This is a genomic window from Exiguobacterium sp. SH0S7 (genome assembly GCF_004337195.1).
Classification (GTDB): domain Bacteria; phylum Bacillota; class Bacilli; order Exiguobacteriales; family Exiguobacteriaceae; genus Exiguobacterium; species Exiguobacterium aurantiacum_A.
Genome location: NZ_SJVA01000003.1, coordinates 113,238 through 170,908, shown reverse-complemented (window position 1 = coordinate 170,908; position 57,671 = coordinate 113,238). Strand labels below are relative to the sequence as shown.

Here is a 57,671-nt window from a genome sequence, read left to right as displayed (position 1 = left end):
CGATCGTCGCGCTCACCATGTCGACGCCGGTCGCCTGTTCGATGATCTGCGGGATATAGTTGCCGCCGTTACGGGGGCCGATATCAATCAAATATATTTTTCGATCAGAAACGAGAATATCAAAATTGAGTGCCCCATTCTGAAATTTGACTGCTGTGATCATACGCTGAAGTGTTTCATGGACACGTTTTTGGATTTCCTCCGAATGAACGCTTGGAAAGCTCGCAGCAATCGGTGCGTATGGATTGATCCCTTTATCATTGAAGTGACCATTCCCAAAGCACCGAAAAACGAGTTTTCCATCGATCACAAACCCGTCTCCTGCGACTTGATAGCCATCACGTTTGATGAACTGCTCGACGACGATCTCTCCGCCCGGTGACATCTCGAAGGCTGCGGCTAGCTTCTCGCGAATCTTCCTGGGCGTATCCGACGAGGTGATACGGCTAATTCCTTTACTGCCCGACGAGTCGGTTGGTTTGACGACGTACGTCCCACGCATCGTCGACAGTGCTGAAACGGCCGTCTCGAATTCGGTGAAAGCGTATGCCTCAGGCGTCGGGAAGCCGTTCGCTTTCAAGAAGGCACGGAATTTGGCTTTATTCGTCAACGTCTCGACCGTCTGAAACGGGTTCGTGACGAGTCCGAGCGCTTCACCGACATAAGCCGCGGTCCGAGCGGCCGGGTCGGACGCGTAGGCGAGAATCCCATCGATTTTCTCTTCCTGTGCCAATTCGAGCACGCGATCCCGGTCGAGTGTGCTGACGCAATAATAGCGATCAGCGACGTGACGCCCCGGATTGTCCGGCAAGTAATCACACAGGATCGTGAAGATTCCTTTCTCTTTCGCTTTCAAAATAACTGGCGTTTGGTGCATGGCTCCTCCGAGTAACATGAGCTTCATCATGTTGTTAATCTCCTTTGTTGTCAGATGAGATTAGCTTGTGCGATTAAATCCCGATACGTTAAAGCAGTACTAGAATTTCGTCGATGCTCGACGTTTTGTTTTGAAAGGGCTCCATGTATTTCAAGAAGTTCCGGTACTTCTAGATAGTTCCGGAGTGACGCCTCGAGCGACTCCGCGGTCGGCTCACATTTGAAACAGTTCTCACCTTCCTTTAAATGACGCGACACGTTGTCAACGTGTCGACTGACGATCGTTCCCATACCCGAGGCACACGCTTCAATGATGGTGATGTTGCCATTGGAATAAGTAGCTGGCAGCACGAGGATATCTGATTCGCGATAGACGAGATGCATGTTGTCCCACGCGTCGATGTCATCTAAGAACGTCACACCTTCGAGGTCATGCTCCTTGATGTAGTCACGACACGCCTCGTATAAGTGTCCATCGCGATTCAATGCGAGCGACAGGTTCGGGTAGTCTCGTTTCAAGGCTCGATACGCTTCTAGGGCGACGAGCGGTTGGTAGCGATCGATGAGCCGGTTCCCGAACAAAATCCGAATCGGGTCACCTCGCCGTTTCACACGAAGCGGATGGTCGAAATAAACCTCAATATCGATTGGATATGGTGCATTGACGACTTGTTTATCAGTAAATCCGAACTCACGAACGAACTGATCACGTGCGACTTGTCCCATTCCGAAGATGAGGTCAGCTCCAGCAAACATGTGATGCAAGATTCGTGTCTTCCATTTCGCATTGACTCGTTCGAGCAACTTGTCCGAAGCGTTATCCTCGTTTGACACGTCCCGAATCGGCTCGCTCAAGACGACGACTTTACTTCCTTTTCGTTTCGCAATCTTCAAGATGAGCGAATGAAGCGGTGTGAAACCTCCAAGCAAAATAATATCCGGCTCAAATCGATTGAGTTGTTTAAACACATCAAAGGAGACGTAATTAAGTGGCCCAATAAATCGTGAACCGGATAGAACTCGGCAGCGATCACCGAGCGGGACTTTCCACCAGTCGGGACGCCGGGCAGTCAATTGGTCATAAAACCAAAACTCGGTATCGAAATGTTCTTGGAGCGCGTAGCAGAACTTGACTTGATACGGGGCGGCGATGTTCGTGATGAAGACGAGCCGTTGTTTCATCAGACTCACCTCACCCGATCCGCTTCGTCGAGCTCAGCACGTGCCAAGCTGCGAGTTCTGCTTGAATGTAGGGCAGCGTCAACAACAGCCGTTTCACGTCTTCTACGCCGAGCTGTTCGGTGTTGTTCGAGTTGTACTCGCCTTGGACCGTCAGCTCCCTGCTGCCTTCACTGAAGTATTTATCGTAGTTGAGATCACGGTTATCGGCCGGGACACGGAAGAAACCGCCCATATCTTCAGCGAGGACGTGTTCTTCACGTGTCATGAGCGTCTCGAACGTCTTCTCGCCGTGCCGGGTGCCGATGACTTTGACCGGATTGTCGACTTGGAACAATTGTTTGAGCGCCTCGGCGAGGTCACCAATCGTCGAAGCCGGTGACTTTTGGACCATGATGTCGCCCGCGTGCGCATAATTGAAGGCGAACACGACGAGTTCGACCGCGTCACTGAGACTCATCAAGAACCTGGTCATGAGCGGGTCGGTCACGGTGAGCGGTTCCCCGTTTTTGATCTGTTCGACGAAGAGCGGGATGACCGAGCCGCGGGACGCCATGACGTTTCCGTAACGGGTGCCGCAGATGAGCGTCTTGTCCGGACCGACGGCGCGCGCCTTGGCGACGAACACTTTTTCCATCATCGCTTTCGAGATGCCCATCGCGTTGATCGGATAGGCCGCCTTGTCGGTCGACAGGCAGATCACTTTCGCGACACCGGCGTCGACGGCAGCGTTCAAGACGTTCTCGGTGCCGAGGATGTTCGTCTTGACGGCTTCGATCGGGAAAAACTCGCACGACGGGACTTGTTTGAGCGCCGCGGCGTGGAACACGTAATCGACGCCGTACATCGCGTTCTTGACGCTATTCGAATCGCGCACGTCACCGATATAAAATTTTAGTTTGTCATCGTTGTAGCGCTTGCGGATGTCTTCTTGTTTTTTCTCGTCGCGTGAGAAGATGCGGATTTCTTTAATGTCCGTATGGAGGAACCGTTCCATGACGGCGTTGCCGAACGAGCCGGTCCCGCCGGTGATGAGCAAAGTCTTATTCGAAAACATGATCGAGTCTCCTTTCTAATCTGCATTGTCTAAGAGGTCAGGAGGTTGTGTATGAAGTCTTTTACCCGCCAAATTTGAAATGAATTGGTAATAGAAGGGAAACCCCTATCATTTTTTCGCAACATGTGTCATCTCTTTTTCTTTCAACGGGATGGTCGGCGGTTCGACCTGCCCTTCGATGATGCCTTTGCGCAGGAGGACGTTTCGGACCGTCAACAAGATACAGACGAGGTCGATACGGTGACCCATGTGCCGGACGTAATCCCCGTCAAACTTCGCCTTCACCTCGATTGGGAGCTCATCGCGTCCTTTCACTTGCGCCCACCCGGTCAAGCCTGGTTTGACCGGGGAGACGCCTTCTGCGCGTCTCGCCTCGATCAAATCGGTCTGATTCCACAGCGCCGGCCGCGGACCGACAAGCGCCATGTTGCCTTTTAAAATGTTGACGAGTTGCGGGAGTTCGTCGAGGCTCGTCTTCCTTAGGACGCTACCGATCGGCGTGATGTGTTTCGTCGGGTCGGCGAACATGTGGGTCGGCACGTCTTTCGGCGTGTCGTCCCGCATCGTCCGGAACTTATAAATCCAAAATAACTTCTCGTCCTGACCGACGCGCTGCTGTTTGAACAGGACCGGTCCTTTCGAGTCGAGTTTGATCAAAATCGCGATCAACACGAGCAACGGTGCTAGCAAAAATAGTGCGAGCGAACTCAAGACGATGTCGAGTTTCCGCTTTTGATTCAAATAGCGCATCCCTCACACCTCCTTCTTGAGCGGACTCCCTGGAGTCTGTTTCCACACTTCACGCATCACATAATCCGTGTACGACAGCACGATGCGGAGCACCTTGTCGGACACGTTCGGCATCGCGTAGTCGGAAACGAGTCGCATCGGCGTATCCGTCTCCTCTAACACGCGGAGCGCCTGGAGGATGCGGTCGCGTTTCAAGCCGACCATCATCGCCGCCCCTTCCTCCATCGCTTCGGGCCGTTCGTGTGCTTGGCGGATATTCAACCCCTTCAGCCCGAGGATCGAACTCTCCTCGCTGATCGTCCCGCTGTCGCTGAGTACCGCTTTCGCATGGCTTTGCAAGTGGACGTAGTCGCTGAACCCGAGCGGCTTGAGCGTTCGAATATTCGGGTGCAGCGTCACCCCGGTCTCGCGAATCCGGTTGGCGGTGCGTGGATGCGTGCTGATGATGAGCGGGAGGTCGTACGTCTCGGCGATCGCGTTCAACGTGTCGACGAGATCGAAGAAGTTCTCATCCGCGCTTATATTCTCGTCCCGGTGCGCGGAGACGACGAAGTAGCCGCCTGCCGTCAGACCAAGTCGGTCGAGCACGTCCGAGCGCTCGATTTTATCTCGCTGGCGCGTGAGCACCTCGAACATCGGACTGCCCGTCTTGATGACGCGGTCGGACGGGAGCCCTTCTTTCAGAAGATACTCGCGTGCGATGTCGCTGTACGTCAAATTGATATCCGCGATATGGTCGACGATGCGGCGGTTCGTCTCTTCCGGCACCCGTTCGTCAAAACAGCGGTTCCCTGCCTCCATGTGGAAGATCGGGATTTTATGTCGTTTGACGGCGATGGCGGCGAGGCAGCTATTCGTGTCGCCGAGAATGAGCACCGCGTCCGGTCGTTCCGCTTTAAGCACCGGATCGACCGCGATCAAGATGTTGCCGATCGTCGCCATCGGCCCGTCCGCGGAGGCGTCGAGGATGTAGTCCGGTGTGCGCAGACCGAAGTCTTCGAAAAAGATCTCGTTCAACTCGTAGTCGTAGTTTTGTCCGGTGTGGACGAGGACATGTTCGATCGCCTCCGACGCCTCGAGCTTGGCGATGACGGCCGAGAGACGGATGATTTCTGGGCGCGTGCCGACGATGGTCATCACTTTGAGTCGATTCATAACGTTCCCTCCTAAGAAGTATGGTGAATGGATAGGATGCGGATCTTCACTTGGGCGAACACTTGATGGACGAGTGCTTTCTCGCTGTCATCAAACGCGAGGAACCACATGATGATGCCATAGAGGACGACGAGCACGCCCCCTTTCAAGGCGAAGGTGAACAGGTTCGACGCCGGGAACAGCTGTTGGATGCCCCAGCCGATGACCGTATAGAGCGCGAGCGCTGGAAGAATCCTCACGTGGCAGGACCGGAAAAACAGGGCGATGTCGAGTTTGAGGATGCGGCTGTAGACGAAGTTCATGTAGAAGACGAGCCCGACGACATTGCCGATACAGATGGCGACAGCCGCCCCGATCGGCCCGTAAATCGGTATGAGGAGCGGAGATAACGTGATGCTGATACAGGCGACGATGAGTGCGCCATACGCCCGATACTTCACTTTGTTCTCGGCGATGAGCGTCGTGTTGCCGATATCTTGTGTCAATGTGATGAGGCTCGGGGCGATGAGGAGGAGAGCGACGTAATACGAATCGTGAAACGCCTCGCCGACCCAGAGCCTCATGAACTCTTTTCCGAGGACGAAGAATGACAGGATGATCAATCCGACGATATAGAGCTGGATGCGGCCGATTCGGACGAACAAGACGGCAATTCCTCCCCTGTCGTCACGCGTGAGCATCCGGCTCACTTTCGGCAAGAACAAGAAACCGAGCGCCGACGCGATCGTCCAGACGTACCCTTCGATGACCATCCCGACCGAGAACAAGGCGATCGAGGCACTGCCGGCGAGCATCCCGAGCAGGCTCGGCGTGATGTTGAGGATGAAGCGTTGGGCGACGAGCGTGACCGTGCTCCATGTCATGAAACCGAATATGTCTTTATAAATTCCTTTGTCGCGTTCCCGGAAGTTCGCACGGACCGTCGTCTTCCGATGGATAAAGATGTATTCGATGATGAGCACGAGCGTGCCGACGAACGCGGTGACGAGGACGAGTGCATACAGCCCGTAGCCGAGGAGGAGCGCCGTCACCATGAGGACGACGGTTAAAACCTTCTCCGCTAAGTGAAGCGCGCTCGAGAACAAGAAGTACTCATGTGAGACAAGGATGCCTGTGAACGGTTTCGCCGGGAATGACATGACGATGAACAGACCGGCGACGACGTACAAGATTTTCAACTTGTCGAGCTCGGCCGCGGTCAGCCCCGCGTATACCGAGTCGAGGAAGAAATAGACGACCGCAAGGATGATGAACAAGACGAAGCCGATGACGATGAACAGTTTATAGGCGACGCCGAGAAAGCGTGCCGCCTTATCCTCGTCCCCTTCGGCCATGTATTTGCTCATGAACCGGGATACGGCCGCGTCGAGCCCGAAGTCCATCGCGAACATGCTGATAAGCGAGATCGTTAGCATGTAGAGCCCGTAGTTCGCCTGACCGATCTCCTGGATCATCCACGGCGTATAGATCAATCCGGACAAGATGCCGAAAAAGATTTGCGTATACGACATCGCTGCCCCGTATTTAATTTTGCGCGTGCTCGCGGCCTCATCGGGCTCGACGCGTGTCGACATGTGTTTCCACCTCTCTTCCTTACTGCCAGAAGAACGTATACACCGGTGCATCCTGCAGGAACAACAAGACTAAAAGCGTCACCGCCGCGTAATAGACGAGCAATCGTTCGCGCCGCTCGAACGTCTTGATGATCTCCGGGATCATCAGGATCAAGAACAGCGTGAAGTATTGGACGAGCCGCATCATCGACGGGTTGATGAACGTGAGCGGCAAGAAGCATGCCGCGAGGAACAACGCGTTAAAGTAATGCGTCGCCGACGGATTGTTCGCCAAAATCTCGTCGCGCCGCCATAAGGCGACGAACAGGACGAACAGGAGCATGACGCTGAAGTTGATTGCACCTGCCCCATTCATGTAGTCATACGTGTCGTAGCCAGACAACGTCACCAACATCTCAAAGAACGGACCCCGAAACACGAACAAGGTGACGATGAAGCCAAGCATGCCGAGAATGTACGCTTTCGTCAGTTGCCGGTTCGCCAAGAAATAAAACGGCAAGAACACGAGCGCCGACTTATGGATCGTCATAGCGACGAGCACGAGGACGAGAAACAGTAGGAGCTTGCGGGCCCGGACGAAGTGATAACCGACGAGGACGACGAGCGCCGTCGCCACGGTCTGACGTAACCCCGTCACGGCGAAAAATTCATAAAACAGGACCGAAAACAACAAAAAGCTGATGAGCGGCTCGCTCGAATATTTATAGATGAAGTAACCGAGCGGTACCATAAAGAGGACAGCGATCAAGACGAGATACAGTTGATAGTCCGAGATGACGAACTGGGTGAGCCGCTGGAACACATAATAGCCCGGGTCCTCGCTCTCGGTGAAGACGATGGTAAAGAAGTCCCGCGTCAGCGCTTCTAGCGGCAACGGTTTCGTCGCAAGGAAAAGCGCTCCGTATTGCGCCGTGTCGTCCCCGACCGAGATGTGACGAAATCCCGACAAGACGATCCACTGGATGGTCGCGAACGTCACGAAACACCCACGCCTGTAAGTCGTGTCAGAACGCATGAGCAGCATCGCCCAGAGGACGAGCAGTGCGATGTTGACGAGATAGATGGTCATGAGGTCGCCTCTTTTCTAACGATAGATGAGGTTCGTGACGCCCCGATAGAGCGACAGCAAGTTCGAGATCAACAGTCCGTTGAACCGCAGACGCCCATGTTCGAACGGACTGAAATAGTCGCGCACGTCCCTGGTCGCGAGATACGCTTCACGCACCGCCGCCGCGTCTTCTTTGAACGTATGGCGCAAGATGATTGGGATGAGCGTACCCGCGTCCGGACGGCGCTCGACATCAAGGAGTAACTGGCTGAGATAGCGGTCCGATTCGATTTCGGCACGGTGGGCAATCTTTTTCGTCTGTTGGGCCCCGTGAATCCGGGACAGAACGAGCGGCTCATCGGTCAAGTAGTAGTCAAACCCGTCAAGCGCGAGCTCGACCCAACACATCCAATCTTGGATGAATCGGTCTTCAAGCGAGAATCGACGCGTTGCGAACGCCTCGCGCGGGATCAAGAGCGCACAACCGTTCAGGCTCGACGTCAACATCAAGTGGCGGAACATCTCACCCGCTCGATACAGCCCGGTGAACTTGCGCTGGTAACGCCGGATCAGGGCACCGTGTTCGTCGATGAAGCGGGTGCCGGTGACGAGGATCGTCCGCGACGGGTCGAGCCTTTCCCGCTCGATCGTCTCGAGCTGCGCCTCGATCTTCCGCGGGGCGTACAAGTCGTCATGGCTGAGCCAAGAGAAGTAGTCGCCACGCATCTCGTCGATCCCACGGTTGAGCGCGCTCGAGACGCCGCCGTTCACTTGCTCGATGTAACGGATCCGGTCGCCGTAACTCGTGGCGATATCCGCCGTCTTTCCTCCGTCGGTCGAACCGTCATTGACGACGATGACTTCGATGTGCGTATACGTCTGGGCCAGGGCGCTGTTGATACATTCAGCCAAATAGTTGCTCCCGTTATACACCGGGATGACGATCGAGACGAGTGGTTTCATAGGATATTCCTCACTTTCTCGTGTCGGAGCGTCGCATAGACGTCCAAGTAGTCGATGGCGCGGTCACGGAGCGCAAAGTTTGTCCGGGCATGGGTGACGCACGCGTCTTTGTACGACCGTTTGCCACGGGCAAAGATGCGCTCGATCCCGTAATTCAAATCGGTGAGTCCCCGTGTCGCGACGACGACACCCGTGTCATCGGTGACGAGTTCCGGGCTCGCGGTCGCGTCCAAGACGAGCACCGGCGTCCCGCACGCCATCGCCTCGACCGTGACGTTGCCGAACGACTCCTGTTCCGACAAGTTGAGGAACACGTCGGCGAGCGCGTAGTAGCGGGCGAGCTCACGGGCGTCGTTCATCTCGTTGACGTGGATGACGTTGGCCGGGAGCTCGGTGGCGCCAAGCCGACCGATCAAGAGAAATGCGTCATTTGGACGTGCCGCCGCGAGGTCGAGGAAGGCACCGAGCCCTTTCGCCTCACTCCACGTGCTCGCGACACCGAGCAGCACCATCTTATCGGCCAACTGAAGCCGTGCCCGGAGCTCTGTCGCGTCGACCGGACGAAACACGTCGAGGTCGACCCAATTATGGATCCTCCGCAATACGGTAGCGTGTTGGAGGAACGAAAAGCGCGCCTCGGTCGTGATCCAGTCGGAGACCCCGACGACGGCGAGACGCGGGATCGCCGTCAACCAGCGACGTTTGTCGTCGAGCATCTCACTCGTCCGGTCGAACAGCCAGCTCGGGATATCGTCCCGAAGTTGCGGGCAGTCGCCGCAGCCGTGTTGCCACTTGTTGCATCCGACCGTCGTGTAATGCGTGCATTTGCCGGTGAAGAACCAGCAGTCGTGGAGCGTCAATACGGTCGGGATGTCGCGTGCGGCCAAGTATTCGAACAACGTCCTGAGATGAACGTAGTTGGCATGCAAGTTATGGAGATGGACGACGTCCGGAGCGAAGCGTTCGATGTCACGGACCAAATTCTCCGTCGCAAATCGTGAGGCGTAGCCTTGCCGTCCGGTGAGACGGGCATGCAGCGCGTGCAGCTTCACGTCTACGGGATCGCCGATGACGTAACTCGCCTCGGTGACCGGTCCCGTCGAATGGGCGACACGTGTCTCGTGTCCGCAGTCGTGATGGACAGATGCGAGTTCTTTACAGATTCGTCCAGTGCTCTTCACGTCGTTGATCGCGTTAATATGGAGAATTTTCATCGTCGCCACCTCACTCGTACGCGTAATACTTATGCCGTCTGCTCTTCCGCTTGTTCAAGACGAGGCCGAGCATATGCGTCCCGGTCCGCTCGAGTTGTTCTTTCGCTTTCACGACGAGTTGGCGCTCCGAATTCTCGCAGCCGATGACAAGAATCGTGCCGTCAGCGATTTTTGCGAGCAGACGGGCGTCCGCCACTTGCATCATCGGCGGTGCGTCGAGAATGACGATATCGTATTGCCGGCGCACCTCGTCGAGCAGTTCGACCATCTGGTTAGAAGCAATGAGCTCGGTCGGATTCGGCGGGATCGGTCCTGCGGTGAGGAGCGACAACCGCTCGACGCCCGTCTTTTGAATGGCCCGCTCGAGCAAGATCCGTCCGACGAGAATCGTCGATAGCCCGGCTTGGGACGAGAGGTTGAACGTGAACTGCGCCGTCGGTTTACGAAGGTCGCAGTCGATGAGGAGGACACGCTTTCCGAGCTGCGCATAGACGACGGCAAGGTTCGCCGCGGTCGTCGACTTCCCTTCCCCGGTCGAGGCCGATGTGACGTTGATCATCTGTAGCTTCTGACCGATCGACGTGAACTCGAGGTTCGTCCGGATCGTCCGATACTGCTCCGAGATCGGCGACTTCGGGTTGGCGAGCGTGATCAAATCACGCTGCCCGTAATCAGGAAGATTGTCGTTCTTTTTTCTCAGGAACATGAGGGACCTCTCCTTTCCCTTTAGGGGTGTTCGTTTTTATTTTTTTCGATTTCATGTCACGCCGTTCGATGACCGGCACCGACCCAATGACGGGAAGGTCTAGGAGCCGTTCCGCCTCTTGTTCGTTTTGAATCCGTTTGTCGAACACATGGCGCAAGAGACCGATCAGCCCGCCGACGAACAAGCCGACGAACATACCGATCAGTGTATTGACGAGGACGTTCGGTGAGATCGGGGTGAGCGGCACTTCAGCCGGCGACAAGATGCGGACGTTGTCGATGCTCATCAAGTCTGGGATCTCGTCCGCAAACACTTCGCTGATGACGTTCGCCGTCTCCGCCGCCGCCGCCGCGTCCGTATGGGTGATGACGACGTTGATGACTTGCGACTCTTCCTCGCTCTCGACCGTGAGCGCGTCACTGATCGGGTCTGGCGCGTTCGGGACGCGTTCTTTCACTTCGTTCAAGATGGCCGGGCTCTTCATGATGACCCGATACGTATTGACGAGCGAGAGCGACGAGAGCACTTCCGAGCTGTCGACGCGGTCGCCTTCTTGTTCGGTCACTAAGAGCACTTGCGTCGAGGCCTCGTACGTCGGTTGGATGAACGTCGTGCTCACATAATAAGCAGCGAGCCCGCCAAGCAGGATGAACGGGACGAGCAGCCATTTGCTTTTCTTAAGTACCTCGACTAGATCACCGACGATCGTCGTTTGCTGATTCATAAATGTTCCCCTCCCTACAGACAGAATGGACGACAGAAATAAGGCATGAGCCTACCGTAATACGTTCTTTCCCTGTTCATCTTGACAATCGGAGGGAATCATTTATCATTTTTTCGCAACATCATGTCATGTTGCCGTTCCGTTTCGTTCTTTGTCTTTTTAGGAACTTGGACCTAAAAAAAGACCGCCTCGCGAGGAGACGGTCGGTCAGTTCAGTTCGCGATGCAGTTCACGGTCGGTGATGTAGTCGGGTTCGAGTTTTAAGATGATGCGGTCGAAGGTGCGTTGGAGCAGGAACATGCCAAGCAACAGGACACCGAGCGCTAGAAAGAACGACGTCCCCGGTGAGCCGGTTTCAAACCACCCAAGCAACGCGTACAAGACAAGGAGGCCAAACAGCGTCAGCCAAAACGGGAAACGGATGAGCCGTTGATACGTCGCGTCATCGTTGAATGTACTCCGGATTGTCCCGAGTTTCCATTCACGCACGAGCAACGGGACGACGCCGAGAAACCCGAGTCCGATGAGGAGCGGTTGTGAGAGGTCGACCGTTCGCAGGAACGTGCTCGTCAGGAAGATGGAACCGGCTCCGATCATAATCGCTTTTGCTTTGCCTTGCCGTGCGTAGTCGACGAGGCGACGGATATGTTGTTCGCGTCTCATAGGTCAGCGCTCCTTTATTTAGTCGTTCATCCATATACGAAGTGATCCGCATTTTGGTTTCATAACGAAACAATGAACACTATATAAACACCGAATTCCGTCCTTTGATCCCCATTTGTGACCAATAAAATAAATCTGAATATTTGTAAATGTAAGCGTTGACATTTCGTTTTGACACGTGCTACATTTCAAGTATCAAATAACAACTGAATGGTTCCCTGCGCAGGAATGTTACCTTTAGTGGGCATAACCTGACTCGCGTCAGATCGGTATACGTCTCGTTACGTATCCCATCTGACACGGGTCAGGTTTTTTATTTGAACAAACCAAATTCAACGTAAAGGATGGGAATGGACATGAAGTACGAACAGCTCGCACGCGACATTATCAAGCACGTCGGCGGCAAAGAAAACGTCAACAGCGTTGTCCACTGTATTACCCGATTGCGTTTTAAATTGAAAGACGAAAGCAAAGCTAATACCGAAGCGCTCAAAAGCATGGATGATGTCGTCACTGTCATGAAGAGTGGCGGCCAGTACCAGGTTGTCATCGGCAACCACGTCCCGGACGTCTATAAGGCAGTCGTCGAAGTCGGCGGCTTCCAAAACCAGTCGCCTATTGAAGAAGAGGAAGGACCGAAAGGGTCACTGTTCAGCCGCTTCATCGACATTATCTCTAGCATCTTCACCCCTGTCCTCGGCGTCTTGGCCGCGACCGGGATGATCAAAGGGTTCAACGCCCTCTTCGTCGCTCTCGGTTGGCTCGACGCGACATCCGGCACGTATCAGCTGTTGAACGCCATCGGTGACTCGCTATTCTACTTCTTCCCGATCTTCCTCGGCTATACGGCCATCAAGAAGTTCGGCGGCAGTCCGTTTATCGGGATGGCTATCGGGGCGGCGCTCGTCTATCCGACGCTGTCGACGCTCACGGCCGGTGATCCGCTCTACACCGTCTTCGCCGGCACGATGTTTGAATCACCGATCCACATCACGTTCCTCGGTGTCCCGGTCATCTTGATGACGTACTCGACATCGGTCATTCCGATCATCATCGCGGCGTTCTTCGCAGCGAAGCTCGAGAAGTTCTTGAAGACTGTCATCCCGGACGTCATCAAAATGTTCATCGTCCCACTTTTGACGCTTCTCGTCATCGTCCCACTCACGTTCATCTTGATCGGGCCAATCGCGACATGGGCCGGCACGTTGCTCGGTAGCGCGACGGTCGCCGTCTACAACTTGAGTCCTCTCGTCGCCGGCCTCTTCCTCGGCGGCTTCTGGCAAGTGTTCGTCATCTTCGGCCTCCACTGGGGTCTCATCCCAGTTGCCATTAACAACTTGACGTCACTCGGTGCTGACCCGGTACTCGCACTCGTCTTCGCAGCCTCGTTCGCGCAAATCGGTGCCGTACTCGCCGTCTTCCTCAAAATTAAAAATCAAAAAATCAAGACGCTCAGTATCCCGGCGTTCATCTCAGGCATCTTCGGGGTAACCGAGCCAGCCATCTACGGGGTCACGCTCCCGCTCAAAAAACCGTTCATCATGAGCTGTATCGGTGGTGGTATCGGTGGTGCCATCATGGGTGTCATGGGCACGCAAGTGTATATCATCGGCGGACTCGGCGTGTTCGGCTACCCGTCGAACATCTCACCAGAAGGCATCACTTCCGGCTTCTACGGCTCACTCATCGGGACGGCCGTCGCCTTCGTCGTCGGTTTCGTCTTGACGTACTTGTTCGGTGGCGTCAATCAAGCGGTCGCCGCGACGCCACAACCAGAAGTCACACCCGTCGCAGAAGAAGTGTCAGCGACAAAAGTCGGGCAAGAACAGATCCTTAGTCCACTCGCTGGGAATGTCGTGAAACTCTCGTCCATCTCGGACGCCGCCTTCTCATCGGGCTCACTCGGTCAAGGCATCGCCATCGAACCGACGGAAGGCCGGCTCGTCGCACCAGTCTCGGGCACGGTGTCGGCACTGTTCCCAACCCACCACGCCATCGGCATCACGACCGAGACTGGTGCCGAGGTGCTCATCCATATCGGCATGGATACGGTACAATTGGAAGGCAAACATTTCAAAGCACACGTCACGCAAGGCGAGTTCGTCGAGAAGGGTCAGCTGTTAATCGAGTTCGACATTGAGGCTATCAAACGCTCAGGTCGTGCTCTCACAACACCTGTCATCGTCACAAACCGGCAGAAGATTGCTCCGATCCAGGCGACACGTGTCCTCGCGGGCGAACCAATCTTTGTCATCAACGAATAACGACGGGAGGGACAATCCCTCCCGATCATAGAAAGGATGGATTTGATGAGTTTTCCAAACGGATTTTTATGGGGCGGCGCAATCGCCGCGAACCAAGCAGAAGGTGCTTATTTAGAGGGCGGGAAAGGGCTGACGACGGTCGATTTGTTGCCGACCGGAAAAAAACGGTTCGACGTCATGTTCGGTGACTTACCGTCGCTCGAGCCGGTGCCAGGTGAATTCTACCCGTCGCACGAGGCGATCGACTTCTATCACCGCTATAAAGAAGACATCGCCCTGTTCGCTGAAATGGGTTTCAAGGCGCTCCGCCTGTCGATCTCGTGGACGCGGATCTTCCCGAACGGCGACGACGCGGAACCGAATGAAGCAGGACTGAAGTTTTACGACGATGTATTCGATGAACTATTAAAACATGGCATCGAACCGGTCGTCACGCTCGCCCACTTCGACGTGCCGGTCAGCCTGATCAAAAATTACGGCAGTTGGCGCGACCGCCGCGTCGTCGACTTCTTCGAGACGTACGCGACGACCGTTTTCACCCGCTATAACGGCAAAGTGAAGTATTGGATGACGTTCAACGAAATCAATATGCTGTTGCACCTACCGTTCATCGGTGCCGGGCTCGTGTTCGCGGACAACGAAGACAAGCAGCAAGTAAAATACCAGGCGGCGCACCATCAGCTCGTCGCGAGCGCAAAAGCGGTCAAGGCGGCACACGCCATCAATTCGGATATGCAGGTCGGCTGCATGCTCGCGGCTGGTCAGACGTACGCCTATTCATGTAACCCCGATGATGTCTTGGACGCGATGGACAAGGACCGTGAATCGTTCTTCTTCATCGACGTGCAGTCGCGTGGCGAGTACCCGGGCTACGCGAAGCGTTATCTCGACGAGCACGACATCACGCTCGAGATGGAAGACGGCGACCTCGAGCTGTTGAAACAATACACGGTCGACTATATCGGCTTCAGCTATTACGCGAGCCGGACGACGAGCACCGACCCCGAGATCAACAAGTCGACCGAAGGGAACATCTTCAGCTCGCTCGAGAACCCGTTCCTCAAGAAGTCGGAATGGGGCTGGACAATCGACCCGACCGGCTTCCGCATCACAGCGAACCAGTTGTACGACCGCTATCAAAAGCCACTGTTCGTTGTCGAGAACGGACTCGGGGCCGTCGATACGCCAGATTCGAACGGCTACGTCGAAGACGATTACCGCATCGACTATATGGCGAAACATATCGAGCAGATGCACGAGGCCATCAAGGACGGCGTCGAGATTCTCGGCTACACGAGCTGGGGGCCAATCGACTTGGTCAGCGCCTCCACCGGCGAGATGAAGAAACGCTACGGCTTCATCTATGTCGACAAAGATAATGAAGGAAACGGGTCGCTCACCCGCTCGAAGAAGAAGAGTTTTGATTGGTACAAACAAGTCATCGCGACGAATGGGACCAATCTGACGTCCTCTGCCCAAACCACATAAGCACCAACAGTCGAACCGGTCCCAGTGATCGGTTCGACTTTTTTGTCAAAAGATTTTTACCGTAAACGCTTGCATAAAAATATTTTTCATAATATGATTCATGTGAAAATAATTTTAAGGGGGATTTATCTCATGTCACGTTTATTTGAACGGGCACAACAATTCGGGAAATCATTTATGCTGCCCATCGCTGTCTTACCGGCAGCGGGACTCTTACTCGGGATCGGAGGTGCGCTCTCGAACCCGAACACGGTCCAGGCGTATCCATTCCTCGACATCACCTGGCTTCAGCATTTATTCACCATCATGGCCGCAGCCGGGTCGATCGTCTTCGCCAACTTGGCTGTCCTGTTCGCAATCGGAGTCGCGGTCGGGCTCGCAAAATCGGATAAAGGGACAGCGGGACTCGCCGCAATGCTCGGTTATCTGATTATGAACGCCACCATCAACGCCATGCTTCAAATCACGGGTGAATTGATGGAAACGGATCTCGCCAGTGCCGGCCAAGGGATGGCGCTCGGGATTCAAACGCTCGAGACCGGTGTCTTCGGCGGGATTTTGATCGGGATTGTGACGGCGCTCTTGCATAACCGTTACAACAAGCAAGTGCTCCCGCAGTTCCTCGGCTTCTTCAGTGGATCACGCTTCGTGCCAATCATCACATCGTTCGTCGCCATCGGTGTCGGAATCGCACTTTACTTCATCTGGCCGACCGTGCAGAGCGGCATCTTCTCGCTCGGTGGACTCGTCGACAAGACAGGCTATATCGGGACGTTCATCTACGGCTTCGTACTCCGGATGCTTGGACCGTTCGGGTTGCACCACATCTTCTACATCCCATTTTGGACGACCGGCCTCGGGGGCTCACTGGTTATCGACGGGACGTTGATTGAAGGGACGCAGAAGATCTTCTTCGCCCAGCTCGCCGACCCGAGCACGACCCAGTTCTATGAAGGGACGGCCCGCTTCATGTCAGGTCGCTTCATTACGATGATGTTCGGTCTCCTCGGTGCCGCACTAGCCATGTATCACTGTGCGAAACCAGAACAGAAAAAAGTCGTCTTCGGTCTCTTGTTCTCAGCGGCGCTCACGTCGTTCTTGACGGGAATCACGGAACCGCTCGAGTTCGCCTTCTTGTTCGTGGCACCGGTCCTCTACTTGGTCCACGCCATCTTTGACGGACTCGCCTTCATGATGGCCCACATCTTCGAGATCACGATTGGTCAAACGTTCTCAGGCGGGTTCATCGACTTTATCTTATTCGGGGTTTTACAGGGAAATGACAAGACGAACTGGATGCTCGTACCGGTCATCGGTGCCTTCTGGTTCTTGCTCTACTACGTGACGTTCCGCTTCCTCATCACGAAGTTCAACTTCATGACGCCAGGTCGCTCGGATGAGACAGCTGTTAAGACAGCCGACGTCGATGCATCAGACCGTACGACAGCAATCATCGCAGCACTCGGTGGCGATGCCAATATCGACACGGTCGACTGCTGTGCGACACGCCTCCGCGTCACCGTCAACGACCACCAACACGTCCGTGAGGATTTGTTGAAGGCGACGGGCGCCCACGGGGTCGTGCAAAAAGGAAATGGGATTCAAGTAATTTACGGTCCTTCTGTTACAATTATTAAGAATGAAGTCCAAGAGGCGTTAGGCCGGGGCGAATAACGAATTGTGTTGGAGGGAACAGCCGTGTGGGAACAAATGAAAGACGTCTATCCAGAGATGACGGACAGTGAGAAGAAGATTGCCGATTACCTCATGACGAATATGAACGACGCCATCGAGTTAACGATCACCGAGTTGGCGCAAGCCATCCAGACGTCACCTGGGACCGTGACCCGGTTCTGTAAAACGATCGGGGTCGGAAGCTATTCGGCACTGAAGCTCATGATGCAAAAGACATTGACGGAAACGAACTTGCCCCAGACGGCGACGTCGCTCGAACCGATGCAACGGTCGTATATCGAATTGATTCAGACGACCGCTCACTTGATCGACCAAGACGAGCTGTTAGCCATCTGCGACCATATCCGAGGTTGCCGCTCGGTCCATCTATACGGACTCGGTAACGCCGGGCTCGTCGCCCAAGAGATGGAGTACCGCTTGCGGCGCATGGGATTGCTCGCGACGACGGCGTTCGATAGCCACAGCATGGTCATGGACGCCTCGATTGTGACGAAAGACGACTTGATTATCGCCTTCTCGAACAGCGGTGAGAGCCGAGAGGTCGTCCAAGCCGTCCAGCTCGCCAAAGAATCGGGCTGTACGACCGTCGCTTTCGTCGGTTATCAGCACTCCCCTCTCGCCGAGCTTGTCGACCATCGACTGTTGACGGCCGGCGCGTCGGGTGAGGCGTTCTTAATCAACACACAACTCCCGCTCCTCTTCACAGCGGACGCGGTGACGAAGACATTGATGGAAACGAATGAAGACTTAAAAGCGCATTATTTAAAGACATTGAAAGCGCTCGATCGATTAAAAGAAAGAAGTGATTAAGATGACGAATTTACCAACCGGATTGATTGTCTCGTGCCAAGCACTCGAGAATGAGCCGCTCCATAGCGATTTCATCATGGGTCGGATGGCAATCGCGGCCGTCCAAGGCGGCGCCAAAGGCATCCGAGCCAATTCGGCGAAAGATATTCGTGAAATCAAACAGCAAGTGAACGTCCCGATCATCGGAATCGTCAAACGCGACTATGCGGACAGCGACGTGTTTATCACCGCGACAATGCAGGAAGTCGAAGAATTGATCGAGGTCGGCGTCGACGTGATTGCCCTCGATGCGACGCAACGATTGCGTCCTGGCAACATGACACTACAAGAACTCGTCCACGCCATCCGTTCGATTTATCCGAACCAACTCCTCATGGCTGACTGCGCGACGCTTGAGGATTGTATCGAAGCGGACCGACTCGGCTTCGACTATATCTCGACGACGCTTCACGGCTATACGGCCGAGACGAACGGCTCGCTCCTCTTCCACGACGACTTCAAGTTTTTGAAAGACGTGCTCGACCGCGTCACGCAACCGGTCGTCGCCGAAGGTAACATCTTGACGCCGGAGATGGCGAAACGCTGCATGGACCTCGGCACTCACGCCGTCGTCGTCGGTGGAGCCATCACGCGTCCACAACAGATCACGGCGCGGTTTGAGGCTGCTTTAGCCATACACTCTGAAAGTTCAATATAAGTGCCTGTCCTCTCCCCTTATCACTATTAAGAATCAGAATTGAGAAGTTCAACATGACCTCGAATTGGATGATAGACGTGATCCCTTCGAGGTTTTTTGTATGCGATTAATTAAACTAGTAATGCTTTATAAAAAAAGGAACAAAAATCTAAAAAATGATAAAATGATATTTAGACTATCGTTTTTATCGATAATCACGATGAGATAGAGGAGCATAATGATAGGATGCATTTTAGACGAGACTTCGATTTCCCCTGAGAGCACTGACCACCTCAGGGATTTTTCGCATGTCCCTCAATGAAAATCGAACGAAGCGACCCTTCATTTTACTTGCACGTATCATAAAAAAAATCGAAAGAGAGGGTCAAACGTATGGCAGCGAGTAAGCATAAACGGTCACCATTATCTTTATATCTGACAATTAGCGGGATTTTTTTAGCATGCACCTTTCTCGTTACGATGTTAGATAATCATCAATCGATGAGCATCGGTATACTTCCATTTTTTTCTGGAATGGTTAGTGTCTTCTGGATGACCACCTCGATTCGTCACCATAACGACCCTCCGCGATATTGGATATATATCTTGTGGGCTCTTATCACCCTGACAATCGGAAATTTTGTATGGTTACTGTTAGAAATGCAGTATCTGCATCCCTCGAAACGATTTCTCGCAAATTTATTTTGGATTTTTTCATACCCGTTATTTTTGATGTCGCTCATTGATCGCACGCAAAAAAGTGGTTTTTTACTTACTGACCGTCAATATCGGTTTAACCTCTCAATCTATATGGTCATGGCGATGGCCGTCAGCTCCCATTTCTTGTTGCAGCCATTCCAATCTGCGTTAGACTATCCACTTTATATTCACGCGATTATGTATATTTATCAATTCGTCGATCTTGGTATTTTGTTCTTAGGTATTATTCTCTACTATATGGTCCAAGCAGAAAAAACAGAGAAGACGATCTTATTTTTAGTGGCAGGACTTTTATTACAAGCAACTGCGGATGTCATGATGGTAATCTCGTACCCAGAAATTTCAAATGTCGCTCACGTTTTGTGGACAATCGCTCCACTTCTGATTGGATTAACGGGACTCTTATCCCACGAATATTTGTCAGGCACCTGGAGCAAAAATAAAATCAACCAGAACGCGGAGTACGAGCTCTATTTGCCTTATGCGAGTGGCATTCTATTAAATGTGCTCGTCATGTATAGTTACGACTGGAAAATCAACGTACTCAGTGTCGCTTTAACAGTCACTTACTTCTTGATTGTCGGAAGACAGTTTTTCATCATTCGAGAAAACAAGCACATCCTTGCGCAAATGGAGCATCTAGCTTTTCATGATAGTCTGACAGGGTTGCGCAATCGTCATAGCCTTATCACCGATTTAAAACGCTATATAAGCCATAAGGATGAACGATTGGCGCTATTGATGATTGATCTAGATCGATTCAAATATATTAACGATTCGCTTGGACACCACGTAGGCGATAAAGTCTTGATTGCTGTCGCGGAACATATCCGTTTAATCACGGGAGAGAACGAGCGTCTTTATCGACTCGGCGGGGATGAATTTGTAGTCGTGTTGCGTAAAGGGTCTGAAGAAAGTGCCGAGATTTTTGCGAACGCCTTGCTCGACCTCTTTGCAATCGAGATGACGGTCGCTGAGAAAACCATGAGTCTAACCCCGAGTATAGGAATCAGTCTGTTTCCTAAGCACTCAGAAAACGCCGAGGACTTATTGACGAAGGCGGATGTCGCCATGTACGAAGTAAAGGCGAAAGGGAAAAATGATTTTCTGTTATTCGACACCGAAATGATGACAAAAATGCAACGAAAGATGGAGATTGAAAAAGCGTTAAAGATTGCGCTCGAGAAACAGCAATTTCATCTTGTTTATCAACCAAAAATCGATTTAAAAACCAATGAATTGAATGGCGTCGAAGCGCTGTTGCGATGGAACCACCCTGTCCTAGGAATGGTCTCGCCGATGGAGTTTATTCCTGCAGCGGAAGAGACAGGTATGATTATCGATATCGGAGAGTGGGTGATGCAAGAAGCATGCCACCAAGTCAAGGAGTGGCAATCTTTCGGGATTCCACAGTTGAATGTCGCCGTCAATGTCTCGGTCAGGCAATTAGAAGACGAAAATTTCATTGCTATGGTGAAACAAATCATCGGACGTACAAGGATCGTACCGTCTTGTCTTGAACTCGAAATTACGGAATCCATCATGCAGAACACGAAAGTGACGACGACCCTATTGCATCAGTTAAAGGAACTTGGTGTCCGGACTTCGATTGATGATTTCGGTACAGGCTACTCTTCGCTGCATGTTTTACAACATTTGCCGATTGATGCGTTAAAGATCGATCAATCGTTTGTTAAAGGATTGGATGAGTCCGCGTCTTCACCGATGGTTAAAACAATCATCGAACTTGGGTTGAACCTCGATTTGGATATTATCGCTGAAGGGATTGAGACAGACTTCCAACTACAATTCCTTAAACAAAATAGCTGTACGCTCGGTCAAGGCTACTTGCTCTCTAAACCGCTAGATCGAGCTGACTTTGAACGATATTTAAAGTCTTTCTCATTCATCCATTGAGATAATTAAAAATTGCACACAAAACCCTGAATGCTTGCACGTGAACGTGCTCATTCAGGGTTTTGTGCATTCCTAGACCAGCGAGTCATTAAAAATCGGTCCGCCCCGTCACCGGATAGTTCCCCGCTTCCCACGTATGATCTTTCTGTAGCGTCTCGTCCGACACCAAGAAGTAGTCGTACCCGACTTTTCCTGGCCGATTCGGGACCGGATCGTTCCACGTCGTGTCGAGATGATACCAAGCACCGTCCAGCTTGACGAGGTTCCACGCGTGCAACTCCGTCCTGGCCTCGCCTGAGATGTATCTCGCCTCTACTCCAGCCGCTTCTAACAGAAGCAACGTCGTCAGCGCGTACCCTTCACAGACACCTTCCCCGTTGAATAGAATCGAGTACGGGGTAAACGGACTCGCCACGCTATCCAAGTTATAAGCTGTATTCAAGACGACGTAGTCGTTCACATATTTCACTTTCTCATAATCGTTCAAGCCGCTAGGCATCTCCGTAACGACTTGATCGACTTTTGCTTCGATTTGCTTAGCTTCCTCGACGTTCATATCGTAGGCCAATTGCATATCCAAATCGACATATCCACCGTGATCCCGATACTCTGTCTCGCCTCCGCGTGACAAGCGGAAGACATAAATATGGTTCGCTTCGAGCCAATCCCACGCTTCATCCATCGTTTGCTCGAAGTCACGACTTTTACCGATATAACGGATGCTGAATGATTCATCGAATTGGCTCATATGATAAGCGAGCGCCATGCCGAGTTCTTCTGGTGAGGCAATCTGGCCTGGTAACTCGAACGTGTCCCCTAAAATCGTAGCGGTTTGACTCTCGACTTGTTTCGGACCGAAAAGTTCCGTCATGTCACCTTCCATATACACCATGTATCCGCTCACGAAGCTGACCCCGAGCATTGTCATCGTCAAAACGCCGCGTCCAGTCACGACGATGGACGACCAAAGTGCCGACCGCTTGCTTTTAATCAATCTGTTCAGTTCATTGCTGACTATCTGTTCTAGCTGCGTCCGTTTCATCTTCAATTTAGGATGAACCTGAAACACGACTTTCCGGTACACCGGATCGAGCAGTTCAAACTGTTTAGCGGGGTTATGCTCATACGTTTTCAACTCGATTCGGATGGGACGAAGTTCACGCTTTAATGCTCGATGGACAATCCTCAGTTCACGTCCTTGACGAAATAAGAGAATCGTAATACCCCCACTTAATAACACGATCAACGTATACATGATGACATTCACGACGCTCGTTTCTCCTCTCGTTCATGTATGCTACCGAGTAGAATATTTTCCCTACTCTTAAACCTCTATAAGTATATAATAACTCTATAAACAATATATGGAAGGTGTTGCCACATGAATATTAATACATATTTGAAAGAGTACGCCCAAACTTTGCTCGGTGACGGAACACATATCGCCCCGAACGTACCCGACAAAAAATTGAACGGTGCCATTAAAACTTATGCGCAAGATGCACTTCCAGAACACGTCGTCGTCTTGTACGATTCGACGCTCTTTAAGAGCGGCAAAGAAGGCATGCTGTTTTTAGGAGACCGCTTCTACTTCAAGCCGCTTCTTGAAAAGCCAATCTGTGTATACTACAAAGATTTACAACGTGTCGACTTGGATCGAGAAGTGACATATAAAAACGACAAACGAAAAGAGAAGCTCCATGTCGTCATGCACACCGAACAGTACGATTACAGCATGTCTGACAAGCTCGCGACGTATAACGTCGAAGGTGTTGTCGAATTGTTAAACGGCATCGCGGCACTCAAAGAGAATCAAGACGAACTCGTCAACGTCTCGCAAGTGACCCCACTCGCCGACTTGCCGGAAACGTATAAACTTACATATTTAAAAATTTTGGCGAACTTCACATTTGTCGACGACCAGCAAATCGATGCGAAAGAGTACAGTGAACTCATGTCACTCGTCACTCGGATTCACCTCAGTTCCGAGTATCGATTGCAGCTTCGAAGCTACTTGAGCAACCCGTCGCTTCACACTTCGACGACCGACTTGCTTGAAGCATTACGTGCCCTGTCGACGACGCTCGATTTCTCCATCGTCGAGAAATCATTGTTCAAAGACTTACTTTATCTGTTCAAATTAAAGCGGCCACTCTCAGCATGGTTTGAGAATGCGTTTCTCCAACAGCTGAAAGAGGATCTGTCGATTTCAAGAGAAGAAATCGAACTTATCTCGAGTGCTATCCAAAGCGATGAGGATATTTTGACGTTCCGGAAAAATGACTCTGAGATTGCCAAGTCGATGAAAGACTTGGCGGCGAAAGCGGCCGCGGTCGGAGTCCCGTTGACAGCCATCTATTTATCAGGATCTGTCGTCGGCTTGAGCGCTGCCGGATTGACGTCTGGTTTGGCTTCTCTCGGCATGGGCGGATTGCTTGGATTCTCGAGCATGTTCACCGGGATCGGGGTGTTGGTCGTCATCGGAGTCGGGACATACCAGGGATTGAAGAAAATCACAGGAATTAAAGATATCGAGAATAATAAGCAACGGGAATATATGCTTCAAGCCATCATCCGGAACACTCAGCAGACGCTCAACTATTTGCTCGAAGACATCAATGAGATTTCAAGTCGTCTCGTTGTCGCCATCCAACAGGGGAATGAAAATTCGGAGAAAATCAATCAGTTATCCAATATGCTACAGATGCTCAGCCAAAGTGCTCAATTCAGCGCCGGTAAGCAAACCCATTCGCAGAAAGAACAAATCATGACGCAACTACCGTCAAAACTGAGTACGGTTCGCTTAGATGAGTTGACGTCGAAAGCGACATATCAAAAGATTCGCGATTACATCTATACGTGTTATACGCCTGAACCAATCCAATTGGATGACATGACGTTCAGTAACAAAGAGGAGCTCGTCTTGAAAGAGACGCTCACGCTCGAAGAACTAGAACAATTGCATGAGTCATTCCAAGCGATCGGTTACTTCGAGATGACAGGCGGCGGTCTCGCTGAAGTGACGGGTGGAGCGAAGCGTCTCGTCAAGAACGTCTTCGGTGACAGATGAACCGGTCCGAACAAGACATGGTAGACAAGGCGAAAGCGCTACTCGTCCAACAGCATCAAGCCGCCCAGGCCGAGCAACGCTTAGGTGAAGTAAACAAGCATCTATCACAACTTGAAAATACACAGGATGCGCAGGCTGCTGTCCTCGATGATTTGTTTGAAGATATGATGCGGCTCATGAACGGGCAGTCTCTTTCAGCGGAGGCAACAACGCTTGCACCGCTAGCCGTCCCGATGTTTGACGAACTCGAGCCGATTCAAGTCTCGGGCGTCTCCTGGGACATTTATTTGAACGAGCTCGATTCGTACGCCGCAAGGCATGACGTAACGGGACTTGATGACCCATTCGTCCATTTACTCACAACGCGACAGCTGCACGACTTGGCGATGTCATTTAAAGAAGAGTTCTTGCTGAAGGAAGCGGAATGTGACCGCTACGACTACATGATTGCGTCCTTCAGCGGTCTTGTCGCGGGGGTGATTGACAGTTTCTTTGTCGGTTCACCAACGGACAGCAAATTTCGCAGTTGGTCAGATGAGAAAGTCGACAACGTCGTCATCAAGTTCGCAAACCTCGTCTGGAAACAGGATAAAAAAAACGGGGCCCGTCTCCGCAAACAACCGGATTCGATTGCGAGCGCCATCGGTTTTTTAGAGCGTCGGTTTAAAGTGAACTACGACGCGCGCTATGCGAGTGATTTAAAGATGGGCGCAACAACGCTCAATATGCGCCCGTCGGACCACCACTTGAAATCACTTGCCCACGCGCCGGATATCATCGGTTTGTTCTTCTCGATTTTAGATCAATTCACGGGTAAGGCCAGTTTCATCTCGGACGGCCGACTGCTTCGGCTCGAGCCAAAAGAAGACGGGACGCAGGTGCTTCAAGGTGGAAACGTGTTGGCTAAACTGTTCGCCGGGTTCGCTAACTGGATTGGTCATCTTTTATCAGACGTTTCAGGATCGAGTGGTGTCCGGGGGCATGACGATGGTCGTCGTGGCGCTGGCATCCCGCTCCCATTTTTCGAACTGTTCCAATTCGCCGACTTCGGACAGGTTTCCCATAAAGGCAAGACACTCTCGTTTGCCGACTTCTCGACTAAAGTGTTCGAGAGCGGGTATGATGCGCGTCACGGTGTCGCGATGGCGGTTCCGGTCGTCTTCAACGAACTCGTCATCCGCCTGCTTTGGGGTTTGAAGAGTCTGTTTTATCACAAAAACGGATGGTTGGAGTCAATCCCTGTCGGCAACAAACCGACACTCCGGAAGATGCTGCTCGTCGGTCACGGTGCTCTATGCCTGACCGACGGGATGGATGCCTACATCCGAAGTGGCAACGTCCCGATTTTATTTGCGACACGCTTGAACTACGTCGCCTGGAGTCGCTTTGCCTTCGCCTCAATGCAAGAGCTGAAGCATGTGCTCGGGAAAGACGTGTACGACTGGAAAGCCGTTGACGCTCATTTAGAGCAAGAATGGAAGAAACTCAGCGGCGAATACTGATCATAAAAGAGCTCTTATTCCCTACTTACTCGTACCATCTTACAACTAGAAAATTCGACCGCTGTCTCCGACTGGACGAACGTAATCATTGTGAAAGAAGCCATGACGTCGCTCGTCGATGCTCTTGCGTTTCGTTCATTTAGTGCGACGGTGACCGAAGTGTTGAATGAGCTATATACTGTAAAAGCGCAACGCAAAAGACCATCGAACTTGTCATACACAAGTTTGATGGTCTTTTTTCACTCCACCCCAAACCGATACACCGTCCTCGAATGATACAGCTCACCCGGTTTCAGTTCGATCGATGTGGCGATGTCTGGATAGTGCGGCGCGTCCGGAAGCGCTTGGGCTTCTAAACAGATGGCGCTATGCTTCTGCCGTCCCTCGAGCGTGACGGGTGTCTCTTCACTGAGGAAATTGGCCGTATACACGACCATGACCGGTTGGTTCGTCTCGACGTCGAGCACGCGTCCGCTCACCGGGTCATGCAACCGCGCCACCCCATCCTTCAAGATGAACGGATGATCGAGCCCGCCCGCTTTCGCGATGGCTTCGTCGTCTGACGTGATCGCCTCGCCGACTCGTTTCCCGTCGCGGAAGTCGAACGGTGTCGCATCGACAGGCTGCAGTTCCCCGGTCGGGAGCGACTCGTCATCGAGCCGCGCGACGTGGTCGGCCGGTAACGTCAGCAGATGATCGTGGATCGTCGGCTGGCCACCGAGATTGAAATAGTTGTGATGGTTCAAGTTGACCCACGTCAGTTCATCCGTCGCGGCCGTCATCGTGACGACGAGTTCATTGTCGTCCGTCAGTTCATAGATGACTTTGAAGCGGACGTTCCCCGGGTAGCCTTCTTCCCCGTCCGGACTTAAGTATATGAATTGAATCGCCTGTCCGTCGACGTCCATGTCCCAATACCGCGACGTGATACCGTCCGTCCCGCCGTGGATATGATGCGGGGCCTCGCTTGGGGTCAAGGCCACACCATTAATCTCGGCGTTACGGATTCTTCCGGCGATACGGCCGACGACCGAGCCCAAATAGACCGGGTTCTCGAGGTATTGATCCAAGTCGCCATATTTCAAAATGACAGAGTCCATGTTACCGTCACGGTCCGGTGCCGTCAGCTCGGTCATGGCACAGCCATACTCGATCGCCGACAGCAGCATACCGTTCTTGTTTTCAATCGTTGCTTCTCTCATTGGCTCACCTACTTCGACTAGTTTACCTGTTCATTCCCGTAGTCGACGCGCCGTACTCCACTTACTTTCGTTCTGTCACGACGACGCTGTCAAAGAAATCGCGAACGTGATAGTCCTGCGGATACGCCGACAGCTCTTTCGCGTACGCAAAATCCCCGAACAGCTTGTTCATCGTGACGTTTCGGTCGACGAGTTTTCCGATGACGCCGTTGAATAGACCTAAGCGCCGGACGTGGTTGCCGTGGACGGCCCCGATCATCGAGACGAGGTCGGACGTACACACGTAGTCCGCGTTCTGGGGATGGAACGTCCCGCCGTCTCCGTTCAAGACGATGAGCGCTAACAATTCGGACAAGTTGTCGATATGGATCATGCTGCGCTTGTTCTGATAGCTTGGGAAGAACGGGATCTTCCGTGCGAGCCCGGCGAGTTTGACATAATTGCCTTTCGAGCCCTTCCCATAAATCATCGGCGACCGGACGTTCGCGACCATGAACGTCTCGTCTGACAACTCCGCGAGCTTGTTCTCGGCTTGGAGCTTGCTGTCGCCGTAAAAGTTGGTCGGGTTCGGCACGGTGTCGCGCGTGATTATTTTCGCGTTCGTTGCGTCCCCGTAGACGATCATACTGCTGAGGAAGATGAACTGCTTGACGCTAGACCGCTTCGCTTTGGCTGCGACTTCCGCGGTCAGCTCCGTGTTCACCTTGTAGTAGAGGTCTTCCATACTTTTATCCGTCGACACATGGGCAATCCCGGCCACGTGCAAGATTGCATCGTAACCTTCAAACGAACGTTGTCTCCATGCACCGTCACGCATCCCGACCGTATCGACGTGGATCCGTTCTGAATACCGGTCTTCCACCCATTGTTTGAACGCTTTTCCGACGTAACTGTCGGCTCCTGTGATTAATACTTTTATCACGTGTTATCCCCCTTAATTGCAAATGTGATAATTACCCCTCAAACTAAACCAATTCGAGTAGCCGCGGCGGCTCTCTATCACTTCCACTTCCCCAACCAATTTTTCTTCGGCATGTTCAAATCATCCACTAAAATCACTTCATCCTTCAACACCGATTCGCTGTTATGAAGGATTTTTTCGGTCCACTTTACGCCTAGTTCTTTATTCAACACCGCTACCGCTTCTTCCCAAAAGAAAGCTCTCGATGAACTGTTATGGGCATCCGAGGCAATCAATTGGCTTAACTGATGACGTAAAAAAACGAGTGCCATCTCTTGTGTGTGTCGCCCAAAGTGACCGGCCACACTCGCCGTCGTCACTTGTGACAACGAACCAGCCGATGCGAAACGATATAACCGTTCTGGCTCGATGAGTAACTGTTGATTCCGTTCAGGATGGGCAATGACGGGGACATAGCCCGCAATCTGCAACCCAAAGAATAAAGATTCTGTGTATGAAGGGACGGTTTGATGAGGAAATTCGATTAACACATAGCGCGAGTTCCCAAGTGTCCTGACATTCCCTTGATCAAGTTCATCCAACACGTCTCCACTGATCCTGACCTCGTTTCCGCTATGTAAGCGAAGCACGATTTTCTCCGCATCAAGCGTACGTTGCAACTCGTTCATTTCATGCTCGACATTGATCGTCTCTGTATCAAACTGCGGATGAAACAGATGTGGTGTAACGACAAGATCCGTGACACCCGATGTATTCGCCCGTCTTGCCATTTCAAGCGCCTCCTCCATCGTAGCAGGTCCGTCATCTACGTTCGGCAAGATATGGCAATGTATATCGACTATCTCCATTTCGTTCCCTCCTTTGCCATAACATTTATTTATTCGTTTTCCTCCATCCATATTCCTATTAGCTGGCAAATTTCAGTTGCTGTATAGTTATGAACAATCTTAACGAAATTATGATCGCATGTTCTCTCTTATTGTTGATTCGTCGGTGGTATAGGTATAGAAGTCCTGCTTTTATTAAAAGGAAGGAGTTATCCCTATGAGTGCTGCTTTCACAATTTTAGTTACCGGCGGCGCCGGATATATCGGCTCCCATACATGTGTTCAATTACTTGACGATGGATATTCTGTCGTCGTAATTGACAACCTGTCAAACTCTAGCAAAGAGTCCATTAAACGGGTTGAACAGCTTTCCGGGAAATCCCTTCAATTTTATGAAGGCGATATCTTAGACGAACTATTTCTCGAGCGAATTTTCAACGATCACGCGATTGATGCCGTCATCCACTTTGCCGGCTTGAAAGCAGTTGGAGAATCCGTTGAACTCCCGCTCGCTTATTATGAAAACAATGTTGCCGGGACAGTCACGTTGATGCGAGTCATGCATCGACACGACGTTAAACGAATGGTCTTCAGTTCTTCCGCTACCGTTTATGGTACACCCGACCGTGTCCCGATTATTGAAACGGCCGCGCTCCGCGTGACAAACCCGTACGGACGAACCAAACTGATGATTGAGGACATTATGCGTGATGCGGCAGCCGCCGACCCGCTTTGGAGTATCGCCCTTTTGCGTTATTTCAATCCAATCGGGGCCCATCCGTCCGGTCAAATCGGTGAGGACCCGAATGATACGCCGAACAATATTATGCCCTACATCACCCAGGTCGCGATTGGACGCTTGCCGCAACTGAGTATATTCGGGGACGATTATCCAACAGAAGACGGTACCGGGGTGCGTGACTATATCCATGTAATGGATTTGGCAAACGGACATTTAAAGGCACTTGCTTACACCTTCTTGCACACCGGTGCCGAACCTTTCAATCTCGGGACTGGCTCTGGCTACAGCGTCTTACAACTTTTGAAAGCCTTTGAAACGGCGACGACACAGTCGGTTCCTTATCAAGTCGTCGCGCGACGGCACGGGGACATCGCAACTTGTTATGCCGACGCTTCTAAAGCGGAACGGCAATTGGGATGGAAGGCTCAACTGAGCATTGAGGATATGTGCCGCGACGCATGGATGTGGCAGTCTAAAAACCCTGTCGGTTATCGACAGCAAACTGGTCCTTCATGACGACGAACACCCCCCGCCTCGTTTGAGACGGGGGAATTTCATGTCCGGATCCATACGTAGTCATATGGGGCCAAGTCGATTGTTTCAATCGGTTCGCCTGTGAATAAACTTTCTCCACGAACAGGCAATCGGACTGTTTCCTCACTGACGTTCGTATACAGTTGAACGGTCTCATTGCCTGCCTTTCGTTCTACCGCGAATAGTCGGGAATCCTGTTTCAGAATCCGTTGTTCCGCGTACGGAGAAAAAGCAGGGTGCGTTCGTTTGACGTTCAGCTGACTGATAATACCGGAGAACACTTGCAGACGATACGGGTCGGTCTTCAATTCTTGGACGAGCGTGTCACGGTCGGTCGGAGTGCTTACCCCAAGCAACGTACGGTAATCAACGGACGGTATCCCTTGGAGCGAGAACAAGATACTATGGGCCGCGAGTAGCATCTCGACACCCGGATCAATCAAGTTTTTCTCGAACGGGTCCCGCTCCGCCATCGACAAGAAATTGAAGTAAGTTTTCTCAGCCGGCGGCGCCTCGATGGAGCGTGCCCAGTCCGAGAGCCGGGTAGCATTCCCTTGGGCAAAAGCTAGAATCGTATGGGAAGACAAGTCGAAGTGACAGATTGCATCGACGACTTCAAAATAAACATGTGCTGAACAATTTACCGCCTCACAAGCAAGAATGAGTTGTCCGTTCGGTTTATAATGGTGGAGTATCGTATGCCATAGCGCGAGGACGTTTTTGATACTGTCTTCCGGCATCCCTCTAAACGACTGGATGTGGACGCGGATTTTCATAGCGCCCTGCGCGAGCCGCTCAATAAATGCATCCGTCTCTTTCAGCATATCGAACTGTTTCTCATTGTAGACGTCAAGATCCATCTCGAACATGAGCTCAAACTCGTTACTGAAGCGTCCGAGATCTTCATATAATCTGACGCGAGGACTCAAAGGCGTATCGCTTGGATGAGTCGAGTATGGAAAGAGTGATACAAGATACAGATCACTAACCGACGCCTGGACATGGTCTGTCAACAGTTCATGGAGCGCATCAAGGTCAGGCTTCCGATTCACTGTCACGGCGTTCGCATCAGCCATGAGCACGCTCGTCTTTTCGTCTACAGCATCATGATCGTGCCAAATATGACCTTCCCACTTTTCTAACGTGCGACGCCACTCTTCTGCCGTATGGTCATCTTCTAGTCGTTGTACAATCGGTTCTAACTTGTCCCAAATCATAATCATCCCTCCTAGGTCTGTTCTTATCACTCCCACCTTTCGGCTAATTTAAAACGCTAAAAAGGCCGTCTTTACGGACGGCCTTACTCCATTAGTCGCTTCAACTCGTTTTGCACGTCAGCAAGGGATGCCGCATCTGGATTCCAGTAGTAGATGCCGTCTGATTCAATACCCCCTGCCCCTTCGATGCGGAGCGTGCTCGCATTGCGGAACGAATTCATATAATCGGTTGACAGCGTCACGAGCTCGTTAAACTCTATATTCGTTTTCGCATGATTACCGGCAACGTCTAAGAGGCGAGTCACGGTGTCGACTGAGAAGTCAGAGCGCCCCTTCTCAACGATGGCGGTTAAGACGGCACGCTGGCGCTCTTGACGGCCAAAGTCACCGTTCGGATCCTCATAACGCATCCGGGTGTAGGACAACGCCGATTCTCCGTCCAACTCGACCTCTCCGACCGGGAAACGATAACCGTCCGTTGAAAAGGCGAAGTTGTTCGTCACTGTAATTCCACCGAGCGTATCGACGATTTCAGTGAATGCATCCATATCTGTCTCAACAACATAGTCGATCGGGATAGCTAGTAGCGCCTCGACCGAATCCATCGCCATCTCCGCTCCACCGAACGCGTAAGCATGATTGATTTTGTCTCGAACACCGCGACCGACAATCTCAGTCAATGTGTCCCGCGGGATGCTGAGCATCGCCCCTTCGTTCGTCTCCGGATTCAAGGTCATGACAATCATCGAGTCACTCCGGCCCTGTTCGCCCCCTTGGCGATCGATGCCAAGAAGCAAGACTGAAACCGAACGCTTTTCTTCAATCGTTTCCACTTGTTTGCGCTTCTCACTGATTTGAAGGTTATCGTTTACTCTCGTCACGGTTTCATTGACATTGCGATACATAGACCAGACGATGCCCCCTCCGACGATGAATGCAACCGTCATGACGCCGAGAATAATCGCCAACAGCTTTTTCCATGATGATTTTTTTCGATGTTTTGCCATCAGTCTTCACCCGCTTTCACGTATTGTTTAAATACGGAGTTAGTATGAAGAATTCCCTTCCTCTCTATTGAAATACGGCGCTTTCCGAAAAAATACTAGTATTTTCTTTTCAGTTTTTAAGGGAAGTGGGTCTTTTCGGCTCGTCGTTTCCAGTCAGATGGCCAAGCCGCGTTGATTTCTGCACCAAGCAACATCGTCGCCGCCGTCAAATAGAGCCAAATTTGAAGTAAGATGACGACACCAATCGTCCCGTACGTGTCGCCAAACATTGAAAACTGATCAACGTACACACTGTAACCAGTCGAAATCACTTGCCAAGAAATGACGGCAAAGATCGCTCCCGGGAGTGTCTCAGTAAAGCGTACACGTTGCTGCGGTGCGACCATATAAAATGCGGAGAATGCCACGATGAGAATGACTGTCGAAATCGTGTACCGAACCAGTGTCGCCAATCGATTGAAGTCCTCTAACCGCGGCAACAAGGAATACATCAGTTCAATGAACTCGCGACCAAAAATATGAAACACGATCAAGATGATTGCCCCAACACTCCAAGCGAGCAGCGTCAGTAAGCCGATCAAACGACGGCGGATATAGCCTCGCCCTTCTGTCTCCCCGTAGGCAAAGACAGTCAATTTTACGAGGCGAGCCGTTCCGTTCGTGGCAGACCAGACAGCAATCACGGCACCAAAGGAAAGAAGACCTGCATTGACGCTTCCGCTCACATCGTAGACGACGGCAAACAGTTCTCGTACGCTCGAACCTGGAACCAATGTTTCAATTTGTTCAATTAGTAGCGCCTCATCGATTTGAAGCCACGCCATGAGTGCGAATAATAAAAAAAACGTTGGAAAGATGGCAAGAAACCAAAAGAAGGCCAATGTGGCGCTGTAGTCATTAATATTATGGTCGCGAAAGCGTCGCCGTATCTCTTTCATAAGGTTTATCCATTTCGAAATATTCATTTTATCAATATCCTTCCTAGCCGAGATCAAGAAGTTGATAACGAAGCGTGTCCATTCAACTCATGTCCCTTTCCCTATTTCTTATCGGTTTCCCTGCAACTCGTGTTCACTCCTTTTAGCCCCTGCGCATTTTGGGTACTGAAGTAAAGTACACATCTCACGAACGGGGGGAACGAATATGGAACTAGGAATGATTGGACTTGGCAAGATGGGACTCAACCTAGCGCTCAATTTGACGGACGGGGGCCACCGCGTGCTCGGTTACGACCCGGGTAACGTGTCGACGAGCCAGTTCGAGACGCTCGATTCGCTCGAAGCAGTCGTTAACGAATTGAAGGGTCCGCGTGTCGTCTGGGTGATGGTGCCGGCCGGTGAGGTGACCGAGCGTGTGCTGAACGATTTGCATGCGCTGTTGTCTCCAGGGGATATCGTCATCGACGGCGGCAACTCGAACTACAAGGAGTCGATGCGACGGGCCGAGCATTTCAACGACAAACTGATCTACTTCTTCGACGTCGGGACGAGTGGCGGCATGGAAGGCGCGCGCAACGGCGCCTGTACGATGATCGGCGGCGATATCGAGGCGTTCGGCAAGATCGAGGAGTTGTTCCAAGACGTGTCGACGGACAACGGCTACTTGTACGCCGGTCCGAGTGGTAGCGGTCATTTCCTCAAGATGATCCACAACGGCATCGAGTACGGCATGATGCAGGCGATCGCCGAAGGGTTCGAGATCCTCGAGAAGAGCCCATTCGATTACGACCACGAACAAGTCGCCCGTGTCTGGAATCACGGTTCGGTCGTCCGCTCCTGGTTGATGGAGTTGACCGAGAGCGCGTTCCACAAGGACGCAAAGCTCGATGCGATCAAAGGGGTCATGCACGCGTCGGGTGAAGGCAAGTGGACGGTCGAGACGGCGCTCGAATACGGCGTCCCAGCACCGGTCATCGCCATGTCGCTCATGATGCGCCAACGCTCGCTCGAAGAAGACACGTTCTCCGGCAAGGTCGTCGCCGCGCTCCGGAACGAGTTCGGCGGGCATGCCGTCGAGAAGAAATGAACGACAAAAATGCAAATCCTTCACGTTTGAGGGACTTGCCTTTTTCGTTTGCAGTAAATTGCTTATTTCGAATAGAGCGTGATGTAGCGAACACCAGTTACCATGAAATCAGAGGATAGGTTTTATCCTTACGCTTTGTCCGTGGAAGACATGTCACCGCACGATCCAGGTCGTCGATCCGCTCGATTGTGACCGTTTATCATGTGATGCACATCGCATTTACGAATGTTATGGCCTTTCCTTGAATTAGGTGTATACTTTGAGACTCATGATTCGCTCGGTTTTGTGTTGTCGCTATGCTGATCTGTCGGCTGACACGTGCAGCGCTTCGAATCACCGTCTGGTTACGATTACCCCACTATCATTGTTTGGGAATAATATACATTAAAAATATATTCTCTTAATTCTATGCATATGTTCGTATATATATAAATTGTTATCATTATTCTTCAATAACGTATTCTTTTAGGTATTTTTACTCATTTTTAAACCTGTCCACTCAAACATATTTACTACTCGTCAGATTATGCGTATATTTGTAAACGCTGCTGTTTTGTAATGATTGGAAATGAAAACTAGGAATGCTTCACCGTTCCTGACTCGATACATTTCAGATTAAGGAGGAAACTATGACTCGGTTCAATTGGATCAATCCGTTCAAATCTCGATTGGCTGCCACTGATTTACCGATCAAGCTCACTGACGCCGCGAGCGGCCAACATTTCATCGAAGGACACCTCGATCCGGTCTTCTTACTCGACATTCACGGGAACATCATCGACGCCAACGAGAAACTGTCGCTCATGCTCGGCTACACGAAACGTGAGCTGTTCACCCATTTCGCCCGCTTCACGACCGAAGCGGACGCCGAACGAATCCAAACGCATTTCGCAAGCGCGCTCTCAGGAACTGAAGCGATGTATACATGCACGGCAAAACGAAAGGACGGCCGCATGTTAAAGCTTCAAATCACCAACGTCCCCGCCTATGACAACCACTTGATCGTCGGCGTTTACGGGATCGCCCGGGACATCACGCAGGAAGATCGCCTGAAGAGCGATGTCGAACGTCTTCGCGACTTGTATAAGCATGTCGAGGCGTCCATCTATCGAAAAGATTTACGGACCGGGGAGCTCGAGTTTTATACCGCCGGATTTGAGACGTTGTTCCAGACGGCACCGAAAGCGATGGGCGAGGACCCGACATCTTGCCACCACGCGATTCACCGGAGCGACTTTGCCAAGGTTCGGGCTGCCCATGCAAGTGTCGAAGCAGGGCAGGAAACGACAGTCCTCTATCGAACAAACGTCAACGACGATGTCAATTGGGTCGAGGAACGCCTCATCCCAAAGTTTGACGACGACGGCACGGTCGTGGCGGTCATCAGCATCGCCCACGACATCACCCGTCTGAAGACGCAAGAAGAACAGATCTGGCAGCTCGCCATGCACGACTCGCTCACCGGTTTGCCGAACCGGAGCCTGTTTCTCCATGAGTTGGGCGAACGGATGGACCAACACGAGCACATCGCGGTCCTGACCATCAGCTTCAACTCGATTCATCGGATCAATCACGACTTCGGCTACGCCGTCGGAGATGACTGGATCGTCGCGGCCACCTCCTCCCTGCTCCACCAATTGCCGAACGGTAGTTTCGTCGGCCATCTCGGTGGGGACGAATTTACGTTGCTCTTACCCGATGTCACGGACGAGCCCTCGTTGATCATGAACTGCCAATCTTTGCTCAAACTCAGGGAGAAGCATATCCAAATCGGCCCGTACGAATGGCGCCCGCCCGTCTCAATCGGAGTCAGCCGCTATCCGCATGACTCGACCGTCGCCGAAGAGCTATTGCAGTACGCCAACACGGCACTCGGTCGGACGAACTTGCCGGGGATGGACCGATTCGTCTTTTACGCCTCGAGCTTTAATATCGACTCGTATCGGCGACATCAGCTCGGCAACGATTTGCGCCGCGCCATCGAAGAGGACGAACTCTTCCTCGAATTCCAACCAAAAGTCGACGCCTGGTCGGGCCGGATCGTCGGGGCCGAGGCGCTTGTCCGCTGGCAACACCCGGAATGGGGACGGATTCCGCCGAACGACTTCATCCCGTTGTCTGAAGAGAGCGATCTCCACATCCAACTCGCCGATTGGGTGCTCCATCATACGTGCGCCTGTCTTCGGGACTGGCAGGACAAAGATTTACCCGTCGTCCCGGTGTCGATTAACGTGTCGCCGAAACGGCTGTTGCATGGGAACTATGCTGAGACGGTCACACGGGCGCTCCGTCGTTATACGCTCACACCGTCGCTTCTCGAAATCGAGATATTAGAGACCGATGTGTTGAGTGACAATCGGAAGATTCACGACACGCTCGAACAGCTAGACGCCGCCAAGATCCGTATCGCCTTAGACGACTTCGGTACCGGCTACTCGTCGCTGTCATATTTGCAACAGTATCCAATCAAGACGATTAAGATCGATCAACAGTTCGCCGCTGACTTGCATGAGAACAAGAAAACACAGGCGATCGTGCGGACGATCCTGTTCATGGCCGAGGAGTTTGCGATGGACGTCGTCATCGAAGGCGTTGAGACGCTCGAGCAACTTGTTGTCGTCCGACGCCTCAACTGCCGCATCGTCCAGGGTTACTTGTTCAGCCGTCCGCTCGGTGCCGAACAATTCGAACAGGCACTCGATTACCGCTTCTTAGCGACGACGGAGACGGTCGGACCAGTCGTCACGAGACAGGCATTCTCACTCGAAGCGAGCGTGACGATCCACAAGTTCCACGACAGGGAGCTGTCGATCGGCTCGACCCCAATCCTCGTAACGAAGAGCGGGCTGCAAATCCTGCATTTTTACGCCCAGGTCCGCCTGCCGGTCACCGATGCCATCGAATTGAAGATCCTATTGCCGCAAGTCGGTGACAAGACAGAAATCCGCGTCCGACTCGTCCATGTGACCGAGCTCGAAAACGGCTTGTTCGAATACGAGGCGAGCTATCTCGATGCACGTGAATCGCACCGCGTCGTGATGGCGCTTCAAGAGCGAATGCAGCCGTAAAAAAACCCTCTGTGGTCTGTACCATAGAGGGGTTACGTTTACGTTTCTTTAACTTTATTGACAACTTGGTGACTCTCTCGAAGCACTAGTTCGCTCGCAAGCGTGACAGTCTTACTGATTTCACGACCGCCTACGCGTTCGAGAAGAAGAGAGACTGCTTCTTCCCCCATCATTTCAGTATGAATACGCACCGTCGACAATCGAGGTGAGACGTATTTCGAGACACTGATATCGTTAATACTGATGACAGCAACATCGTTCGGCACATTGTAACCTGATTCTTGAAGCGCTCGAAGCGCACCGATGGCAAGCGTGTCACTAGCAATGAAAAATGCTTCGGGCAACTCACTTTTCACGAGTTCGTGCATCATTTTATAACCGTCTTCTGATAAAAACACGCCGGTACGGTGCCATTTCTTCTCATACTTCCCCCGAGCTTTCATGAATTCGACGTATGTGGTTTCACGCGGGTCAACAAACATTTCAGCCTTATCTTTAGACGATTCTCGTCCTCCGATGTAACCGATTGTATTAATTCCTTCTGATTCAAGATGAAGTAATACTTTCTCAGTCGCTCGTCTCAAATCTGTCAATACAGCATCAATCATTTCATCTTTCGGATCGTAGTCGACAAAAATCAGATGCGGCTGTAGACCTTTCAAATACTCTACTTCTTGGCGACTATATTTACCGATGACAATCGCTCCATCAAATCCACTTAAATCGTGATCAGCAATTTCAGGAAATGTCATCTTTTGAAGTTGGATATGCTGTTGGCGACAGCCACTCTCAACCCCATGCCGAATCGCCATATAATACAAATCATTTAATTCTTCCTCATCTGTCAGCCAATAAATCATCGCAAATGAGCGCGCCTTCCCTTTTTTAGCGCCTTTTTTCCGATAATCAAGAGCTTCGGCAACTTCAAAAATCCGCTGTTTCGTCTCTTGTGTCACAGAAAGCGTCGGATCCATGTTCAAGACACGTGAAACTGTCGCAATCGATACGTTCGCCCCTTTGGCGATATCTTTAATCGTAGCCATTTTACTCACTTCCTATCTATCTTCCATTTAACGATATATCAACCCCAAATTCAATTGCCATCCAATGAACATCCAGACTTTATAACCAGAAAGGGACTCCAACCCAAACAGGTCGGCGTCCCTTTCATCAACGCTTGGCTTTAAAGACGTGTGAAGCATAACGCTCAAGTTCAAGTTTCCCCATATGCTTGACTCCGGTGATAATATTTTCCATTTCGTATGGTAACTCAATCGCTTGGGTCGATTCAGTAAAGTTCATTACGAAGATGTAGTCCATATCGTCGGCGCGGCGGACTTGAACGGAGACGCCACCACGATGTTTAATTGCGACCGGACGGACGATTTTCAGCTCGTCTAGTAATTGAATGTAAAACGTACGATGGAAAGCTTCGTCAAGTCTAGCTCCGATATAATACGCAGCTCCTTTCCCATGTTTTTGTTTTGTCACGACTGAAGTCCCAGCATAAAACTCATCTTCATATGTCGCTAGTGTATCAGCCGTCCCAATACGAAGTGGAGTTGCATAATCCTTCAATTCAAAACGTTGTTCCCCGTAGCGAATGGATTGACGTTCCGAAGGATAAAGCGTATCGGTTTCGAGCGGCATGATGCCAAATGTTGTTTGAAGTGACTTCAACCAACCATTCGGATGCACCAAATCGTGACGATCGACAAGACCTGACATATATGTCATAACGAGCGTCCCACCCGCTTTAACGAATTGTTCAAAGCGCTCTGCAAGTGCTTCCTCCATCAAATAAAGCATCGGCACGAGAAGAAGTTGATACGATGAAAATTCCTGTTCTTTCGTAATGACGTCGACTGGAATGTCTTGCTCCCAAAATGTGCGGTAGTGGTCTTGAAGTGTTTGAGGATATCTCTTCGAATCGAGACCGAATCCTTGGGCATCGTCGAGCGCCCAATTGCTCTCCCAGTCATATAAAATCGCGACAGTAGCTGGACGGACCGATCCGACGACTTCTTCTAATTTCTCAAGTGTCGCTCCTACATCCGCTACATCTTTGAATACACGATTGTCCGGATTGTTATCATGGTCGACAACGGCCCCGTGGAACTTTTCTGATGACCCTCTCGATTTACGCCATTGGAAATAAAGGACACTGTCAGAACCATGAGCGAGCATCTGTAGAGAAGACAATTTGTGCATACCCGGTCGCTTCGCTTTATTAACTGGGTGCCAGTTGACCGCACTCGGTGTTGACTCCATGAGCAAGAACGGTTGTTGTTTCAAGCTCCGATACAAGTCATTGATCATCCCAACTTTCATCGCAAGATTGGCTGTCGACTCCCAATCGTTATGCCATGCTGGATAGGCATCCCAACTGATTACATCGACATACTTGGCAAATTCGCTATAATCGAGTGATTGAAACGGAATCATATCAAACGTATCTGCCATAAAATTTGTCGTAATTGGGATATCAGGTGTACTTTCCCGAAGTGGAGCAATCTCGTGCTTATAAAAGTCGATAGTCTGGTGTGTGACAAATCGTTTCCAATCGAGATTCATACCATGAACGGCACTCTCACCAATTGGCGATGGAGATTCTACTTGAGACCATTCTGTGTATGTATGACTCCAAAACGGTCCCCACCATGCGTCATTTAATTCTTTTAATGAGCCATATTGCTCTTGTAGCCACACTCGGAATGATTCTTGACACAAATCACAGTGGCAGTCGCCACCGAATTCGTTTGAGATATGCCACATAATGAGTGCCGGATGGTTCCCGTATCGTTTAGCAAGAAGTCGATTCATTTGTTGCGTCTTGTCACGATAAATAGGTGACGTGAAGCAATGGTTGTGACGTGCACCGTGTAACTGTTTGACACGACTCGAATTGGTGCGTAACACTTCAGGGTATTTGGCAGACATCCAAGTTGGACGCGCTCCACTAGGCGTAGCAAGAATGACGTGCCCATCTATTGATGCGATGCGTTCAATAACATCGTCTAGCCACTCAAAATTGTAAACTCCTTCTTCAGGTTCTAGACAATGCCATGCAAAAATACCGATTGAGAACGTATTCGTATGAGCGAGTCGCATAAGACGAACATCATCCTCCAAAATCTCCGGCTGATCGAGCCATTGATCCGGGTTATAGTCACCCCCGTGTAACATTCGCTTCGTTTTCGTTGTATATATTCTCTCGTAAGATGTCATCGCAGTCTTTCCTCCTATATCGCTCTTTATCCTTTCGTTCCTCCTGTCGTAAGTCCTGCCACAAAGTGTTTCTGTAGCATGATAAATATGACAGCAACCGGAATACTAATCAAAATCGCCCCAGCCGCAAACGTCGTATAACTCGCCCCCATCACGTCATTGACAAGGTTGTACAGACCAATCGGGAGTGTATAAGCATCCTGCGTCCGAAGAATTGTCGATGATAATACAAAATCACCAAGCGGTCCTGTAAAACCATTCATCGCTACAACTGCTAGCATCGGTCGACAGAGCGGCATCAAAATTTGTAAGAAAATGCGGGTATTTGAGGCCCCGTCTAGTTTAGCACTCTCATCGAGATCTATTGGAATCGAGTCCATATACCCCTTCATCAAATATGTGTTCATCGGGATTTGTCCTCCGGTATAGAGCATAATCAGGAGCCAATGACTGTTCATCATGCCTAGCATTTGAGCAAGGACAAACAGCGCAATTAACGCCGAGAACTGTGGGATCATTTGTAACAGCAAAAACAATGTGAGCGCGCGTTGACGACCTTTAAATCGAAAACGAGAAAATGCATAGGCTGTGAACGATACACTGACAAGTGTCCCGAGCATCGTAAACACACTAATCTTCAACGAATTCATGTACCAATTGACGTATTGAAGATTTTCTTTTCCCGCAAACAACTCTCGGTAATGATCGAGTGTAGGATTCTTCGGGATGAGCGATGTACTGACAAGACTATTTCCCGGGTTAAAACTAGCACCAATCGTCCAAAGAAGCGGATAAACAATGATGGCGACGACCGACAGCAATAGTGCATACGACAGAAAAATTCGTAAGTTGAATCTTCTCATAGCCATCACTTCCCTTCCTTAAATGAGTTGGTTTTTCTGAATTGCCAAAGCGCAATCGAGATGACGAAGATTGACAACAAGATCGTCAACGCTGCCGCAAGTGCGTATTGACCTGATTGCATCGTCAATTTGTAAATCCACGAGACCAAGATATCGGTCCCACCGGCGTTCGACCCTGGCACGGCTGGTCCACCACCGTTAAATAAGTAAATGATATTGAAGTTATTAAAATTGAATGTGAATTGCGTAATAATAATGGGTGCCATCGCAATCATAATCATCGGCATCGTGATATGACGGAACTTTTTATAGGCAGATGCCCCGTCAATCGTCGCCGCCTCATACAAATCTTGAGGAATCGATTGCAAGACACCGGTCGTCACGATAAAGACATATGGGAAACCGAGCCAGCCCTGCATAAAGACGAGAGCAACTTTCGTCCAGGCTGCCGACGTTAACCAGGGGATTGGATCAATCCCAAAGGTAGCGAGAATATCATTGTTGATTGCACCGAAACTATCGTTAAACAATCCAGCGAAGACGAGAATTGTGACAAACCCTGGAACGGCCCATGGTAAGACGAAGAACGTTCGAATCGTCTTTTTGAACCGAATCTCTTTTTGGTTGACGACCACTGCAAGAAAAATCCCGAGTGAGACTTGCAGTGTCGATGCAAGTACCGTCCAGATCACTGTCCACGACAGCACATCGAGGAACGTCGAACGCCAAATGTCGACCGTGAATATTTGCGCGAACGTATCAAACCCAACCCAATCAGCTAAATTTGCTGGAGGCGAATGATATAAGTCATAGTTTGTAAACGCCAAAGCGAAGCTGAATAAGATTGGGAAGATAACAGCAAAAACGAGAATGAACAGCGACGGCGCGCTAATCAAATAAGGATAACCCGCATCTTTCATAGCTAGGTAATCTTGTCGTAGTGAGCCGAGTGAGAATCCATCATCTCGTCTTTGCCCATTTCGATACGCGTCTCGAAGGTTGAATCCGTAGAATGCCACACCGAATGTTAAGACGATAATGGCAATAATTCCTTCTGCGAGTAAGAATATCGAATTGTCTCGCGGAACCTCAGTACCAAGTGTGATAATTCCCCACAGTCCCATATTTAGTAAATCGGCGAATACGACTGCATATGAAATGCTTAGAATTAAAAACAGCCCACCCTTCAGCCACTGACGATTATACAGTTGTCCCAGTCCAGGAATGACAGATAAGAGTGTACTCAGTTGACGATGTTGCACAGTTTTCACCTCACGTTCTAATGTTCAATAAAATCGGCAGGACGAGCCTGCCGATTGCATCATTTATTATGTTTGGCTTCAATTTGACCAGTAATCGTTTCGACCGCTTGTTTCATCGCTTGTTCCGGCTTCGCTTTGCCGGTCGCAATCGTCTGGAGCGCAGCATCGACTGGTTGCCATACTTCATTCATTTCTGGAATGTTCGGTGTCAACTCTGCGAACTGAGATTGCTCAGCAACGGCTTGAGCGACTTCACTTTCTGTAACGGCCGGATCACTCGCGAGCGATTTAACAGCTGGTACTTCTTGCGTCACTTCAAAGCGAGTGCGTGAATTTTCTTCGTCGCCAAGGAATTTAACAAGTTTCTCGGCCATTTCAGAATTTCTACTGTACGAGCTCACGTTATAACTCTTTACACCGAGGAACGAACTCATGTTATCCCCATTTGTCAACTCTGGCAACTTAACGACGCCATAGTCAATACCAGCTTTTTTAAATGGTTCGACGTTCCATGGTCCCGAAATGATAGCGGTGGCTTTCCCTTCAGTAAATAGTGATTCTAAGACATTAATCCCTTGCTCACCGATGATACCAGCTGGGAAAAGTTTGTCCTGATAGAATTTTTGAATAAGCGCGGCGCCCTTTATCGCTCCGTCATTCGCTAATCCGATATCAGATGTGTCATAATTCCCGGCATCATCACGCCCGAAAATGTAACCGCCCGATCCGCTCATCACACTCTGCGCGTAATAGATTTGATCGAACAATGCCAAGAATCCGAATTGCTTGCCGGTTGTCACTTCTTTCGAATAGTCGTACCATTCGTCGAGTGATTGTGGCAGTTCCTCCTCTTTAATTAGCGCTTTATTATAGTAGAGAACGGTCGATTCAACTGCTTTAGGTACGCCATATACTTTCCCATCTACAATTTGTGATTGAATCGCGACGTCTGTATAGATTGACTGCTCGTCCGATGTCAATGCGATTTCTTTAATGAGCCCTTCCGTGACTGCTGTTCCGATTTGATCTCCCGGCATCGTCAATACGTCTGGACCGGTCCCGGCAGGTCCGTCTAAACGTAAATCCTCAATCTGCTGTGCATAGGTTTTCTCAATAACTTTTACTTTAATATCATTCTCTTTTTCAAAACGTTCGACCGCTTCTTTAATGCCTTCACCTTTTTCAACATCTTCCCATACAATCAACTCATTCGAAGCTGCTTCCGTTGACTCCCCTGAAGTCTCTTCCCCCGGTCCGCACGCAACGAGAGCCGAACTCATGACGAGTCCCCCTACTAACAATGAATATTTGCCTGTCGATTTCATAAAACGTTCCTCCCGAAACTGTTATTGTAAGCGCTTTTACAAATCAAATATAGCACCATCGGTAAAAATAGTAAATAAATTTTAGTAAATTTTTATCGTTTTATTTACCTATTTGTTTTGCAACACTCTTTTAGTTTGTATTATGCTAATAGTAAGATTAGTCACCTTACATATAAGGAGAGCGATTCAATATGTATTTTTCCGAAAAATCAGTAAATGGATTGACAGAGTTTACCCTCCTACACCCAAACGGTCTGTCTTTAAAGGCACTTAATCGAGGGGGCATTCTCACCCATCTATTTGTTCCTGATCGATCTGGAACGATGGAAAACGTACTGTTGACATACGAAAACTACAATCAATACATGGATGACCCAAACTATATGGGCGCGCTAATTGGACGTGTGGCGGGGCGGATCCGTGATGCCCGTTACAAAACGGGTAACACCGTTCATCAGCTCGAAGCCAATACTCGGAACCAACTACACGGTGGGAATGGCGGGTTGCATCAAGTTATGTTTGAAGTTACTCCATTTGAAGACAGTGACGACGTCGGGTTGAGACTTCAAGGTTTACTCTCAAACGAAAGCGGACATGTCGGAACAGTTAAAGTGATTATCGAATATCGATTGACGGACACTCACGAGTTCATCATCCGCTATAACGCCACAGTAAGTGAACGCACACCGCTCACTTTAACGAATCATGCCTATTTCAATTTGAGCGGAAACGCTAGAGAAGCGATTCACTGTCACGAACTCGAATTCGATGCCTCTACCTATATCGAACTTGATGAAAGGTTGTTACCGACTGGACGTATAAATGATGTGACAGACACGCCGTTCGACCTCAGGAAATCAAAACGTCTCGCATGTGTTTTATCTCATGACACACAGCAACAACAGTTCGCTTCAGGCGGGATTGATCATTACTTCTTATTCGACACAAAATCCAGTCCTCACGTCACCTTGACGCATCGAAAAAGCGGGCGACGACTTCAAATGACAACGACTTATCCTGGGTTCGTTCTTTATACCGGTAACTCTTTAAGCGCCGAAACACCATTAGCCACTGGTCCGAATGCTGCTCACATGGGAATTTGTCTAGAAACCCAACATCCAGCTGCCGCCCTAGAAATGGAACAATTGCCGTCCATATGGTGCACCCCTACGCAACCATATATCCATCAAACAGTGTATCGATTTGATACCATCTAAAAAACCGCCTGAGTGAACAGTTCCATAAAAATCGGATTTTCATGCCCGACTTTATTGGTTCAGTTCAGAGAGGCGGTTTTTTGTCCACTCTATTCAACTAGTAGTCTTCTGCACTGGTTGACACGTCTCAACAAAGCGGCGAAGTCCCGCATCACCTACATCCGTCAATTTAAAGACGCCACAATCCTCAAGTCCTCGCACAAACTTCTCACCGACCGCTTCATAAACAAGCACACGCGCTTCCGTTATCCCGTCATATCGAGATCGGAGCTCTTCTGCCCATAGTCGATGAACAGAGGCGACCTGATGAGTGCCCGACTCTACAAATGCAATGACTGACTCAAGCTCTTCTTTTAATCGAGCCGGTAAAACGGCAAGACCCATCACCTCAATCAAACCAATATTCTCACGCTTGATGTGATGGATGTCGGCATGAGGATGGAAAATGCCAAGCGGATGATCTTCAGTCGTCCGATTGTTGCGCAGCACAAGATCAAGCTCATAAAAACCGTCACGCATTCTAGCAATCGGAGTGATCGTGTTATGTTGTGCGTCTGTCTCAGCCAATATATCGTTGACTGGGTCCGAGTAGCGGCGCCACGTCTCAAGGATATGCGTAGCACAGGAGACAAGCTCTGTACGGTCAGTCCCTTTCAGACGGATGACAGATAGTGGCCATAGAAGAGATGTTCCTATGACAGATGGATAACCCATGAATGTGAACGATTCCCGCTCTTTTGCATCAGCCATCGTAAATGTATAACATCCTCCTTGATAGTGATCGTGGGACAAGATTGAACCCCCGACAATTGGCAAATCTGCATTTGATCCGGCAAAATAATGCGGGAACTGGCTGACAAAATCAAGTAGTCGGATAAACGTGCCATCGTCAATAACCATGTCCCGGTGTTCCTCAGACAACAAGATGCAATGTTCATTGTAATAAACGTATGGTGAATATTGAAGATACCAACTCTCCCGACCGAGTTCGAGAGGGATGACACGATGGTTCGTCCGCGCTGGATGATCGAGCCGGCCAACATATCCTTCATTCTCCACACAGAGAAGACAAGACGGATAGTGCGTCTCTGATGTTCCCGCTCGTTTCTGGCGAGCGATTTCTTTCGGGTCTTTTTCAGGTTTTGACATATTGATGGTAATATCAACTTCACCATATTTCGTCGATACTTTATACGAAATATTCTTCTTGATTCGTTCCGTCTGAATATAGTTCGAGTCCTCTGACAATTTATAGAAATAATCCGTCGCCGCCTGCTTGTCCTCACGATATTTCGCATAAAATGTTTGTTCGACTACTGAAGGATTAGGGACGAACACGTCCATCAGTTTCGCACCTAACATCTCACGTTCCGCAACGTAGTCTTCAATCAACCCATCGTCCACTGCCCTTTCGACCAGATGATTGAGTAACTGAACGATCGAACCTGACACGAACTCATTAGAAGGTGTCTCTTTCAACAAATCCAGTAATCGATTCTTTGCATAAATTCGGTCACGTACCGTAATCATTCCCGCATCGATAGCCGCATCAACAAGTCCATTAATCCCTCTGCTCATAACGACACCTCCTCATATCCATTTGGCTGTGCCCGATGCCATGCCCACGCATCAGCGATGATACGCGTCACATCTGTTCGTGACGGATTCCATCCTAACACACGTCGTGCTTTCTCAGAGGAAGCAATGAGCGCGGGGGGATCGCCTGCACGCCGTGATTTTATACTTACAGGGATATCCATCCCTGTGACATCACGAGCTACTTGAATCATCTCTTGGACAGAGAAACCTTGGTTCGAACCAAGATTAATGACATCGCTGTCTCCTCCATCTCGTAAATAATCAAGCGCGAGCAGGTGCGCCTCAATCAAGTCTTCGACATGAATATAGTCACGAATACACGTACCATCAGCGGTATTGTAATCATCGCCAAACACCGAAATTTCATCGCGATGCCCGTTGGCAACTTCTAAAATAAGCGGAACAAGGTGGGTCTCAGGACGATGGTCTTCCCCGATAATACCACCTTGGCGCGCGCCAGCCACATTGAAGTAACGCAAAGCGACAAAGCGAATACCATGCGCACGCTCGACCCAGTGCATCATCTTCTCCATGGCAAGTTTTGTCTCCCCATAAGTTGACGTAGGAATTGTGGTCGCCGCTTCCGTAATTGGCATTACCCTTTGATTACCATACGTTGCCGCGGTCGATGAAAAAACGATTGAAGACGTGCCATGTTCTACCATCGCTTCAAGCAGGCATTGAGTACCATAGACGTTGTTAGCATAGTATTTGAGCGGATTCGTCATCGATTCGCCGACAAGCGAATTTGCCGCGAAATGAATGACTTGATCAACCACTTCTTTTGAAAAGACATGCCACAGAAAGTCTTTGTCCCGTATATCCCCTTTGTAAAAGCGGACTTTCGGATGGATTGCCGCTGCATGACCCGTCTCTAAATTATCAATCACGACGACGTCATATCCTTGATCAGTTAATTGATAAACTGCATGTGACCCAATATATCCAGCTCCCCCAACAACTAAAATACTCATCCTGTTTCTCCTTTCACTTGTTCGATGATTTCATGAACACCCGGCCCGATCGAGGCCACATAAAATGTCGCCTCATAGCCAATCGTTTTCAGATACGTTGATTGCACCTTTTCAATAAATCGATCAACGGACTCTTGTTTGACAAGAGAAATCGCACAACCACCAAAACCCGCCCCGGTCATGCGAGCACCAATCGCATGATTTTCCCAAGCTGCTTCAACGAGAGTGTTTAACTCCTTGCCGGTCACTTCATAGTCTTTGTCTAAAGAACGATGCGAATCATTCATCAATCGACCGAACCGCTCGATTTCATTCCCTTTGAGCGCTTCGAGCGCCTCGAGAGTGCGTGCGTTTTCAGTCACCGCATGTCGAGCACGACGATAGAGTGTATCATCTTGCAAGAGATGACGATGATCTTCAAACGTTTCAACATCGAGTTCGCATAGTGCAGTAATTTCAAGTTCTCGTTGCAAATTTAATAGCGCTCGCTCGCATTCGTTACGGCGTTCATTATATTTAGAATCGGCAAGTTCTCGCCGTTTATTCGTATTCATAATGACAATCGACAAACCGTCCAACTTGAACGGAGCGTACTCACATTCAAGCGTCTCACAATCGAGAAGCATCGCGTGATCCTTCATTCCCATCCCAATCGCAAACTGATCCATAATTCCACTATTCACACCAATGTATTCATTCTCAGCTCGTTGTCCAAGTTTAACGAGTTCGAGCGGCGATAGGCCGAAGGCGTACAATTCATTAAAGGCGTACCCGCTTACAAGTTCAATCGAAGCAGAAGATGAGAGTCCGGCACCATTCGGAATGTTACCGTAGTACAAGCAATCCACCCCCTCCGTAATCACTCCGTGTGACATTAAGTAGTGGAGCATCGCTTTCGGATAATTTGCCCATCCGTCTTCTTCCCGGTATGTCAATCGATCGATTGACGTCTCGATAACCCCTTGCGACTCAAAGTTTATCGAATAGAACCGACACATTCGATCGTCCCGCTTGCGAACAAGCATATACGTACCGAAGGTGATTGCTGCCGGGAATACATGGCCCCCATTGTAATCGACGTGCTCACCAATCAAGTTAATTCGTCCAGGGGCAAAAAATTGGTGGGTCGCCCCTTCAAGGAAGCGTTTTCTAAATTCTGTGTGCATCATCTCTCTCATCTTTGAATCGTCTCCTTTTGCTCGACATCTCTTTATAGAATAATTTCTCTGTACAGACCTGCTCTATCACCTTCACAATCTTAGTTTAACTATTTTTTACTAAAAAATAAAGATAGTTTTACTAAAAGTTTTTATTTTTATTCTTTTTGTTAAATTACGAAATATCAAAGCGACAAAAACGACCATTCCTTCGCTCTGAAGGGATGGTCGTTCGTTCATTTCCCGCGTGTCTCTGTCTCGTCGGCTGTCGGAATCACGATTCCGTCGAACTGGTCATCGCGACAGAGCGTGATCGCTTGCATCGCGAGTTGATAGTCCTCTTGCGGCAAGCTGATCAGTTCCGTCGGTAGCACCCATTCTTTATGATTGTACAGATGAATGACGAGTTTGACGAGGACGATTTCGCCCTTCTCGAACGTATTGTCTTCGATGATGGTCGATGTATTGATTCTCCCTGTCTCGAGGTTGATGTACGGTAGCAGAATGTCACGCACCCGTTCGTTCCCCGCGATCACGTACAGCGCCGAGAAATATTCTTTCCCCGCCGCCCCTGGGTCTTCTAACTGACGTGCCAGTTGTTTGAACACGCGATAGTGGTCAGCCGACAAGAAGTCAATGTTATTCATAGTGTTCAGCCTCTCTATCCGTATTTCGCTAGATATGTATCATTTCCACGCTTTGCCAAAACGTAACCCTCTCCGCAGCCTATTCCGCAATCTTTACATTTCGCGATGACGAAAAAAGCGGCAGCCCTTCAGCTGTCGCTCGTCCCGAACAATTCGGTCCCCGGCTTCACCCGTCCATCATCGTATTTGTAGATGATGTGCTCGGCTGTGAACTCGGTCGGTATCGTGAGCCCGGCCGCGGCCGTCAAGTTGTACAGCCCTTCGCGGAGCGAGATGATATAGTTCGTCACCCGGAAGCTCTTCTCGTCGACGACGAGCGCCCGTTGCAGCTTCGGGTCCGTCGTCGCGACACCGACCGGACACCGGTTCGTATGACAAACTTGTGCCTGGATGCAACCGACGTTGAACATGAGGCCGCGGGCGATGTTGACGAAGTCCGCACCGAGCCCTAAGGCGATGGCGACCTTATCCGCCGTCACGAGCTTGCCGGAGGCGAACAGTTTGATTTTGTCGCGCAGTCCATGCTCGACGAGGAGACGATGGACGTACGGCAACGCGGCGTGAAGCGGCAGTCCGACCGCGTCCGCGAGCTCTTGGTACGTCGCCCCGGTCCCGCCTTCCCCACCGTCGACGGTGATGAAGTCCGGATATCTATCGGACGTGGCCATGGCAGCGATCAGGTCATGGAGGTCATCAAGCCGACCGACGACGAGCTTGATGCCGACCGGCTTGCCCCCGACGTCGCGCAACCGGTCGATGAAGGTGAGCATCTCCGTGTTCGTATGGAACTCGTTGAACCGGTTCGGGCTGTCGATGCTGACGCCGACTTTGACGTTGCGGATTTTGGCGATCTCCGGCGTCACTTTCGTACCTTCGATGTGGCCGCCCCGTGTCTTCGCACCTTGGGCGAGCTTCAGCTCGAAGGCGCGCACTTGTTTGATCGCACTCTTCTCCTGGAACGCCTCCCATGAGAACGCCCCGTCCTCGGTCCGGACACCGAACAGCGCCGGTCCAATCTGATAGACGAGGTCGACGTCCCCTTTCAAGTGATAGTCGGACAAGCCGCCTTCCCCGGTGTTCATCCACGTCCCTTTCGCCCGGCCAAGGCCGATCGAAAGCGCGCTGATGGCGTTCTCGCCGAGCGAGCCGAAGCTCATCGCCGACTGACCGATGAGGCCGCGCACTTGGAACGGCTCTCGGCACGTATCTTTGCCGATGACGGGCGCGTCTGCAAGCGGCAACAAATACGGCGACACCTCTTGCTCGATGATGTGCTCTTTTCGCGTGAACAGATTATCGGCGTCGAGATGATACATATGCGTCGTCACCGTCTCGTCACGGGCGATCTTCAAGTCGGCCCGTTGTGTCGGAAACAAAGCGTTCTGGACATAGAAGCCGTTCGCGTCGAAGTCCCGTTCCGACCCGAAACCGATGAGCCGTGACTTATATTTCCCGGAAATGACGGCCGACTCGTACTCGTTCCGCGAGAACGGCGTCGCCTCGTTGTCGTTCAAAAATAAGTATTGGCGCAACTCGGGGCCGATCATCTCGAGGATATAACGGACCTTACCGAGGAGCGGGAAGTTGCGGAGGACGGCGTGCTCGCGCTGATTGCGGTCTTTCATCCATAAGTAGAACAGCAGCATGAACGGCATCGAAATCAAAAGCACCATCAATATGAGCAGTACGACCAGCATCGTCGTGTTGAGCGACATCGTCCTCTCTCCTCCCGTAGCGTTCGGTTGTCCTTATCCGATACCACGTCGGGTGAACGATGAAACAGCTCCGACCCGTAACGTCCTGGGTCGGAGCTGTTTTCACATACGACGGCGTGAGATGGCTTCCCGCATCTGACGGAGCGCATCCCGTCCCGTCTCTCCACGTTGCATCATGACGACCGTGAACAGAGCGTCAATTAAACTGAGCTCGGCGATACGCGAAGCGAGCGCCTCGGAACGGAACTCGGTCTCTTGCGACACGGTATACAAGGCGACGTCGGCGAGTTTCGAGAGCGGTGACTTGGCGTAGTTCGTGATGGCGATAATCGGCACGCCGCGATCCCGACAGACGTGCGCGACGTCGAGCGTCTCTTTCGAGGCACCCGAATGCGAGATGAGGACGGCGACATCGTCTGTCGTCAGCTGTGACGCCGACATGAGCTGCATATGTGATTCTAAATTCGCCGTGACGAGCAGGCCGCTACGGACAAATTTATGGTACGCGTCAAGTGCGATCACAGCTGAACCGCCACTCCCGAAAAACTCGATGCGGCGGGCCGACAGCAACAAGTCGACCGCCTGCTGCATCGTCGTCTCCTCTAAGATTTGGCGGGTCGACTCGATAGTCTTGACGTTCGTCGCGAAAATTTTTTCAGCGATTTGAAGTGGCGTATCGTCTTGCGTGATGTCTTCATGGATATCATGGAGCGGTGCGACGATATCCGAGGCGAGCGCGATCTTCAGCGCCTGATACCCTTTGAAGCCGACGCGTTGACAGAAACGGAACACGGTCGACTCGGCGACATCTAAGTCGTCGGCCACTTGGTTGATCGTATGGTGAATGATCAGTTCCGGTTGTTTCAACATATAGTCGGCAATTCGTTGTTCCTTTTTGCTGAGTGTCGAATAGGCACCGCGGATACGGGCCAGTCCATTCATCGATTCCATCATCTATCACCCTTTCGTCTCTCTTAACGATACCTTTCCGAAAAAAATTCCGCAATCTCTATTGAAAATCGAATTTTATTTGATATTATGGACTAGAGACGGAAAAAAATTCTTTTTTGAGGTGACGTTATGAAAATCGGTTTGATTGGATTAGGTAAAATGGGTTACAACTTGGCGCTCAATTTGAGCGACCACGGTCACACGGTCATCGGAACGGACGCGTCGAGCGTCGAGGCGACGACAGCGTTTGAGATTGTCCCGACACTTAAGGACGTCGTCGACAAGCTTGAGGCGCCCCGTGTCGTCTGGGCGATGGTCCCGGCTGGTGAGATCACCGAGACGGTTCTCACTGAACTCTTCGAGCGACTCGAACCGGGTGACATCGTCATTGACGGCGGCAACTCGAACTATAAATTGTCGGTCGCACGCGCCGAACAGTTCGCAGAGAAGAACATCTCGTTCTTCGACTGCGGAACGAGCGGCGGGACGGACGGTGCACGCAACGGAGCCTGCACGATGGTCGGCGGTGACGCGAAGGCTTGGCCAACCATCGAGCCGATCTTCAAGGACCTCTCGGTCGAGAACGGCTACTTGTATACGGGACCGGCCGGCAGCGGCCACTTCCTCAAGATGATCCACAACGGCATCGAATACGGCATGATGCAGGCCATTGCCGAAGGGTTTGATATTTTAGAGAAGAGTCCGTTCGACTACGACTACGAACAAGTGGCCCGCGTCTGGAACCACGGCTCGGTCGTCCGGTCATGGCTCATGGAACTGACCGAGAACGCGTTCAAAAAAGACGCCAAGCTCGATGAGATCCGTGGCGTCATGCATTCTTCAGGGGAAGGGAAATGGACGGTCGAGACGGCGCTCGAATTGCAGGCGGCGGCCCCGGTCATCGCCATGTCACTCATGATGCGCTATCGCTCGCTCGAGGACGACACGTTCTCCGGTAAAGTCGTCGCCGCACTCCGCAACGAGTTCGGAGGCCACGCGGTCGTCAAAAAATAATGTTCGGGAGAAGGTCAGGGGTGGCCTTTTCCTTTGTAAAAATTTGTAAACGGTTACACATACGGTAAAGGGGGAACTACATATGTCAGGCTCTACACTTATCTTGATCGCCGTCGCCGGCATCTTCTTGCTCTTATTTTTGGTCATGCGGACGAAACTTCATGCGTTCGTCTCGCTCTTGCTCGTCAGCTTGCTCGTTGGGATCGCGGCCGGAATGCCGCTCGGGGATGTCATCACCTCGATTCAGAACGGGATGGGCGGGACGCTAGGTTTCGTCGCCGTCGTCGTCGGTCTCGGTGCCATGTTTGGTAAAATGTTAGAAGTATCAGGTGGCGCGGAACGTCTCGCCCAGACACTCGTCAACAAGTTCGGTGAGGACAAGGCACAATGGGCACTCGCCATCACCGGCTTCATCGTCGCCGTCCCGGTCTTCTTCGACGTCGGCTTCATCATTCTCGTTCCGATCGTTTATGGCCTCGCCAAGCGGACGGGTCGCTCGCTGCTCTACTACGGCATCCCGCTCCTCGCCGGCCTCGCCGTCACACATAGCTTCATCCCGCCGACACCAGGTCCGATTGCGGTCGCAAACCTCATCGGTGCCGAGCTCGGTTGGGTCATCTTGTTCGGAGTGATCGCCGGGATTCCGGCAGCGATTCTCGCCGGTCCAATTTTCGGGAAGTACATCGCGAACAAGATTCACGTCACCATCCCGGACTATATGGAATTTGAAGAGATTGACACATCGAAAGAATTGCCAAGTTTTAAAATGATCATCTCGCTCATCTCGATCCCGCTCGTGTTGATTCTTGCGAACACGTTGTCTGCGGTACTGTTAGATGAAGGAAATACGATTCGTACGTTCTTGACGTTCATGGGTCATCCGTTCGTCGCTTTGACGATCGCGACGCTCCTCACGTTCATCTTCCTCGGCACGCGCCGTGGTTACACACGTGACGAAGTGCAAGAGATTGCGACGAAAGCGCTCGAACCGGCCGGGATCATCATCCTCGTCACCGGTGCCGGCGGCGTGTTCAAACAAGTCTTGATCGACTCAGGTGTCGGTGACGTCCTTGGGGAGATGATGGCCGGGTCACCGCTTCCGGCGATCGTTCTCGCCTTCTTGATTGCGACCGTCGTCCGCGTCGCCCAAGGTTCAGCGACCGTATCGATGGTCACGGCGGCAGGACTCATCACGCCGCTTCTCGAAATTCAAAACATCACTGGGGCCGCGCTCGGCTTGATCGTCATCGCCATCGCCTCCGGTGCGACTGTCCTCTCACACGTCAACGACTCGGGCTTCTGGCTCGTCAACCGCTACTTCGGTCTAGACGTGAAAGACACGCTCAAATCGTGGACTGTCATGGAGACGATTATCGGACTGACCGGATTTGCGGTCGTCTTCTTGATCAGCCTATTCATCATTTAACAAAGGAAGTGATTGTGTGTACACCATTGGCGTCGATATCGGGACGACGAGTACGAAAGCCGTCCTGTTTCAGAATCACCAACAACTCGCGGTACATAACGTGCTGTACCCGCTCCTCACCCCGGACACGGAGACGGCCGAGCAAGACCCGGTCGTCATCTATGGGGCGGTGCTTGAAGCAGTTAGTGCCGTCCGGGCGCAAGCCGACGGGCCGATCCGCTTCGTCTCGTTCAGCTCGGCGATGCACAGCTTGATCGCACTCGATGTGTCAGGGCGTCCGCTCACGAACAGTATCACCTGGGCCGATAGCCGGGCCAACCCGTACACGCAGGAGATTAAACGCGACTTTGACGCGAGCGCGCTCCATATGCGCACCGGCACACCGGTCCATCCGATGGCGCCGCTGTCGAAACTGCGTTGGTTAAAAGCGGAACATGCGGACGTGTTCAAGCGTGCCGCCAAGTTCGTCTCGATCAAAGAGTACGTCTTCTATCGCCTGACCGGACGCTTCGTCGTCGACCATTCGATCGCCTCGGCGACCGGTCTGTTCAATTTGAAGACGTGCGACTGGGACGCGGAGGCGTTACATATCGCTGGCGTCACACCGGACCAACTGTCAGAGCTCGTCCCGACGACCGAGATCATTCAATTGAAACAAGACGTGCGTGAGACGCTCGGCTGGGACTTCCCGCTCGTCATCGGGGCAAGCGACGGAGTACTGTCGAATCTTGGTGTCGGGGCGTTGGAACCGGGCGTCGTCGCTGTCACAATCGGGACGAGCGGTGCCATCCGGACAGTCGTCCGCGAGCCGGTCGAGGACCCGAAAGGCCGGATCTTCTGTTACGCCTTGACCGACAAGCATTGGGTCATCGGTGGACCGGTCAACAACGGCGGCATCATCTTGCGTTGGCTCCGCGACGAGTTCGCGGCGAGCGAGGTCGAGACGGCGAAACGGCTTGGCATGGATGCGTATGATGTACTGACGCGTATCGCCGAGACGGTCAAACCGGGCTCGGACGGACTGTTGTTCCACCCGTACTTGATGGGCGAACGGGCCCCGCTCTGGGACTCGAACGCGCGCGGCTCATTCTTCGGTCTGAGCATCCACCATAAGCGTGAGCACTTCATCCGTGCCGTCTTAGAAGGCGTCATCTTCAACTTGTATACGGTCATGCTCGCACTCGACGAACTGACGGGCGCACCGAACCGGATCCATGCGACGGGCGGTTTCGCCCAGTCGAAGCTATGGCGCCAGATGATGGCCGACATCTTCGACACGCCGGTCGTCGTGCCGGAGAGCCATGAGAGTTCGTGCTTAGGTGCGGTCATGCTCGGTGAGTATGCGTTCGGTGATATCGACGACTTCACGGCCGTGCCGCAAGTGACGCATGAGCACATTCCGGACGTAGAGGCGACGACAATCTACCGGGAGTTACTCCCAATTTATATTCGCTTATCGCGTCATTTCGCGGAAGAGTATGAAGCGATCGCCGCGTTTCAGCGGAGGCATGTATGAGAGAAGCCGAGTCCTTCACGGGCTCGGATTTTTGATGACATTAATTAGAGATGCTCAAGTCTATTCGTCATCAGAGTATCATCATTCGAACAAATAACCGGATTATGGAAGGGTAATGAATTACATATATAGAAAATATCAATCGTACTGAAGTTGTCGACGCTTATCTGTGAAAAGTTTTTTCATTATAAGTTAACGAGAAGGGAGGAATCCAGTGGCCATTGCGATTGGATATATCATTGCATGTATAGGTGCATTTGTGGCTTATTGGTTTAGTACGGGGGAATCGAGAAAGACAAAATTTAAACTATGGGGCATTGCTCTAATGCTTCCCATTTCACCCGCTTTAGCTTTTTCGATTGGACTCTCCTATGCAATCAGTGTCGAAAATGGTTGGGCCGGATTAATCATGTGGCTTATCTTCCCCATTATTTTCTTAATCGGACTCACTCTGCTGTTGGTCGGCATTTTCAAAAAAGAAAAAGACAATCAAGTCGAACAGAACTTCTAGTACGTAGAAGTTCTGTTTTTCTATAGATGTCTTCGAAAAATCGACCGATTTCACTCGTACGTCACCATGACGAACTGTCCGGACGCGCGTTGACTCGTCAGTTTCAACTTCGTCTCTTTCGTGCCTTCCGGGAAGAGCGGGATGCCTTCTCCTAGGACGACCGGGGCGATGGCGATCTCATAACGATCGATCAAATCGTGTTCCATCGCAGCCTTGATGATTTCCCCGCCGCCGATGAGCCAGACGTCTTTGTCGACTTCTCGTTTCAACCGCTCGATCAACTGCTCGATCGGCTCGTCCGTAAACGTGACGTGCTCGGCTTCCCGCTCCGGGCTCCGCGTCAGAATGTAGTTCGGGATGTCCGGGTACGGATAGCGGTCAGGCTCTAACTTCAACACTTCCTCGTACGTCTTCCGCCCCATGATGACCGCACCGACCGTCTTGAAGAAGTCGGCGTAACCGTTGTCCCCCTCCCCTTTGATTTCGAACAACCAGTCGAGTTGATCGTTCGTCCGAGCGATCTTTCCATCTAAACTCATCGCGATATATACGACGACGTTTGGCATGATGTATTCCTCCTTAGTTCGTGATACATTCAGCTTAATCGACAAACACGACAAAACTTGACGGGGATGAGGAAATGAAAAAACGACATCTTCACTTGATTCGAC

Annotated in this window: 48 protein-coding genes (2 of these 48 cut by a window edge); 17 read left to right on the top strand and 31 right to left on the bottom strand. The window is 51.1% G+C overall.

All coding sequences use genetic code 11. The annotated features are described in order from the left end of the window. The 12 genes from EVJ22_RS07625 to EVJ22_RS07570 all read right to left on the bottom strand — a co-directional run. Positions 1 to 907, bottom strand: the 5' portion of a protein-coding gene (locus EVJ22_RS07625) for an ATP-grasp domain-containing protein (RefSeq protein WP_131443614.1). Its footprint begins 353 nt before the window's first position; the window shows 907 of its 1,260 coding nt (coding positions 1–907); it begins with the start codon at positions 905 to 907; the stop codon falls past the left edge of the window. Positions 908 to 927: 20 nt separating this feature from the next. Beyond that, positions 928 to 2,058, bottom strand: a complete 1,131-nt coding sequence (locus EVJ22_RS07620) for a glycosyltransferase family 4 protein (RefSeq protein WP_071398221.1) — start codon at positions 2,056 to 2,058, stop codon at positions 928 to 930. Between the two features lie 10 nt (positions 2,059 to 2,068). Then, positions 2,069 to 3,112, bottom strand: coding sequence for a polysaccharide biosynthesis protein (locus EVJ22_RS07615; protein ID WP_071398222.1), 1,044 nt, complete (start codon positions 3,110 to 3,112; stop codon positions 2,069 to 2,071). A 108-nt stretch (positions 3,113 to 3,220) separates the two neighbouring features. Further along, entirely contained in the window at positions 3,221 to 3,862 is a 642-nt protein-coding gene (locus tag EVJ22_RS07610) for a sugar transferase (RefSeq protein ID WP_071398223.1), read from the bottom strand. A 3-nt stretch (positions 3,863 to 3,865) separates the two neighbouring features. Further along, positions 3,866 to 5,017 carry a non-hydrolyzing UDP-N-acetylglucosamine 2-epimerase gene (gene wecB / locus EVJ22_RS07605; RefSeq protein WP_071398224.1) on the bottom strand — a complete coding sequence of 384 codons (1,152 nt, stop codon included), beginning with the start codon at positions 5,015 to 5,017 and terminating at the stop codon, positions 3,866 to 3,868. An 11-nt stretch (positions 5,018 to 5,028) separates the two neighbouring features. Then, entirely contained in the window at positions 5,029 to 6,591 is a 1,563-nt protein-coding gene (locus EVJ22_RS07600) for an oligosaccharide flippase family protein (protein ID WP_131443613.1), read from the bottom strand. 19 nt (positions 6,592 to 6,610) lie between these two features. Then, complete coding sequence (locus EVJ22_RS07595) at positions 6,611 to 7,660, bottom strand: EpsG family protein (protein ID WP_131443612.1); 1,050 nt, start codon at positions 7,658 to 7,660, stop codon at positions 6,611 to 6,613. Positions 7,661 to 7,675: 15 nt separating this feature from the next. Further along, a complete protein-coding gene (locus EVJ22_RS07590) occupies positions 7,676 to 8,602 on the bottom strand; it encodes a glycosyltransferase family 2 protein (protein WP_071398227.1) in 927 nt (308 codons plus the stop codon). After that, complete coding sequence (locus EVJ22_RS07585) at positions 8,599 to 9,816, bottom strand: glycosyltransferase (protein ID WP_199749320.1); 1,218 nt, start codon at positions 9,814 to 9,816, stop codon at positions 8,599 to 8,601. The genes EVJ22_RS07590 and EVJ22_RS07585 overlap by 4 nt, the downstream gene beginning before the upstream one ends. Positions 9,817 to 9,826: 10 nt before the next feature. Beyond that, positions 9,827 to 10,522 carry a CpsD/CapB family tyrosine-protein kinase gene (locus tag EVJ22_RS07580; protein ID WP_071398229.1) on the bottom strand — a complete coding sequence of 232 codons (696 nt, stop codon included), beginning with the start codon at positions 10,520 to 10,522 and terminating at the stop codon, positions 9,827 to 9,829. After that, positions 10,488 to 11,246, bottom strand: a complete 759-nt coding sequence (locus tag EVJ22_RS07575; RefSeq protein WP_131443610.1) for a YveK family protein — start codon at positions 11,244 to 11,246, stop codon at positions 10,488 to 10,490. Before EVJ22_RS07575 ends, EVJ22_RS07580 begins: the two co-directional genes overlap by 35 nt. A 207-nt stretch (positions 11,247 to 11,453) precedes the next feature. Then, complete coding sequence (locus EVJ22_RS07570) at positions 11,454 to 11,909, bottom strand: hypothetical protein (RefSeq protein ID WP_071398231.1); 456 nt, start codon at positions 11,907 to 11,909, stop codon at positions 11,454 to 11,456. Between the two features lie 356 nt (positions 11,910 to 12,265). Here EVJ22_RS07570 and EVJ22_RS07565 point away from each other — a divergent pair, with 356 nt between their 5' ends. From EVJ22_RS07565 to EVJ22_RS07540, 6 genes are all read left to right on the top strand, one after another. Beyond that, positions 12,266 to 14,173, top strand: coding sequence for a beta-glucoside-specific PTS transporter subunit IIABC (locus EVJ22_RS07565; RefSeq protein WP_131443609.1), 1,908 nt, complete (start codon positions 12,266 to 12,268; stop codon positions 14,171 to 14,173). Positions 14,174 to 14,209: 36 nt separating this feature from the next. After that, a complete protein-coding gene (locus tag EVJ22_RS07560; protein WP_131443608.1) occupies positions 14,210 to 15,661 on the top strand; it encodes a 6-phospho-beta-glucosidase in 1,452 nt (483 codons plus the stop codon). Between the two features lie 132 nt (positions 15,662 to 15,793). After that, positions 15,794 to 17,335 carry a maltose/glucose-specific PTS transporter subunit IIC gene (locus EVJ22_RS07555; protein WP_071398237.1) on the top strand — a complete coding sequence of 514 codons (1,542 nt, stop codon included), beginning with the start codon at positions 15,794 to 15,796 and terminating at the stop codon, positions 17,333 to 17,335. A gap of 24 nt (positions 17,336 to 17,359) precedes the next feature. Further along, positions 17,360 to 18,166 carry a MurR/RpiR family transcriptional regulator gene (locus EVJ22_RS07550; RefSeq protein ID WP_071398238.1) on the top strand — a complete coding sequence of 269 codons (807 nt, stop codon included), beginning with the start codon at positions 17,360 to 17,362 and terminating at the stop codon, positions 18,164 to 18,166. A gap of 1 nt (position 18,167) precedes the next feature. Next, the gene (locus tag EVJ22_RS07545) at positions 18,168 to 18,863 is read left to right on the top strand and encodes an N-acetylmannosamine-6-phosphate 2-epimerase (RefSeq protein ID WP_071398239.1); all 696 of its coding nucleotides are present in this window, start codon (positions 18,168 to 18,170) and stop codon (positions 18,861 to 18,863) included. A gap of 372 nt (positions 18,864 to 19,235) precedes the next feature. Then, positions 19,236 to 21,479 (top strand): putative bifunctional diguanylate cyclase/phosphodiesterase, encoded by a 2,244-nt coding sequence (locus EVJ22_RS07540; RefSeq protein ID WP_131443607.1) that lies wholly within the window; start codon positions 19,236 to 19,238, stop codon positions 21,477 to 21,479. A gap of 88 nt (positions 21,480 to 21,567) precedes the next feature. On the opposite strand, the gene EVJ22_RS07535 is transcribed toward EVJ22_RS07540, so the two are convergent. Next, positions 21,568 to 22,746: a transglutaminase domain-containing protein gene (locus EVJ22_RS07535; protein WP_131443606.1), complete on the bottom strand. Its 1,179-nt coding sequence runs from the start codon at positions 22,744 to 22,746 to the stop codon at positions 21,568 to 21,570. Between the two features lie 114 nt (positions 22,747 to 22,860). Between EVJ22_RS07535 and EVJ22_RS07530 the strand changes: the two genes are divergently transcribed. Beyond that, on the top strand, positions 22,861 to 24,549 hold the full coding sequence (locus tag EVJ22_RS07530; protein WP_131443605.1) for a hypothetical protein: 1,689 nt from the start codon (positions 22,861 to 22,863) through the stop codon (positions 24,547 to 24,549). Continuing rightward, a complete protein-coding gene (locus EVJ22_RS07525) occupies positions 24,546 to 26,051 on the top strand; it encodes a hypothetical protein (protein WP_131443604.1) in 1,506 nt (501 codons plus the stop codon). Before EVJ22_RS07530 ends, EVJ22_RS07525 begins: the two co-directional genes overlap by 4 nt. A gap of 239 nt (positions 26,052 to 26,290) precedes the next feature. On the opposite strand, the gene EVJ22_RS07520 is transcribed toward EVJ22_RS07525, so the two are convergent. The 3 genes from EVJ22_RS07520 to EVJ22_RS07510 form a co-directional block, all read right to left on the bottom strand. Then, on the bottom strand, positions 26,291 to 27,253 hold the full coding sequence (locus EVJ22_RS07520) for an aldose epimerase family protein (protein WP_071398245.1): 963 nt from the start codon (positions 27,251 to 27,253) through the stop codon (positions 26,291 to 26,293). A 61-nt stretch (positions 27,254 to 27,314) separates the two neighbouring features. Further along, the gene (locus EVJ22_RS07515) at positions 27,315 to 28,175 is read right to left on the bottom strand and encodes an NAD-dependent epimerase/dehydratase family protein (protein WP_071398246.1); all 861 of its coding nucleotides are present in this window, start codon (positions 28,173 to 28,175) and stop codon (positions 27,315 to 27,317) included. Between the two features lie 77 nt (positions 28,176 to 28,252). Continuing rightward, entirely contained in the window at positions 28,253 to 29,023 is a 771-nt protein-coding gene (locus tag EVJ22_RS07510; RefSeq protein ID WP_233589645.1) for a tyrosine-protein phosphatase, read from the bottom strand. A gap of 196 nt (positions 29,024 to 29,219) precedes the next feature. Here EVJ22_RS07510 and galE (EVJ22_RS07505) point away from each other — a divergent pair, with 196 nt between their 5' ends. Continuing rightward, a complete protein-coding gene (galE, locus tag EVJ22_RS07505) occupies positions 29,220 to 30,260 on the top strand; it encodes a UDP-glucose 4-epimerase GalE (RefSeq protein ID WP_071398247.1) in 1,041 nt (346 codons plus the stop codon). Positions 30,261 to 30,298: 38 nt separating this feature from the next. Here the strand turns inward: galE (EVJ22_RS07505) and EVJ22_RS07500 are convergent, their stop codons facing one another. The 3 genes from EVJ22_RS07500 to EVJ22_RS07490 form a co-directional block, all read right to left on the bottom strand. Further along, on the bottom strand, positions 30,299 to 31,495 hold the full coding sequence (locus EVJ22_RS07500) for an alpha-amylase family glycosyl hydrolase (RefSeq protein ID WP_131443603.1): 1,197 nt from the start codon (positions 31,493 to 31,495) through the stop codon (positions 30,299 to 30,301). A gap of 83 nt (positions 31,496 to 31,578) precedes the next feature. After that, a complete protein-coding gene (locus EVJ22_RS07495; RefSeq protein ID WP_131443602.1) occupies positions 31,579 to 32,502 on the bottom strand; it encodes an LCP family glycopolymer transferase in 924 nt (307 codons plus the stop codon). Positions 32,503 to 32,618: 116 nt separating this feature from the next. Continuing rightward, the gene (locus EVJ22_RS07490) at positions 32,619 to 33,440 is read right to left on the bottom strand and encodes a YihY/virulence factor BrkB family protein (RefSeq protein ID WP_233589644.1); all 822 of its coding nucleotides are present in this window, start codon (positions 33,438 to 33,440) and stop codon (positions 32,619 to 32,621) included. A 205-nt stretch (positions 33,441 to 33,645) separates the two neighbouring features. Between EVJ22_RS07490 and gnd (EVJ22_RS07485) the strand changes: the two genes are divergently transcribed. Further along, on the top strand, positions 33,646 to 34,527 hold the full coding sequence (gene gnd / locus EVJ22_RS07485) for a phosphogluconate dehydrogenase (NAD(+)-dependent, decarboxylating) (protein ID WP_131443601.1): 882 nt from the start codon (positions 33,646 to 33,648) through the stop codon (positions 34,525 to 34,527). 629 nt (positions 34,528 to 35,156) lie between these two features. Then, complete coding sequence (locus EVJ22_RS07480; RefSeq protein ID WP_131443600.1) at positions 35,157 to 37,595, top strand: sensor domain-containing protein; 2,439 nt, start codon at positions 35,157 to 35,159, stop codon at positions 37,593 to 37,595. A 38-nt stretch (positions 37,596 to 37,633) separates the two neighbouring features. Here the strand turns inward: EVJ22_RS07480 and EVJ22_RS07475 are convergent, their stop codons facing one another. The 5 genes from EVJ22_RS07475 to ganS form a co-directional block, all read right to left on the bottom strand. Then, positions 37,634 to 38,638: a LacI family DNA-binding transcriptional regulator gene (locus tag EVJ22_RS07475; RefSeq protein WP_071398254.1), complete on the bottom strand. Its 1,005-nt coding sequence runs from the start codon at positions 38,636 to 38,638 to the stop codon at positions 37,634 to 37,636. 127 nt (positions 38,639 to 38,765) lie between these two features. Continuing rightward, positions 38,766 to 40,823 carry a beta-galactosidase gene (locus EVJ22_RS07470; RefSeq protein ID WP_071398255.1) on the bottom strand — a complete coding sequence of 686 codons (2,058 nt, stop codon included), beginning with the start codon at positions 40,821 to 40,823 and terminating at the stop codon, positions 38,766 to 38,768. A 26-nt stretch (positions 40,824 to 40,849) separates the two neighbouring features. Next, positions 40,850 to 41,692, bottom strand: coding sequence for a galactooligosaccharide ABC transporter permease GanQ (gene ganQ, locus EVJ22_RS07465; protein ID WP_131443599.1), 843 nt, complete (start codon positions 41,690 to 41,692; stop codon positions 40,850 to 40,852). Further along, positions 41,692 to 42,948, bottom strand: a complete 1,257-nt coding sequence (gene ganP / locus EVJ22_RS07460; RefSeq protein WP_071398257.1) for a carbohydrate ABC transporter permease — start codon at positions 42,946 to 42,948, stop codon at positions 41,692 to 41,694. Before ganP ends, ganQ begins: the two co-directional genes overlap by 1 nt. A gap of 59 nt (positions 42,949 to 43,007) precedes the next feature. Beyond that, positions 43,008 to 44,273, bottom strand: a complete 1,266-nt coding sequence (ganS, locus tag EVJ22_RS07455) for a galactooligosaccharide ABC transporter substrate-binding protein GanS (protein WP_071398258.1) — start codon at positions 44,271 to 44,273, stop codon at positions 43,008 to 43,010. Positions 44,274 to 44,464: 191 nt separating this feature from the next. Between ganS and EVJ22_RS07450 the strand changes: the two genes are divergently transcribed. After that, complete coding sequence (locus EVJ22_RS07450; protein WP_131443598.1) at positions 44,465 to 45,490, top strand: aldose epimerase family protein; 1,026 nt, start codon at positions 44,465 to 44,467, stop codon at positions 45,488 to 45,490. Positions 45,491 to 45,583: 93 nt separating this feature from the next. Here EVJ22_RS07450 and EVJ22_RS07445 read toward each other — a convergent pair whose 3' ends face one another. The 6 genes from EVJ22_RS07445 to EVJ22_RS07420 all read right to left on the bottom strand — a co-directional run bounded on the left by EVJ22_RS07445 (position 45,584) and on the right by EVJ22_RS07420 (position 52,533). Beyond that, a complete protein-coding gene (locus EVJ22_RS07445) occupies positions 45,584 to 47,068 on the bottom strand; it encodes a UDP-glucose--hexose-1-phosphate uridylyltransferase (RefSeq protein WP_071398260.1) in 1,485 nt (494 codons plus the stop codon). Beyond that, a complete protein-coding gene (gene galE, locus EVJ22_RS07440) occupies positions 47,065 to 48,063 on the bottom strand; it encodes a UDP-glucose 4-epimerase GalE (protein ID WP_071398261.1) in 999 nt (332 codons plus the stop codon). The genes EVJ22_RS07445 and galE (EVJ22_RS07440) overlap by 4 nt, the downstream gene beginning before the upstream one ends. Continuing rightward, on the bottom strand, positions 48,060 to 49,232 hold the full coding sequence (locus EVJ22_RS07435) for a galactokinase (protein ID WP_071398297.1): 1,173 nt from the start codon (positions 49,230 to 49,232) through the stop codon (positions 48,060 to 48,062). The genes galE (EVJ22_RS07440) and EVJ22_RS07435 overlap by 4 nt, the downstream gene beginning before the upstream one ends. 224 nt (positions 49,233 to 49,456) lie before the next feature. Further along, positions 49,457 to 49,867 carry a hypothetical protein gene (locus tag EVJ22_RS07430; RefSeq protein ID WP_071398262.1) on the bottom strand — a complete coding sequence of 137 codons (411 nt, stop codon included), beginning with the start codon at positions 49,865 to 49,867 and terminating at the stop codon, positions 49,457 to 49,459. 128 nt (positions 49,868 to 49,995) lie between these two features. Continuing rightward, the gene (locus EVJ22_RS07425) at positions 49,996 to 51,582 is read right to left on the bottom strand and encodes an FMN-binding glutamate synthase family protein (protein ID WP_131443597.1); all 1,587 of its coding nucleotides are present in this window, start codon (positions 51,580 to 51,582) and stop codon (positions 49,996 to 49,998) included. A 102-nt stretch (positions 51,583 to 51,684) separates the two neighbouring features. Beyond that, on the bottom strand, positions 51,685 to 52,533 hold the full coding sequence (locus EVJ22_RS07420; RefSeq protein WP_131443596.1) for a MurR/RpiR family transcriptional regulator: 849 nt from the start codon (positions 52,531 to 52,533) through the stop codon (positions 51,685 to 51,687). A 129-nt stretch (positions 52,534 to 52,662) separates the two neighbouring features. Between EVJ22_RS07420 and gnd (EVJ22_RS07415) the strand changes: the two genes are divergently transcribed. The 4 genes from gnd (EVJ22_RS07415) to EVJ22_RS07400 all read left to right on the top strand — a co-directional run bounded on the left by gnd (EVJ22_RS07415) (position 52,663) and on the right by EVJ22_RS07400 (position 57,000). Continuing rightward, positions 52,663 to 53,547 carry a phosphogluconate dehydrogenase (NAD(+)-dependent, decarboxylating) gene (gnd, locus tag EVJ22_RS07415; protein WP_071398265.1) on the top strand — a complete coding sequence of 295 codons (885 nt, stop codon included), beginning with the start codon at positions 52,663 to 52,665 and terminating at the stop codon, positions 53,545 to 53,547. 82 nt (positions 53,548 to 53,629) lie between these two features. Continuing rightward, positions 53,630 to 54,973: a GntT/GntP/DsdX family permease gene (locus tag EVJ22_RS07410; RefSeq protein ID WP_071398266.1), complete on the top strand. Its 1,344-nt coding sequence runs from the start codon at positions 53,630 to 53,632 to the stop codon at positions 54,971 to 54,973. 16 nt (positions 54,974 to 54,989) lie between these two features. Further along, entirely contained in the window at positions 54,990 to 56,489 is a 1,500-nt protein-coding gene (gene gntK, locus EVJ22_RS07405; protein WP_131443595.1) for a gluconokinase, read from the top strand. Positions 56,490 to 56,703: 214 nt separating this feature from the next. Further along, a complete protein-coding gene (locus EVJ22_RS07400; RefSeq protein WP_071398268.1) occupies positions 56,704 to 57,000 on the top strand; it encodes a hypothetical protein in 297 nt (98 codons plus the stop codon). A gap of 50 nt (positions 57,001 to 57,050) precedes the next feature. On the opposite strand, the gene EVJ22_RS07395 is transcribed toward EVJ22_RS07400, so the two are convergent. After that, a complete protein-coding gene (locus EVJ22_RS07395) occupies positions 57,051 to 57,566 on the bottom strand; it encodes a dihydrofolate reductase family protein (RefSeq protein ID WP_131443594.1) in 516 nt (171 codons plus the stop codon). Positions 57,567 to 57,640: 74 nt separating this feature from the next. Between EVJ22_RS07395 and EVJ22_RS07390 the strand changes: the two genes are divergently transcribed. After that, positions 57,641 to 57,671 carry the start of a helix-turn-helix transcriptional regulator gene (locus tag EVJ22_RS07390; protein WP_131443593.1) on the top strand. Its footprint extends 860 nt past the window's final position, so the window shows 31 of its 891 coding nt (coding positions 1–31); it begins with the start codon at positions 57,641 to 57,643; its stop codon lies off the right edge, out of view.

Coding starts and splice junctions, on each gene's coding strand:
- EVJ22_RS07620 (WP_071398221.1), bottom strand. CDS start 2,058: ATGAAACAACGGCTCGTCTTCATCACGAACATCGCCGCCCCGTATCAA.
- EVJ22_RS07615 (WP_071398222.1), bottom strand. CDS start 3,112: ATGTTTTCGAATAAGACTTTGCTCATCACCGGCGGGACCGGCTCGTTC.
- EVJ22_RS07610 (WP_071398223.1), bottom strand. CDS start 3,862: ATGCGCTATTTGAATCAAAAGCGGAAACTCGACATCGTCTTGAGTTCG.
- wecB (WP_071398224.1), bottom strand. CDS start 5,017: ATGAATCGACTCAAAGTGATGACCATCGTCGGCACGCGCCCAGAAATC.
- EVJ22_RS07600 (WP_131443613.1), bottom strand. CDS start 6,591: ATGTCGACACGCGTCGAGCCCGATGAGGCCGCGAGCACGCGCAAAATT.
- EVJ22_RS07595 (WP_131443612.1), bottom strand. CDS start 7,660: ATGACCATCTATCTCGTCAACATCGCACTGCTCGTCCTCTGGGCGATG.
- EVJ22_RS07590 (WP_071398227.1), bottom strand. CDS start 8,602: ATGAAACCACTCGTCTCGATCGTCATCCCGGTGTATAACGGGAGCAAC.
- EVJ22_RS07585 (WP_199749320.1), bottom strand. CDS start 9,816: ATGAAAATTCTCCATATTAACGCGATCAACGACGTGAAGAGCACTGGA.
- EVJ22_RS07580 (WP_071398229.1), bottom strand. CDS start 10,522: ATGTTCCTGAGAAAAAAGAACGACAATCTTCCTGATTACGGGCAGCGT.
- EVJ22_RS07575 (WP_131443610.1), bottom strand. CDS start 11,246: ATGAATCAGCAAACGACGATCGTCGGTGATCTAGTCGAGGTACTTAAG.
- EVJ22_RS07570 (WP_071398231.1), bottom strand. CDS start 11,909: ATGAGACGCGAACAACATATCCGTCGCCTCGTCGACTACGCACGGCAA.
- EVJ22_RS07565 (WP_131443609.1), top strand. CDS start 12,266: ATGAAGTACGAACAGCTCGCACGCGACATTATCAAGCACGTCGGCGGC.
- EVJ22_RS07560 (WP_131443608.1), top strand. CDS start 14,210: ATGGATTTGATGAGTTTTCCAAACGGATTTTTATGGGGCGGCGCAATC.
- EVJ22_RS07555 (WP_071398237.1), top strand. CDS start 15,794: ATGTCACGTTTATTTGAACGGGCACAACAATTCGGGAAATCATTTATG.
- EVJ22_RS07545 (WP_071398239.1), top strand. CDS start 18,168: ATGACGAATTTACCAACCGGATTGATTGTCTCGTGCCAAGCACTCGAG.
- EVJ22_RS07540 (WP_131443607.1), top strand. CDS start 19,236: ATGGCAGCGAGTAAGCATAAACGGTCACCATTATCTTTATATCTGACA.
- EVJ22_RS07530 (WP_131443605.1), top strand. CDS start 22,861: ATGAATATTAATACATATTTGAAAGAGTACGCCCAAACTTTGCTCGGT.
- EVJ22_RS07525 (WP_131443604.1), top strand. CDS start 24,546: ATGAACCGGTCCGAACAAGACATGGTAGACAAGGCGAAAGCGCTACTC.
- EVJ22_RS07520 (WP_071398245.1), bottom strand. CDS start 27,253: ATGAGAGAAGCAACGATTGAAAACAAGAACGGTATGCTGCTGTCGGCG.
- EVJ22_RS07510 (WP_233589645.1), bottom strand. CDS start 29,023: ATGGAGATAGTCGATATACATTGCCATATCTTGCCGAACGTAGATGAC.
- galE (WP_071398247.1), top strand. CDS start 29,220: ATGAGTGCTGCTTTCACAATTTTAGTTACCGGCGGCGCCGGATATATC.
- EVJ22_RS07500 (WP_131443603.1), bottom strand. CDS start 31,495: ATGATTTGGGACAAGTTAGAACCGATTGTACAACGACTAGAAGATGAC.
- EVJ22_RS07495 (WP_131443602.1), bottom strand. CDS start 32,502: ATGGCAAAACATCGAAAAAAATCATCATGGAAAAAGCTGTTGGCGATT.
- EVJ22_RS07490 (WP_233589644.1), bottom strand. CDS start 33,440: ATGAAAGAGATACGGCGACGCTTTCGCGACCATAATATTAATGACTAC.
- gnd (WP_131443601.1), top strand. CDS start 33,646: ATGGAACTAGGAATGATTGGACTTGGCAAGATGGGACTCAACCTAGCG.
- EVJ22_RS07480 (WP_131443600.1), top strand. CDS start 35,157: ATGACTCGGTTCAATTGGATCAATCCGTTCAAATCTCGATTGGCTGCC.
- EVJ22_RS07475 (WP_071398254.1), bottom strand. CDS start 38,638: ATGGCTACGATTAAAGATATCGCCAAAGGGGCGAACGTATCGATTGCG.
- EVJ22_RS07470 (WP_071398255.1), bottom strand. CDS start 40,823: ATGACATCTTACGAGAGAATATATACAACGAAAACGAAGCGAATGTTA.
- ganQ (WP_131443599.1), bottom strand. CDS start 41,692: ATGGCTATGAGAAGATTCAACTTACGAATTTTTCTGTCGTATGCACTA.
- ganS (WP_071398258.1), bottom strand. CDS start 44,273: ATGAAATCGACAGGCAAATATTCATTGTTAGTAGGGGGACTCGTCATG.
- EVJ22_RS07450 (WP_131443598.1), top strand. CDS start 44,465: ATGTATTTTTCCGAAAAATCAGTAAATGGATTGACAGAGTTTACCCTC.
- EVJ22_RS07445 (WP_071398260.1), bottom strand. CDS start 47,068: ATGAGCAGAGGGATTAATGGACTTGTTGATGCGGCTATCGATGCGGGA.
- galE (WP_071398261.1), bottom strand. CDS start 48,063: ATGAGTATTTTAGTTGTTGGGGGAGCTGGATATATTGGGTCACATGCA.
- EVJ22_RS07435 (WP_071398297.1), bottom strand. CDS start 49,232: ATGATGCACACAGAATTTAGAAAACGCTTCCTTGAAGGGGCGACCCAC.
- EVJ22_RS07430 (WP_071398262.1), bottom strand. CDS start 49,867: ATGAATAACATTGACTTCTTGTCGGCTGACCACTATCGCGTGTTCAAA.
- EVJ22_RS07425 (WP_131443597.1), bottom strand. CDS start 51,582: ATGTCGCTCAACACGACGATGCTGGTCGTACTGCTCATATTGATGGTG.
- EVJ22_RS07420 (WP_131443596.1), bottom strand. CDS start 52,533: ATGGAATCGATGAATGGACTGGCCCGTATCCGCGGTGCCTATTCGACA.
- gnd (WP_071398265.1), top strand. CDS start 52,663: ATGAAAATCGGTTTGATTGGATTAGGTAAAATGGGTTACAACTTGGCG.
- EVJ22_RS07410 (WP_071398266.1), top strand. CDS start 53,630: ATGTCAGGCTCTACACTTATCTTGATCGCCGTCGCCGGCATCTTCTTG.
- EVJ22_RS07395 (WP_131443594.1), bottom strand. CDS start 57,566: ATGCCAAACGTCGTCGTATATATCGCGATGAGTTTAGATGGAAAGATC.